The 57,223-nt window shown below is 46.5% G+C and carries 43 protein-coding genes and 2 pseudogenes (1 of these 45 only partly in view); 15 read left to right on the plus strand and 30 right to left on the minus strand.

Annotated elements, in window-relative coordinates; genetic code table 11:
• The 7 genes from K4039_RS13850 to K4039_RS13880 form a co-directional block, all read right to left on the minus strand.
• A protein-coding gene (locus K4039_RS13850; RefSeq protein ID WP_265235769.1) for a response regulator crosses the window boundary here: on the minus strand, positions 1-2,578 show its 5' portion. 1,772 nt of this gene lie to the left of the window's left edge; only the first 2,578 of its 4,350 coding nucleotides appear in the window; the start codon lies at positions 2,576-2,578; its stop codon lies off the left edge, out of view.
• A gap of 463 nt (positions 2,579-3,041) precedes the next feature.
• Entirely contained in the window at positions 3,042-4,088 is a 1,047-nt protein-coding gene (locus tag K4039_RS13855) for a glycosyltransferase family 4 protein (protein WP_265235770.1), read from the minus strand.
• Positions 4,089-4,363: 275 nt separating this feature from the next.
• Positions 4,364-7,465: an MFS transporter gene (locus K4039_RS13860; RefSeq protein WP_265235771.1), complete on the minus strand. Its 3,102-nt coding sequence runs from the start codon at positions 7,463-7,465 to the stop codon at positions 4,364-4,366.
• Between the two features lie 497 nt (positions 7,466-7,962).
• Entirely contained in the window at positions 7,963-13,725 is a 5,763-nt protein-coding gene (locus K4039_RS13865) for an ELWxxDGT repeat protein (RefSeq protein ID WP_265235772.1), read from the minus strand.
• A 540-nt stretch (positions 13,726-14,265) separates the two neighbouring features.
• Entirely contained in the window at positions 14,266-15,120 is an 855-nt protein-coding gene (locus K4039_RS13870; RefSeq protein ID WP_265235773.1) for a 1-acyl-sn-glycerol-3-phosphate acyltransferase, read from the minus strand.
• Positions 15,121-15,170: 50 nt separating this feature from the next.
• Positions 15,171-18,665, minus strand: coding sequence for a response regulator (locus tag K4039_RS13875; protein WP_265235774.1), 3,495 nt, complete (start codon positions 18,663-18,665; stop codon positions 15,171-15,173).
• Positions 18,666-19,140: 475 nt separating this feature from the next.
• On the minus strand, positions 19,141-19,464 hold the full coding sequence (locus K4039_RS13880) for a hypothetical protein (protein WP_265235775.1): 324 nt from the start codon (positions 19,462-19,464) through the stop codon (positions 19,141-19,143).
• A 715-nt stretch (positions 19,465-20,179) separates the two neighbouring features.
• Here K4039_RS13880 and K4039_RS13885 point away from each other — a divergent pair.
• Positions 20,180-20,821 carry a GNAT family N-acetyltransferase gene (locus K4039_RS13885; protein WP_265235776.1) on the plus strand — a complete coding sequence of 214 codons (642 nt, stop codon included), beginning with the start codon at positions 20,180-20,182 and terminating at the stop codon, positions 20,819-20,821.
• Positions 20,822-21,567: 746 nt separating this feature from the next.
• Here K4039_RS13885 and K4039_RS13890 read toward each other — a convergent pair.
• From K4039_RS13890 to groES, 4 genes are all read right to left on the minus strand, one after another.
• Positions 21,568-21,927 (minus strand): hypothetical protein, encoded by a 360-nt coding sequence (locus tag K4039_RS13890; RefSeq protein ID WP_265235777.1) that lies wholly within the window; start codon positions 21,925-21,927, stop codon positions 21,568-21,570.
• Positions 21,928-22,115: 188 nt separating this feature from the next.
• Positions 22,116-22,562 carry a type II toxin-antitoxin system VapC family toxin gene (locus K4039_RS13895; protein WP_265235778.1) on the minus strand — a complete coding sequence of 149 codons (447 nt, stop codon included), beginning with the start codon at positions 22,560-22,562 and terminating at the stop codon, positions 22,116-22,118.
• Between the two features lie 305 nt (positions 22,563-22,867).
• Positions 22,868-24,508 carry a chaperonin GroEL gene (groL, locus tag K4039_RS13900; RefSeq protein WP_265235779.1) on the minus strand — a complete coding sequence of 547 codons (1,641 nt, stop codon included), beginning with the start codon at positions 24,506-24,508 and terminating at the stop codon, positions 22,868-22,870.
• 136 nt (positions 24,509-24,644) lie between these two features.
• Positions 24,645-24,956, minus strand: a complete 312-nt coding sequence (gene groES, locus K4039_RS13905; protein ID WP_194008182.1) for a co-chaperone GroES — start codon at positions 24,954-24,956, stop codon at positions 24,645-24,647.
• A gap of 280 nt (positions 24,957-25,236) precedes the next feature.
• Here groES and K4039_RS13910 point away from each other — a divergent pair, with 280 nt between their 5' ends.
• Positions 25,237-25,662 (plus strand): ferredoxin, encoded by a 426-nt coding sequence (locus K4039_RS13910; protein WP_265235780.1) that lies wholly within the window; start codon positions 25,237-25,239, stop codon positions 25,660-25,662.
• Between the two features lie 366 nt (positions 25,663-26,028).
• On the opposite strand, the gene K4039_RS13915 is transcribed toward K4039_RS13910, so the two are convergent.
• On the minus strand, positions 26,029-26,310 hold the full coding sequence (locus K4039_RS13915) for a hypothetical protein (protein ID WP_265235781.1): 282 nt from the start codon (positions 26,308-26,310) through the stop codon (positions 26,029-26,031).
• Here K4039_RS13915 and K4039_RS13920 point away from each other — a divergent pair.
• From K4039_RS13920 to K4039_RS13945, 6 genes are all read left to right on the plus strand, one after another.
• Positions 26,309-26,956, plus strand: a complete 648-nt coding sequence (locus K4039_RS13920; protein ID WP_265235782.1) for a response regulator transcription factor — start codon at positions 26,309-26,311, stop codon at positions 26,954-26,956. The two genes, K4039_RS13915 and K4039_RS13920, sit on opposite strands and share 2 nt — an antisense overlap.
• Before the next feature lie 330 nt (positions 26,957-27,286).
• Positions 27,287-27,808, plus strand: a complete 522-nt coding sequence (locus K4039_RS13925; RefSeq protein ID WP_006633075.1) for an NYN domain-containing protein — start codon at positions 27,287-27,289, stop codon at positions 27,806-27,808.
• 241 nt (positions 27,809-28,049) lie between these two features.
• The gene (locus K4039_RS13930) at positions 28,050-29,693 is read left to right on the plus strand and encodes a 2-isopropylmalate synthase (RefSeq protein WP_265235783.1); all 1,644 of its coding nucleotides are present in this window, start codon (positions 28,050-28,052) and stop codon (positions 29,691-29,693) included.
• A 139-nt stretch (positions 29,694-29,832) separates the two neighbouring features.
• The gene (locus K4039_RS13935) at positions 29,833-30,633 is read left to right on the plus strand and encodes a class I SAM-dependent methyltransferase (RefSeq protein WP_265235784.1); all 801 of its coding nucleotides are present in this window, start codon (positions 29,833-29,835) and stop codon (positions 30,631-30,633) included.
• Positions 30,634-30,897: 264 nt separating this feature from the next.
• Positions 30,898-31,194 carry an antitoxin family protein gene (locus tag K4039_RS13940; protein WP_265235785.1) on the plus strand — a complete coding sequence of 99 codons (297 nt, stop codon included), beginning with the start codon at positions 30,898-30,900 and terminating at the stop codon, positions 31,192-31,194.
• Positions 31,188-31,655, plus strand: coding sequence for a type II toxin-antitoxin system VapC family toxin (locus tag K4039_RS13945; RefSeq protein ID WP_265235786.1), 468 nt, complete (start codon positions 31,188-31,190; stop codon positions 31,653-31,655). Before K4039_RS13940 ends, K4039_RS13945 begins: the two co-directional genes overlap by 7 nt.
• Before the next feature lie 89 nt (positions 31,656-31,744).
• Here the strand turns inward: K4039_RS13945 and hisC are convergent, their stop codons facing one another.
• The 4 genes from hisC to K4039_RS13965 form a co-directional block, all read right to left on the minus strand.
• Positions 31,745-32,791 (minus strand): histidinol-phosphate transaminase, encoded by a 1,047-nt coding sequence (gene hisC / locus K4039_RS13950; protein ID WP_265235787.1) that lies wholly within the window; start codon positions 32,789-32,791, stop codon positions 31,745-31,747.
• Between the two features lie 73 nt (positions 32,792-32,864).
• Positions 32,865-33,578, minus strand: coding sequence for a glycerophosphodiester phosphodiesterase family protein (locus K4039_RS13955; RefSeq protein ID WP_265235788.1), 714 nt, complete (start codon positions 33,576-33,578; stop codon positions 32,865-32,867).
• Complete coding sequence (locus K4039_RS13960) at positions 33,575-34,429, minus strand: alpha/beta fold hydrolase (protein ID WP_265235789.1); 855 nt, start codon at positions 34,427-34,429, stop codon at positions 33,575-33,577. Before K4039_RS13960 ends, K4039_RS13955 begins: the two co-directional genes overlap by 4 nt.
• A gap of 196 nt (positions 34,430-34,625) precedes the next feature.
• Positions 34,626-35,882, minus strand: coding sequence for an esterase-like activity of phytase family protein (locus K4039_RS13965; RefSeq protein WP_375339805.1), 1,257 nt, complete (start codon positions 35,880-35,882; stop codon positions 34,626-34,628).
• A gap of 108 nt (positions 35,883-35,990) precedes the next feature.
• Here K4039_RS13965 and K4039_RS13970 point away from each other — a divergent pair, with 108 nt between their 5' ends.
• Both K4039_RS13970 and K4039_RS13975 read left to right on the plus strand, forming a co-directional pair.
• On the plus strand, positions 35,991-37,268 hold the full coding sequence (locus tag K4039_RS13970) for a lipopolysaccharide assembly protein LapB (RefSeq protein WP_265235791.1): 1,278 nt from the start codon (positions 35,991-35,993) through the stop codon (positions 37,266-37,268).
• Between the two features lie 365 nt (positions 37,269-37,633).
• Positions 37,634-39,679, plus strand: a complete 2,046-nt coding sequence (locus K4039_RS13975) for an ABC transporter ATP-binding protein (RefSeq protein WP_265235811.1) — start codon at positions 37,634-37,636, stop codon at positions 39,677-39,679.
• Between the two features lie 125 nt (positions 39,680-39,804).
• Here the strand turns inward: K4039_RS13975 and K4039_RS13980 are convergent, their stop codons facing one another.
• The 9 genes and pseudogenes from K4039_RS13980 to K4039_RS14025 form a co-directional block, all read right to left on the minus strand.
• The gene (locus K4039_RS13980; protein ID WP_265235792.1) at positions 39,805-40,023 is read right to left on the minus strand and encodes a hypothetical protein; all 219 of its coding nucleotides are present in this window, start codon (positions 40,021-40,023) and stop codon (positions 39,805-39,807) included.
• Between the two features lie 27 nt (positions 40,024-40,050).
• Positions 40,051-41,268 (minus strand): DNA double-strand break repair nuclease NurA, encoded by a 1,218-nt coding sequence (locus K4039_RS13985; protein WP_265235793.1) that lies wholly within the window; start codon positions 41,266-41,268, stop codon positions 40,051-40,053.
• Positions 41,269-41,800: 532 nt separating this feature from the next.
• The gene (locus K4039_RS13990; RefSeq protein WP_265235794.1) at positions 41,801-42,598 is read right to left on the minus strand and encodes an HAD family hydrolase; all 798 of its coding nucleotides are present in this window, start codon (positions 42,596-42,598) and stop codon (positions 41,801-41,803) included.
• A 40-nt stretch (positions 42,599-42,638) separates the two neighbouring features.
• Complete coding sequence (locus K4039_RS13995; RefSeq protein ID WP_265235795.1) at positions 42,639-42,872, minus strand: DUF928 domain-containing protein; 234 nt, start codon at positions 42,870-42,872, stop codon at positions 42,639-42,641.
• A gap of 5 nt (positions 42,873-42,877) precedes the next feature.
• Complete coding sequence (locus tag K4039_RS14000) at positions 42,878-43,033, minus strand: hypothetical protein (protein WP_265235796.1); 156 nt, start codon at positions 43,031-43,033, stop codon at positions 42,878-42,880.
• 227 nt (positions 43,034-43,260) lie between these two features.
• Positions 43,261-43,995 carry a DUF928 domain-containing protein gene (locus tag K4039_RS14005; protein WP_265235797.1) on the minus strand — a complete coding sequence of 245 codons (735 nt, stop codon included), beginning with the start codon at positions 43,993-43,995 and terminating at the stop codon, positions 43,261-43,263.
• A 143-nt stretch (positions 43,996-44,138) separates the two neighbouring features.
• The gene (locus K4039_RS14010; protein WP_265235798.1) at positions 44,139-44,903 is read right to left on the minus strand and encodes a DUF928 domain-containing protein; all 765 of its coding nucleotides are present in this window, start codon (positions 44,901-44,903) and stop codon (positions 44,139-44,141) included.
• 234 nt (positions 44,904-45,137) lie between these two features.
• Positions 45,138-45,673, minus strand: a pseudogene (locus tag K4039_RS14020) (DUF928 domain-containing protein).
• Positions 45,674-45,688: 15 nt separating this feature from the next.
• The gene (locus tag K4039_RS14025) at positions 45,689-45,892 is read right to left on the minus strand and encodes a hypothetical protein (RefSeq protein ID WP_265235801.1); all 204 of its coding nucleotides are present in this window, start codon (positions 45,890-45,892) and stop codon (positions 45,689-45,691) included.
• A 341-nt stretch (positions 45,893-46,233) separates the two neighbouring features.
• Here K4039_RS14025 and K4039_RS14030 point away from each other — a divergent pair, with 341 nt between their 5' ends.
• From K4039_RS14030 to malQ, 4 genes are all read left to right on the plus strand, one after another.
• Complete coding sequence (locus K4039_RS14030; RefSeq protein WP_265235802.1) at positions 46,234-48,024, plus strand: CHASE2 domain-containing protein; 1,791 nt, start codon at positions 46,234-46,236, stop codon at positions 48,022-48,024.
• A 390-nt stretch (positions 48,025-48,414) separates the two neighbouring features.
• Positions 48,415-49,173, plus strand: coding sequence for a MinD/ParA family protein (locus K4039_RS14035; RefSeq protein ID WP_265235803.1), 759 nt, complete (start codon positions 48,415-48,417; stop codon positions 49,171-49,173).
• A 183-nt stretch (positions 49,174-49,356) separates the two neighbouring features.
• Positions 49,357-49,482 (plus strand): photosystem II protein Y, encoded by a 126-nt coding sequence (locus K4039_RS14040; RefSeq protein WP_265235804.1) that lies wholly within the window; start codon positions 49,357-49,359, stop codon positions 49,480-49,482.
• A 575-nt stretch (positions 49,483-50,057) separates the two neighbouring features.
• Positions 50,058-51,566: a 4-alpha-glucanotransferase gene (malQ, locus tag K4039_RS14045; RefSeq protein WP_265235805.1), complete on the plus strand. Its 1,509-nt coding sequence runs from the start codon at positions 50,058-50,060 to the stop codon at positions 51,564-51,566.
• Between the two features lie 141 nt (positions 51,567-51,707).
• On the opposite strand, the gene K4039_RS14050 is transcribed toward malQ, so the two are convergent.
• Together K4039_RS14050 and K4039_RS14055 are read right to left on the minus strand one after the other, a co-directional pair.
• Entirely contained in the window at positions 51,708-52,589 is an 882-nt protein-coding gene (locus K4039_RS14050; protein WP_265235806.1) for a RodZ domain-containing protein, read from the minus strand.
• The gene (locus tag K4039_RS14055; RefSeq protein WP_265235807.1) at positions 52,586-53,380 is read right to left on the minus strand and encodes a pseudouridine synthase; all 795 of its coding nucleotides are present in this window, start codon (positions 53,378-53,380) and stop codon (positions 52,586-52,588) included. The genes K4039_RS14050 and K4039_RS14055 overlap by 4 nt, the downstream gene beginning before the upstream one ends.
• Before the next feature lie 601 nt (positions 53,381-53,981).
• On the opposite strand from K4039_RS14055, the gene K4039_RS14060 reads away from it, so the two are divergent.
• The gene (locus K4039_RS14060) at positions 53,982-54,773 is read left to right on the plus strand and encodes a DUF2993 domain-containing protein (protein WP_265235808.1); all 792 of its coding nucleotides are present in this window, start codon (positions 53,982-53,984) and stop codon (positions 54,771-54,773) included.
• Positions 54,774-54,919: 146 nt separating this feature from the next.
• On the opposite strand, the gene K4039_RS14065 is transcribed toward K4039_RS14060, so the two are convergent.
• The 3 genes and pseudogenes from K4039_RS14065 to K4039_RS14075 all read right to left on the minus strand — a co-directional run.
• On the minus strand, positions 54,920-55,828 hold the full coding sequence (locus tag K4039_RS14065; protein WP_265235809.1) for a phosphatidate cytidylyltransferase: 909 nt from the start codon (positions 55,826-55,828) through the stop codon (positions 54,920-54,922).
• A 445-nt stretch (positions 55,829-56,273) separates the two neighbouring features.
• A complete protein-coding gene (cbiT, locus tag K4039_RS14070; RefSeq protein WP_265235810.1) occupies positions 56,274-56,867 on the minus strand; it encodes a precorrin-6Y C5,15-methyltransferase subunit CbiT in 594 nt (197 codons plus the stop codon).
• 99 nt (positions 56,868-56,966) lie between these two features.
• Positions 56,967-57,223 (minus strand): annotated as a pseudogene (locus K4039_RS14075) (arginine decarboxylase); the annotation flags it as partial.

Below are 57,223 nucleotides of genomic sequence, written 5' to 3' on the forward strand. Positions count from 1 at the left end.
ATTGTATTTCGTATAGTTGGTTAATTGCTAGTGGTTCGCCATTAATTTCGGGCGGTTCTTGATCGTCGATCATGGACAATGCAAGCTTTTTGGCTGTCACCGAAAGCACCACTTCTCCTGCTTGGGTAAATTTCACAGCATTGCTGAGCAAGTTGATTAAAATTTGCCTCAAGCGGGCGCTGTCGCCGATCGCCGTTGGTGGTACGGAGCGATCGATCAAGTAACCCAATTCCAGTTTTTTTTCTGCCGCCTTGGTAGCTACCAAGTCGAGAGATTCCTCAATGCAAGTGCGGATGTCAAACGGATGTTCCTCCAAGTCCAATTTGCCCGACTCAATTTTCGAGAAATCTAGAATATCGTTGATCAGCGTCAGCAAAGCATCGCCGCTGCTGCGGATAGTTTCTACAAAATCACACTGTTCGCGAGTTAAGCTCGTATCTAGCAGTAAACCAGTCATGCCGATGACTCCATTCATCGGAGTGCGAATTTCGTGGCTCATGGTGGCTAAAAATTCACTTTTTGCTCTGGTAGCCGCCAGTGCTTCGTCGCGAGCTTTTGCCAAATCTACGCCTGTTTGCTGGTGTTCTAGTTCGCTTCCTACCCACTGAGCCATCAGTTTCACCAACTCTCTGTCTACAACTCGGAATGGTTCTGTTAGAGGAGTCTGAGCAAAGAAGCATAGAGTGCCGTAAACTTCACCTGCCACCGTGACGGGAATGCCCATATAAGCTTCGATATTGAAGGCAGGAACGCCCGTATTTAAGGACAAACCCGAAAACCTCACCGACTCAAAGTACATCGGTTCTGTTGACATTGCCGTAGCCACGCAGAAGGTTTTTTCCAAATCGTAGATTTCTGATTTGGCGATCGACTCATCGGGACATTCAACAGCCATTATTTGATAGTTGTCGCCTTGAATGCGGGACAAAATTCCCACGGACAGGTTTAGCTGTCGGCATCCCATTCCCAGCAGTTCTTGGAGGCGCAAATCAAACGTAGAAAGGATGCCCTGGGGGTCTGTACGGGGAGCCGAAATCACTTGGTACAAAGTTTTAATGGCAGCTTCGCTTTCTCGCAATTCTTGCTCTGTTTGCTTCCGCAGGCTGATGTCGCGGGAAACGCCGATAATTTCTTGTACGGAGCCAGTTTGGGGATCGCGGATCGTGCGGCTGGTGGTTTCAAACCAAATGTATTTGCCGTCTTTGTGGCGGATGCGGTAGCTAAGGGTGTAAGTAACTGGGAGCGCCAGGACTTGCGAGTGAGCTTTGGCGATGCTTTCTAAATCGTCGGGGTGAAAATAATCGCTGGGGAGGTGGCCGATCAGTTCTGAAGGTTCGTATCCCAGCAAAGCTTGGCTGGCTGGCGAGACGTAAACAAATACGCCTTTGGGGTTGTGTCTCGTGATCATGTCGGTTGAGTTTTCTGCCATCAACCGATAGCGGTTTTCGCTCTCCTTATGTTCGACTTGAGAATTGCCCAATGCTTCTAGCATCTGGTTGATGGTGTCGGCCAAGCTGCTGAGTTCATCGCCTCCTGGCATTTGAACGCGCAAGTCGGGATCGCCGTTGGCTGCGATGTTGCTGACGCTAGTGCTCAAGTCCCCCAATCTCGCCAAGACTAATTTTTCTAGCAACAGCAGGGCGATCGCGCTAAATATTACACCTACTGCCAATATCGAGAAGGTAAAGAGTTCTAAAGTAGCCTGACCTTGGCGAGAGATTACTCGGTCTACTTCTACTCGCAGCAGCAGCGCTAGCTTGCCCCGGATGTCGCGAATCAGCGCGTATCCTGCGACTACGCTGTCGCTGAGCGGCTCAACTAAAATTTCTACTGATTTGAGGTTGGAAATTTTTAGTTTGAGATTTTCCAAATCCTGGCTTGAGCTAGCGAGTGCTTTAGCGCCTGGGCCTGAGTAGTTCGTGGCTCCCACTTTAAAATCTAAACTCGGCAATCTAAAATCCACTGACAGGTGAGTCAGTTTTGAAAGCAAACCGATTTCGGTGTTGTCGAGGTAGCGTGCCAGGATCAGCGTCCCCCGTGGCGGGCCGATCGCGTTGCTGTTGACGATCGGCTTTGAGGCAATTAGCAGTCTAGCTTCTGGCAGAGTCAGGACACCTGTTTTGGCGGTTGGGCGATCGGCAGAACCTGTCTGTGACTCTAGCAGCGCCTCGGTCAAGTGCTGTTTTAAGCTTGCCGGAATCGGGATTTCGGTTTGGGATTTCAGGTCGAAACCTTTGCTGAAGATGGTCTTGCCGTTGGAGTCCAGCAGCACCAATAAGTTTAGCCTCAAGTAAACAAATGTCAAATCGACAAAATTTGACTTGACAAAATCCTGGTTCCGTGTATTGACAAAAGAGTAAGTGTCATCCCACTCGGCGTAATCTTGAGCGCTGGTGTCTAAATTCGACAAATCGTCATCTAGCGCGTCCAAAGCCCGCGCCACATCCTGGCGGACGTACTGTGCCTCCAGGTTGTTAAAATCGTGCAGCAAAATGGTTGATGCAGTGGCATAGAGAACCACAATCAGGCTGATCAGGGCTGCACCGATGATTAATAGTGTTTTTTTACGGAGTTGCATGGCGTCGGCCTCCTCACGGTGCTACTAGGCAACTAGCCTGGGGAGGTTGGAGACGTAGGTTGTTTTGTTTAGCATTGGCGATCGCAGGGCCTGCGTATTTTGACTGTTGTGGGCGGATTTGGAAAAGCCCTTGGTCTGACGGGGTATCCGGTATGTCGCTCTCACATCAGTGTAATATTTTCACAGCTCTAGTCATCTATTATGCACAACCTGTAAACTCTCCTTCATCACCTAAATATCAATATTTTCTCAGATTCAACAAAATAGTGGAAAATAATTAAAATTTGATACTGTCGTATATTCGTGACAGGCGGGTGGTTTTACAGATGATGGGTAGAGTCCCAATTATTGCTGTTGCTGGGAGAGATTTTTTGCTTTTTTAAAAAGATAGAAAATAGAAAATGCTTAATTTTCTATTTTCTATCTGCGAGCCAATGTTTACTTCTAAGTTTTGAATTTGCAACTAGAGTGAAGCCAGCCGCGCTGCAAGAACCTCAATATAATGTTCGCTGTTGTGTTCTTCGAGCGCCAATTTATAACCGCATCTTGCTTGGGCTTGGGCTTCCTGGGGATTGTTTAATAGCTTTTGGATCGCCTCGCGCAAACCTTTAGCATCCCCTGAATTAACCACTGTAGCGATACCAGGATGTGCAAGATAATCAACCAACCCTTGAGTTTTCGTCACCACCACCGGCCTTTGACAGGCCATCGCCTCTAACATCGAAGTCAACCCAGCACAGAACTTATTCTCTGTAACGGTGACAGCAACTAGATCGGCATCGCGGTAGAGTTGCACCAAATCAGGCCAAGAATAGAATTTGTGTGACATATTTGCTGGCAAAGTTTCTGGGAAAGCCTTGGCCATTGCGATCGCATCCTTCGAGAAACCGCTAATCTTCACATCAACATCAAGATCAGCCGTCGCTTCCGCCAGGAGTCGATAGTCCCGCTTTTCCAGGCCCACACTAGCAATAATTGGGCGTTGCTGATTAGACGTTGAAACACCAGGGGTGAAAAAAGCTGTATCTGTCTGTTCTGGTAACATCAACAGACGACTTTCAGACACTCCCAAATTACGGAGGAAATCTAACTGAAGGCTGGCATTACTTACAAACAAGTCAATCTTGTCGGCCAATCGAAACAGTTTCATCACCAATCGGCCTCGTGGTCGATCTATATTATGGAAAAATACAGCAATTTTTGGTCGATTACGCTTAGCCCCGCAAAGTATTGCGATGGGAATACCCACATCTTCGCCAGTGCAGAAGATCGTATCATTGCTATCAAGTTGCTCAGACAGTTGGCGGGCTAGAGCCCAATTTTCCGGGCGACTAGACATTTTAGATCGTATTTTGTCGAACAATGACACCGGATGGCCTGACGGTTGATGGATAGTTGCCCCTAGTCGCTGGCTGATTCCCCACATCACATGGCGCGGAGAAAGGCCAACTTCAGCATCGTGGGCGATACTCTCTAGATTGATCGGGCGACCTAACGCTAAATGGTACATAAAATAAAATTTTAACCTGTCTAGACTATTATTCTATAAGGATAGTCCACACAGGTTAAAATTCTTAGCCTGAAACACTCTATTTTCCGTTTGTAGCTCGATTCTAGAATCGCCTTGAAACACTTATAGCCTTTGGATCTCTCATCTGAGGTACTATCCGGCATAGGGCTATGGGCATAGACCTCCGTGGGCATAATAGGGCTATGGGCCTACCTCACCACGCTTGAGAACCGCTATATTCTCTGGTTTCCCATTAACAACTGTCCGAAATATTGTTACCGGATCACGGCTAAAGCACCAGCACCTGCTGCTGCTACGGCCGAAGTAAGAGCGGTAAAAAACAGCCACCAAGAAGCAACTTCCGCTGCTTTCCGGGTTTCTTCTGCTTGTTTTTCAGCTTGAAGTTTGATGCTTTCAAGGCGAAGCTGGGCTTCTTGCTGCAAGCGTTCTGCTCTTTGCAACACTCTATTGCGGGTGACTTCAATTTGGTCGATCAAGCGGTTAGCATCGGCTTCGGAAATGTCCTCGCGGGAACTAATAAGGGCTACTAAAGTATCGCGGTTGAAATGACCTAGCCGATCGCGCAAAGCATCAAATCCGGCTTGCGGATCGTCAAATAATTGGCGCACGTCCCGCGTAATCCCTTCATAATTTAGTTCAGGGCGATCGAGCGAATTGAGGTAATCCCGAACTTTTCCGAGAATCCCGTCAATTACCGACTGAATGCCCTCCTGAATTTTCTGGATTTGCTGTGCGAATTGGTCGCGCACCGACAAAATTTGATCGACAATGCGAGCAGCTTCTGCTTCCGAAATATCCTGCCGCTGAGACAGCAGAGAAATCATAGTCTCTCGATCGATGTGCGACAGACGCTCGCCCAAGCTGTAAGCGCCGACTTTTGGGTCATGTAGCAACAGTTGCAAGTCGCGCTTGATGGCTTCGGGATTTAATTCATCCTTGCCCGTATTGCGCAAATAATCCTCTAAAATGCTCTGAAAATCGTGGACTTGGGTTTGTACCCGCTTCGCCAAACGGCGCGGCGCTTTCACGATCGATCCCAGAGTTTCCTGCACTTGGTCGATAATTTGATTGACTTGTTCCTCAGTCAAATCTTGTCTTTGAGAAAGAAGTTTTACCAAAGTATCGCGATCGACCTGAGACAGGCGGCCGCGCAGCGCTAAAGCCCCTTCTTTGGGATTTTCCATCAGTTTCGTCAAATCGCGCTGAATCCCTTCAGGATTGAGTTCTGATTTGCCAGTATTGCGGAGGTAATCTGCCAGGGCGGTGGTCGTTTGGTCGTACTGATCCTTAGCTTTTTCTGCCAGTTGTTGCGGTGCTTGGAGCGCGCTGTGCCAAGTTTCCTCGGCGCTGTCGAGAAGCTCGTTTACTTGGTTTTCGTTAAGGTCTTTCCGCTGAGATAGCAATTTTACCAAAGTTTCGCGATCGAACCGAGAAGCTCTAGCTTTAAGCGCCCACATTCCCGCTTCTGGGTTGTCCAGCAGCGTTTTGAAATCGCGCTTGATGCCTTCGGGATTGAGTTCTGATTGGCCCGTAGACTGCAAGTATTCTTGTACTTTTTGCCACTGATTGTCTAGTCGGACTTGGGCGGCTTCTTGCAGGCCTTTAGCATCTGCTAAAGCGACATCTCGCGTCCTGTCCAACTCGTTGACAATCTGTTCTACTTCCTGGAAGCCGAAGTTTTCGCGGCCTCTCAGGATTTGCACAAAACTGTCGCGGGTGTAAGGAGAAAGCCGATCGCGCAACTGTTCGTAACTTGCATCGGAATCATCTAAGATTTTTTTGAAATCGCTCCCGATACCTGCTGCTGTCAGTTCCTCTTTCGGTGTCACCTTCAAATAAGTTTCCACCCGCCACTGCAAATCGCGAGCTTTTTCTTGCTCCTCGGCAAAGATCACAGTTTGCAAAACTCGCTGTCTAATTCCTTCTAATTCCTGGGAAATTTCTTTAATTTTGTCTTGGGTAAAAACGCCGCGACTTGCCAAAATTTCTGCAAAATTCGACTGTTTGAGTTTTTCTAATTCGCGGCGTACAGTTCCAGGATCGGCCGTAGGATCGTAGAGCACGTCACGAAATTCGCGCTCGATCGCCTGCGGGTTCATTTGCCACGAATAAGTGTTGAGCAAGTAGTTTTCTACATCGGTGCGGATCGGGCTGTAAGTTTCGGGTTCGCCTTTGACTTGAGCGGTAACTTTATCAGCTTGGGCGCTAACTTTGTCTTTAGCTGTTTTGAGCTGACCGACTACTTTTTCTACATCGAAATCGGAAATATCTGTGCGGCCCAAAACTATTCCCATTAAAGCATTAATTGCCATTGTCCTTGCTTGGGACATCATGGTGGGGCTTTGGCCGGAATTTTGACCGCCTAGATTACTGAGGGCTTGTTCTACCCTACTTGTCAGTTGCTCTGAGAGCAAATCTCCCGATTTTGCAGATTTGAGATAATCTACCAATTGGGCGATGCCGTCTGATTTGGACTCTTGTTTTTCTACTTGTTTCCAAGCATCTTCGAGTTGGTCTACAATCCGGTTGACATCGCGCTTTGACAAGTCCGATCGCGAACTTACTAAATTTACGAGAGTTTGGCGATCGATCTTCGGCAAATTTTCGCCCGCAATGCTTTTGAGTTGCGGATCGTTGAGCAATTTTTCAAACTCGCCGCGCATCGCTTTGATGTCTAATTCCGGCGGTTTGAGGGCTTGGATGTAGTCTTCGACGTTTTCCCGCAAGCTTGTGGGGTCGATCGCGCTACCGAGTTCGTGTCCCACTGCGGCGGCGGCTGCTTTGGCTGTGGCCACTACTTGGTTGCTGGCTGCTTGCGCGCCGAGGGCTGCGGCTGCGGTGCCAAAAATTGCTTGAACGCCCGATGTCGCGGTGTTGACGACGGAACCGATCAGGGAACCGACGGTGGTGGAGCTCACCCAGACGAGAAGTGAGAAATAGGTGGCCCAGACAACTAAACCGACGATCGCACCTAAACCGGGACTGCTAATCAAGCTGAGCTTTACTGCTAGCAAGCAAGCGAAGAATAGGGCGACGGTGACGGTGATTAGCGTCCAAGTGCCGACTTTGCTGCCGATGTGGCGCAGTGGCGGGCTGCTGCTATCCGAGTGGTGTTCGTCATCGTGGGATTGTCCGATGTAGGAAAGGCCCGCGGCTACTGATAAATTTGTTAGCAACAGTTGGAAAGCGCAGGCTAGAACGACTCCAGCGATTAGGGCGATAAAAAATTGCGGCCCGGAATAGAGGAGTGCTGTTTCTTCTACTGTGTTTGTAGTTGTAGTCTGTTCTACTGGCACTTGGGCCAGCAAGAACCCGATGTTATACATTTCTGGATTTATTGGAAAATTTTGATACATAGTATATGCCTCGTTAAAGGGTGGGTGCGCGCGATCGTTGGCGCGAGTTGACTAATTATATAGTTTTAGATTCGTGCCCCCAATGGCAAGCATCGCTTTATTGACGAGCTAAAGCATCCCCCTACAGTTGGAAGTGTACAAATATGTCTGCGGACTACTATCACTTTAGGCAGATTTATGGTATGTCCGTTTTGTGTTATTGGTCAACTAGACTTGTTTTTAACGCAATACAGTTCACTTAAGATTGTCATTGCGAGGAACGAAGCAATCGCAGTATCTATACCCCGGAGATCCCCCTAAATCCCCCTTAAGAAGGGGGACTTTGAGAAGAGTCTTGTCCCCCCCTTCTTAAGGGTTAGGGGGGATCTGGCCTTAATCGCCACACATAAGACCGGCACTACGTTTGACATTTTTGTTAACACTAATTGCCATTGCCGTGTCCGGCCCCGGAGGAAACGGCATTGCCGTCTCCCTACCTTTCAGGTATTATTTGAGATTCAAATAACTCGGAAATCGCTAACACCAATTAGGCTGGCGGTGACTCCAGTTAAAGAAGCAACTAATTCTCCACTTCCCTTTAACTTAATCAGCGCACTGTTATTGTCCTGAGTTATTTCTAACTGATTAAAACTCAAGCCTCCCGACAATCCGAGGGAATCTTTACCCTTGACAAAATCAGCAATCAAGTCAAATCCCTGACGGTTATTTAACACAAAAGTGTCATTTCCCAAACCGCCAACTAAACTGTTATTACCCGAACCTCCAAACAATATATCGTCGCCTTCGCAACCGAGAAGCGTATCGTTTCCAAAGTCTCCATAAATCGAATCGTTGCCCTTACCGCCATCGATTAAATCGTTACCTTGACCGCCATAAATGACGTTATCTTGATCACCGCCGCACAAAGTATCATCTCCCAGTTGTCCGAAGAGAGTATCATTACCTTCGCTGCCGAGAATTAAATCATCTCCTTTGCCACCGTAAATTAAATCATCTCCTTTGCCGCCGTCGATAAAATCATTGCCTTGATTGCCAAAGATTAAATCATCATCTTCTTTGCCGTTAATTGAATCATTTCCCTGATTTCCGAAGATCACATCTTCACCAAAACCACCAAGAATGATATCGCCACCTTTACCCCCAAACAGGATATCGTCTCCCTGATTGCCATCAATGAAGTCATTGCCTTGATTGCCGTTGAAGATATCCTTTAACTCACCGCCAAATAGATTATCGTTGCCTTGTTTAGCATCGAAGATGTTGGGGTTGTTGCTGCCAAAATAAGCTTCGTTTGCGGGAGTTCCAATTAGCTGATTACCACCATTGATAATATTATCAATTTGTTGGTTGGGTTGGTTGAGATTGGGATACTCAATTTTGTCGCAAATGCAATTGGTATCCTCTTGGTTAACAGGGGTTGGAGTTGGTACGGGTGCAGGGGTTGGTACTGGTGCAGGTGCAGGTGTCGGTGTCGGTGTCGGTGCAGGCGCAGGTGTTGGTACCGGTGCAGGCGTTGGAGTTGGTACTGGTAAAGGTATAGGTTTTGGTACGGGTACGGGTGCTGGCGCAGGTACGGGTACGGGTGCAGGTGCAGGTGCAGGTACGGGTACGGGTGCAGGTGCAGGTACGGGTGCAGGTGCAGGCGCGGGTACGGGTGCAGGTGCTGGTGCAGGCGTTGGCGCGGGTGCAGGCGTTGGCGCGGGTGCTGGTGCAGGCGCTGGTGCAGGCGCTGGTGCGGGTGCAGGAGTCGCTGTAACTGATGCCGAAATCGCGAAATCAAAGGGATTTTCATCACTGTCATTATTGACAAACTGCAACGTACCTGTTTTATTTCCGGCTGTCGCTGTATCTACTTGAACTTGCAGGTTAGTTGTACCGCCAGCGGCGACAGTTGCAGGTAAGGTTCCAACTAAGCTAAATCCAGTTGGTAGGGTAGGATTACTGAGGTTTAAAACTGCTGTACCGAGATTTTTGACGGTAAAGGTTTTGTTGAGAGTGCCGCCAATTAATGCACTACCAAAGTCGATCGCACTTGCAGTACCATCAACTATATCTGTTGTTCCGTCTAATACTTGGATTTCCGGTGCAGCAGTTGCAGTAACTGACGCTGAAATCGCGAAATCAAAGGGATTTTCATCGCTGTCATCATTGACAAATTGCAACGTACCTGTTTTATTTCCGGCTACTGTCGTATCGACTTGAACTTGCAGGTTAGCACTTGCACCTGCTGCGAGAGTTGTCGGTAAATTTCCGACTAAGCTAAATCCGGTTGGTAGGGTAGGGTTACTGAGGTTTAAGACTGCTGTACCGAGATTTTTTACGGTAAAGGTTTTGATGAGACTTGCGCCAATAATTGCACTACCAAAGTCGATCGCACTTACAGTACCATCAACAATATCAGTTGTGCCATCTAAAACTTGGATTTCCGGTAATGGTGTAGCTGTAACTGTGGCTGAAATCGGGAAATCAAAGGGATTTTCATCGCTGTCATCATTGACAAATTGCAGCGTACCTGATAGATTTCCGGCTGTCGCTGTATCTACTTGAACTTGCAAGTTAGCACTCGCGCCTCCCGCCACACTTGCGGGTAAGTTTCCAACTACGCTAAATCCTGTGGGTAAAGTTAGGTTGCTGAGATTTAAGACGGCTGTACCGAGATTGTTTACGGTAAAGGTTTTGTTGAGAGTACCGCCAATTAATGCACTACCAAAATTAATCGCACTTACAGTACCATCAACAATATCCGTTGTCCCATCTAAAACTTGAATTTCCGGTAATGGTGTAGCTGTAACTGTGGCTGAAATCGCGAAATCAAAGGGATTTTCATCGCTGTCATCATTGACAAATTGCAGCGTACCTGATAGATTTCCGGCTGTCGCTGTATCTACTTGAACTTGCAAGTTAGCACTCGCGCCTCCCGCCACACTTGCGGGTAAGTTTCCAACTACGCTAAATCCTGTGGGTAAAGTTAGGTTGCTGAGATTTAAGACGGCTGTACCGAGATTGTTTACGGTAAAGGTTTTGTTGAGAGTTGCACCGATTGTCACGCTACCAAAATCAATTGCACTTACAGTACCATCAACAATATCCGTTGTACCGTCTAAAACTTGAATTTCCGGTAATGGTGTAGCTGTAACTGTGGCTGAAATCGGGAAATCAAAGGGATTTTCATCACTGTCATCATTGACAAATTGCAGCGTACCTGATAAGTTTCCTGCTGTCGCTGTATCTACTTGAACTTGCAAGTTAGCACTCGCGCCTCCCGCCACAGTTGCAGGTAAGTTTCCGACTAAGCTAAATCCGGTTGGTAAAGTTAGATTGCTGAGATTTAAGGCTGCTGTACCGAGATTGTTTACGGTAAAGGTTTTGTTGAGAGTACCGCCGATTGTGGCACTGCCAAAATTAATCGCACTTATCGTACCATCAACAATATCCGTTGTGCCGTCTAATACTTGGATTTCCGGTGTTGCTGCGTTGTAAGTGACAGTATTATCCGTAGTGGTACTAACAGTATTGTTATTGCCTACTGCATCAGTAACGCCGTTAGCTTTGATGCTAGCAACCACATTACCGCTACCTGTTACGCCATTAACTTCAACATTGTAAACCGGGCCGCTACCTGTGATGGTTGGTGTTAATGTTCCCGTTGCTGTACTTGTAGTTAAGTCGATATCAGCAGCATCGAAACCAGTCACTGGTTCGCTAAATGTGACAGTAAAATTAATCGGTGAAGTTGCAGTTGGGTCAGTTTGTGCTGTTGCTTGATTGATAGTAACAGTCGGTGCAGTAGTGTCAACTGTATAGGTTTCACCTGTGGTAAATGCTGCGGTTAATGCGTTATCGGGAACATCATTAATTGTGGCTGTCGTGGGTACGTCTAAACCTAAATTGCCATCCCCCGTAATGGTGTCAACTGTGACATCAATAGTTGTACCTGTCGCTGCTGAAACTGAGGCGATATTGCCATTAACAGTGCCAGTTTTATTCAGGGTGAAGTCACCTATATCTAAGTTTTTAACTGGTTCGCTGAAAGTAACTGTGTAGATGACGCTGTTAGCGTTGGTGAGTGTGGTTGTGGGGGTTTTGCGGACAATGCTGGTAACAGTGGGGGCGATGCCATCTATCACCAATGCTTTGCTGCCGCCGAGAGATTGCGCTGAGGCGAGGGCGGGTAGAGTTAAGTCGGCGTTGATGTTAAGGCTGTCTTGGATGGTGCCGCTGTTGAGTGCGGTGGTGGTGAGGTATTGTAAGTTGAGGCTGGTATCTCCAGGTTGAACTATGTAGTCGAAGGTGAGGATGGTGCCGCCGCTGCCAGTAGTGTAGTTGGCCAGTTGGTTAGTTGTGCCCGTTGCCAGTTGCAGTTGAGGGGTGCCGGTGACTGTTACGGCTTCGGAAAAGGTGGCGGTGATGTTGATGGGGGTGTTGATGCCGTAGGTGCCGTCGGCGGTGGTGGCTGTGACGTTGGTGATGGTGGCGGGTGCAAGGCCGAACAATTCAAAGCCGTTGGTACCGTCATCGGCTTGGAAATATAGGGTGTTGTTGAGGTTGATGAAGTTGTTAGGGGTTGAACCGGCAGCCCCCGGATAAATGTCTTTAACGAGAACCGTGCCCGCGGAGGTGCCATCGCTTTTCCACAATTCAGTGCCGTTGGTACCGTCATCGGCTTGGAAATATAGGGTGTTGTTGAAGTTGATGAATTTGTTAGGGTTTGAATCGGCAGCCCCCGGATTAATGTCTTTAACGAGAACCGTGCCCGCGGAGGTGCCATCGCTTTTCCACAATTCAAAGCCGTTGGTACCGTCACCGGCTTGGAAATATAGGGTGTTGTTGAAGTTGATGAAGTCGAAAGGGTTTGAATCGGCAGCCCCCGGATTAATGTCTTTAACGAGAACCGTACCCGCGGAGGTGCCATCGCTTTTCCACAATTCATAGCCGTTGGTACCGTCATCGGCTCGGAAATATAGGGTGTTGTTGAAGTTGATGAAGTTGTCAGGGAATGAATTGTTAGTCCCCGGATAAATGTCTTTAAGGAGAACCGTACCCGCGGAGGTGCCATCGCTTTTCCACAATTCAGTGCCGTTGGTACCGTCCGAGGCTCTGAAATATAGGGTGTTGTTTAAGTTGATGAAGTTGCCAAGGTTTGAATTGTTAGCCCCCGGATAAATGTCTTTAACGAGAACCGTACCGGCTGCGGTGCCATCGCTTTTCCACAATTCTATGCCGTTGGTACCGTCATTGGCTTGGAAATATAGGGTGTTGTTGATGTTGATGAAGTTGCTAGGGTTTGAACTGTTAGCCCCCGGATAAATGTCTTTAAGGAGAACCGTACCGGCTGCGGTGCCATCGCTTTTCCACAATTCAAAGCCGTTGGTACCGTCACCGGCTGAGAAATATAGGGTGTTGTTGATGTTGATCAAGTTGCTAGGGTTTGAATTGCCAGCCCCCGGACGAATGTCTTTAAGGAGAACCGTACCCGCGGAGGTGCCATCGCTTTTCCACAATTCAGAGCCGTTGGTACCGTCCGAGGCTCGGAAATATAGGGTGTTGTTGAAGTTGATTAACTCGAGAGGGCTTGAACCGGTAATCCCCGGATAAATGTCTTTAAGGAGAACCGTACCCGCGGAGGTGCCATCGCTTTTCCACAATTCTATGCCGTTGGTACCGTCCGAGGCTTGGAAATATAGGGTGTTGTTGAAGTTGATGAATTTGTTAGGGTTTGAATTGCCCCCAGGATTAATGTCTTTGATGAGAGTAACGCCTAAGATGCCCTGGTAGCTGGCCATTGCTGCGCTGGTGAAGGGGATGGGGGTAGAGATTTCCCCGATTTTGACTTCTAGTTCCCAGTCTCCGCCGGCGGCTTGATTCCCGGTTTTGTTCTTCGATGCGGCGATGTTTGCCCCTGTTAGTTGATGCAGTTTTTGGATGAATTGCAATCCGATTTCTGTGGCTGCTACATTGCATCCATAGATGAGGATGTCGGCATTTTTTGTTAAGGCTTTCCCCCACTGTTGAATTTTGTTACCTAATTGGGCTAAGTTCTCATTGCTTATGGTTTCTGAGCCGAGGTTTAAGTTGCCGGGGCTGCCGTGTGAGAGGATATGAATTGCTTCGATATCGCTTTGATTGGCTAAGGTATTGGTAATTTGTTCGATGGCGCTGGAATTTTCATTTAAAATGAAAACTTGGGCGCGATTGGCGCTGTTGGTAAGGGTTTGATAATCTTGGACGGCGGAGTCTATGAAAAGGATTTGCTTAGTCATGGTAGATTACCTGATTTAGTTTTGTTTGGGATTGTCAAGATTAATCGGCTTGCAGTTGATTTTTTGCAATCAAGATGCTCAGAATTAGTTACCGTTTTGTTGCAGCGGAAATAAACACAGAAAACTCGTTATTTTTGCTCATGGATTCCCACATTCGATCTATACCACGAAGGAGGCCGTGACATCGCACCCGAAATTTAAATAATCTCTCTTTGACAAGAGATTGCATTCAGCATCTGAGACGGTAGCTGCTTGAAGCTGGATGTTGCATAATTTTACGGGATTATCGCTGGTTTTTTTGCAAAATCTATCTGGCGGTAGATGGCTGTGCACTGATGCTGCGGATTATATTTTGGTAAGCTGGAGATTAGTGCGATCGCAATCACCGCTTATAATGACTTAGAGCGTTGCTTTTTGTCGCGGAATGTGGTATGGTAAAAGGCCTAAAAAATGATGAATTGCAAAAAGTGCGATCGACTGTAAGTAAGTAGTGACCATCAGTGCGATCGAACCTATGATAATTTGATAATCCTGCAATTGTCAATTACCCGCCAAACAATCTAATTGTTCCTGCATTTGATTGGTAACTAAATCGAAACAAGCATCAACATAATCGCGATCGCCCGCCGCCTCCTTACCGTACCTCTCAAATACGATCGGTTTGCACACGCGAGTCCGAATTTGCACAGGTAAAGGCAGATGTGGCAAAGGCCCAATACCCAATCCCCAAGGCAATCCCAAATACACCGGAAACACCACTGGATCGATGCCCAACAACCACGGCATCCCCCATTCATGCAACTGCTTAACTTCTTCGTACAAATCCGCCAAAACTATCAAAGTATCGTGGGCACCGTGGGATATAATTGGTACAATTGGCACTTCTTCTCGCAATGCTAATTTAATAAATCCCTTGCGTCCAGCAAAGTAGATTTTATTGCGTAAGTTATAGGGGCGGAAAGTATCTTCTGCGCCGCCCGGATAGACGAGAACCGGGGCATTTTTTCGCAAAGCTGCGATCGCCATTTTCGGATGAGCTTTGATCGCGCCACACCGAACCGCCATACCAGCAATATCAGGAGAAACCTGCCAAACCGTCGGGTGCATCAATCCGTAGGCCAAGCGTTGGGTTCCGTATCTGTGGAACCATTCGTATAGGAACATAAACATATCAGGAGCGGCGATTCCTCCGTTGTGAGAGCCGACAACGAGCATTTTTCCGCTCGCTGGGACGTGGTGCCAGCCGTCGCTTTGTACGCGAAAATAGTAGCGGTACAGCCATTCCCAGATTGGCAGCAAAAGTTGAATGAAGTCGGGATTGCGATCGTCCAAAGATAAGCCGTCAAAGCGAGAAGTTTGGCTGTGGTTGCTGGGAGTGGATGCAGGATATTTCATTAATTGGTGCTGAAGTGCGATCGGCAGAAAAAAGTTATCTTAAGTAATCACTAATCACAATTCAAGAGAAAAGTCAACACAGTTTCATCAATTCCCTTAAGTTTCAACGACTTATATTTAACAATTCGATCCTCCTCAACATAATCTGCAACCGCCGCCGAAATCAGCACAGAATTTGGTTCCGCCACCTCTTGCAAACGGGCAGCAATATTCACACTTGGCCCGATCGCAGTATAATCCGATCGATCCGGGCCGCCAAACATCCCCACCACCGCAGTACCCTGGTGAATGCCACAGCGAAACCGCACCGGAGGCACCCCATTTTCCCCCACAATTCCCTGCTCCACCCACCGCTCGTTAAGCTCCTTCAGGGCTCGCAGCATTTGCCTTGCAGCAGTTATAGCGCGGCGTACTTGCTCATTGGGCGTTAGTTCCTCCGGCGCGCCAAAGAAAGCCATTACCGCATCTCCCACAAACTTGTCCACCGTACCACCGCTGTCAAAAATAGCCTTAGTCATTGCCGCCAAATATTCATTCAACAACTCAGCTACCCGGCGCGATCGCAGCGTATTTGCCATCTCAGTAAAACCCACAATATCGCTAAACAAAATAGTAATCAAACGCGGTTCCGGGCGCAAATCTAGCCCCAACTCCCCCGCCGCCGCCGCTTTCACCATCGAAGGCGGCAAAAAGCGGCGCAGCACCGACTCAGTTAAATAACTGTTCAACTGCTGCACTCGGCGCTCGTTTTGTTTGAGAGCGATCAAGTTTCGCACTTCTGCCAACAATTCGCGATCGTTAAAAGGCTTAGACAAATAAGCATCAGAACCCCGTTCTACTCCTTCAATCCGAGTATCTTCGTCAGCTTTCGCCGTCAGCAAAATTACCGGAGTTCCCTTCAATTCGTCATCTTGTCGAATCATCCGAATCAAATCCAAACCCGATATTAAAGGCATCATCAAATCCGTAACAATTAAATCCGGGCGGCGATTTTTGGCTGCTGCAAATCCTTCTTCGCCGTTGCGAGCGAGCAAAACTGCAAAGCCGGCATTTTGCAGAATTCCCGACACATAAAAGCGCAAATCTGGATTATCGTCAACAACCAAAACAGTGCCGGCTGCTGTTTCTGAATTTATCGGTTGGATCGCCTCAAAACTCTCACTGGCAAATTCAGCATCAGACAAATCACCTTCCACATCTGCCAGTTCCACCGCTGCTTTGGATGAATGAAACTCTGCAGGTACTTCTAGTACCTGTTCCGGTGGTAAATGAGTAGAACCGAAGTGTAGCCAGACGGTAAAAGTAGTACCTTGGCCGTAAACTGACTCCACGGAAATTTGACCGCCGTGGAGTTCGACTAATTCTTTGACAAGCGCCAAACCTAAACCGCTGCCTTCGTAGGAACGGTTGGTAGAACCTTCGGCTTGGCGAAAGCGCTCGAACAAATAGGGAATTTGTTCGGTGCGAATGCCGATGCCGGTGTCTTTTACTTGCAGCAAGCAATGAGCGCCTGCGGGTTGAACTGTTAGGGTGATTGTTCCGCCTTCTGGGGTGAATTTGACAGCATTTGATAGTAAGTTGTAAATAACTTTGTCAAATCTTTCAATATCCAAATAAAGTAAAGGACATTCTTGCAGTTGGGTAATTAATTGCAGTCCTTTTTTATCGCAGTAGGCGCGGAAAGACTCTGCGGTAGAGTAACAGAAATTGACTAAATCGCAGGGGCGAAAACTTGGCTGCATCCGTCCAGCATCGAGTCGCTGCAAGTCCAGCAGTTGATTTACCAAGCGCAGGAGACGGCGCGAATTACGCAAAGCGATTACCGCTTGTTCGTAGGGTAAGTCTTCTTGGCGGCTGCAAGCTGATTCTAGGGGGCCGATGGTTAGTGTTAGAGGTGTGCGGAATTCGTGGGAGATATTTTGGAAAAATTCGGTTTTGAGCCGATCGGCTTCTAGGAGCCGTTCTGCCTGCTGTCTGGTAGTCTGGTAGAGGCGCGACTGCTGCACGGCTAGAGCAGCTTGAGTTGCGACTATTTGAGCCAGGTCAATGTCTGAGGGTTTCCAGTGGCGGATGGTGTGATTTTGGCGCAGGGAAATGCTGCCGATGATTTTGCCTTCGGAGATTAAGGGAACGACTAACAGGGCGCGGGCTGGCGATCGCACTTGCAATTCTGTAACATTTAAATCGGAGCGTTCGTAGAGGTCTTCAATAGCCACCGGCTCTTTTGATACCATAACTTGCACCAGCACCGGATTGCCCCGAATTGGCACCAAAGATTGCGGCAAGGAAGGATGGGCAAAAACCCAGGCGCCAGAGTTAACACTACCACTAGCAGCATCCGTCCCTGGCGCAGTAGAGTTCCCCTGGTTCCCCATTTCTGGATTGTTAAAACTCTGTTCTACAGCCACGGTATTCCTATTTGTGTCGTAGAGCCCCACACACTGGACGTATTCATCATCTTCTGTCCACAGAGATAGGGCGCAGCCGTCAACTTGCAAAGCTTGGCCTAGTTGTTGAGTAATGGCTGCAAAAATATTTTGGGGGTCGAGGCTCGATCGAATTGCCGTCGTAATAGTATTGACTAAGGCCTCGCGCTTGGCCAGCGCCCGCACCTTTTCGTAAGCCCTCGCTTGAGAAAGCGCCAAAGCAGCTTGGTCGGCCACCGTAATTACCAACTGTACCTCATGGTCTTGCCACTGGCGCGGTCGATCGAATTGGTGCAGCGCCAAGACTGCCATCAGTTCCATTTTATAAAACAGGGGTACCATCAAGCTCGATCGAATATTCGCAGCTTGATAAGCCTGCTGTCGCTGCTGATTGTCCCAATTTAAAACTCTCTCATCAGTTTGGGCATCTTGAATCACCTCCACATCCAGAGTTTTCCAAACCAAATCCGCCAGCAAATCCGGCGCAAGTCCAGAATCATCTAAGGGTATGGCTTCCGGCGCATGGTAAACGAACTGTTCGTCAGCCGCCCGCCCGTCTTGGAAAGATCGCAGCAGACAGCAACTCACCTCAAACATCTGTCCTACGCTTTCCACAATTCTTTGCAGCATTTGCTGGTAATTGGGAGCCGATCGAATAGTATTGGTAACGGCGTAAAGCAGCGATTCTTGCGAGAGAGCCCTACGCAGCTCATTCGTGCGCGCTTTCAGGACATTGTGAGTATCAACAGCTTGACTGACAAGAACCCTGAGTTCTTCAGCATCCCAAGGCTTCGTAACGTATTTGAATACTTTGCCAGCATTAATCGCTTCAACTAAATCTTCAACATCCGTATAGCCAGTTAAAATAATTCGGATCACATCGGGGTATTGAGCCGCCGTCAGGCTGAGAAACTCCGTACCGCTCATTTTTGGCATTCGCTGGTCGGAAATAATCACAGCAACTTCTCCCGCTTTTGCCAAAATTTCAAGGGCGGCGGGGCCAGATTCGGCTCTGAGCACTTTGTAGTCTCGATGGAAGGTGCGGTAAAGCAAGTCGAGGTTATCCGGTTCGTCATCGACGATCAGAATTTTTAGCTTAGGATTTGATTGGGAATTCATGCACCGTTCTCCTGTGCCCCGGGGCAGTTCGATTTAATAAGTCTGATGAAAGGAAGAATTCGCGGGTTTCAATTGCTGAAGTCACAATAATTAGTGAATCTGAAGTTGTTGTGACTGTGCCGAAGCAAGCATCAACCTTGATGTTCGATGTCTGGGTTTTCAATTTGGAATTCTTCTGATTCATAGTTGTCTCTCGTGCACCCCAATTTTATTATTTAATGATATTCAGATAAACTCGTCTTGCGGGAAGTGTCCTTGACCCCTCACCTCTCTCCTGATCATGGAAACACGAATCCGGCACTTTTAACTGCCGTCTGGATATCTCATAATACATAGTAATAACCGTCCTGATTGTGAGTTGATTTGCCAATTTTATGTGCTATTTTCGCTCCTTTGCCTGTTGTATTTGGTGTGTGAAAACTGTCTGTAGCACGATACAAGAGAGAAACAACATCTTCCCCTGTGTTTTTTCTGCCTAGATGACAGCAACTTTAACATTTCCCCTGAGGATATGGCTTTCCTCTCCCGCGCCTGTGCCCCAGACTGATCTTCGGGGGTGGCCCACAGACAACACAGGCGGGGAAGTGCGAGTGACGCAATTGCTGTACCATTTTAGTAAGACTGGCACTTTTTGGGCCTCGTGCAGACCTTCGAGAAGCCAATTACTGCGGCGAAACACCGCACTCTTGAGCATCCATCTGTTAATCTTAGCTAGGGATGTACTCTGTGGAAACCGATCGATCAACTCGATCGAAGTTTTGAAGGTCTCGATCGCGCGCAGCACAGTATCGCAGCACAAGACCTAGCCCCCCGGCGCAACAGGTAAGGCCAGTTCGCGAGGGGACGGGATTGCCTAGCACTGCTGAAAGCTGGGTTGTCTGGCTCTGGGGCTGGTGGCCAACATCCCACCTGCGATCATGCCCGGTATTAGTCTGGCAGATAGTTGAGTTGGTCAATTACCACTGGATGGATAAATTATATTCGATCGGGTATTTCCGCAAGCAGAGAGCGGTAGGCTTCCGGGAATCAGACGTTAAAACCTTTTTGATTGTTTTTAATAAGTTTCCCGCTACCCACAAATCTAGTATTAGGGGATAGGGTTTGATTGGCAATAAATTTAGTTTAAAATGCTGAATATTTCCAATTTACATCAGATAATAGTTAAAGTCAAGCACAAAAAAATGTGATTTAATCGAGTTCATAAACTATGCCTATAAGTTATACCATTTTAAATTTGAGATTTGAAATTTGAAATGAGCAATTACTGATGAATATCATGGTTGGGAGTTGGTCTACAATTACATTCTTTTTTTTAAGTGATATCAGTTGACAGTTGACAGTTGACAGTTGACAGCAAAGTTTTTAGGCAGGGGCTTAAATCCCCAGCCTAAAAACAATCCACCTAAAGGTGGGGGCTTAAATCCCCTGTGATGCAGGTTATCACCAGAAGTGAAATTTCTCAGATGGGCAGATGAGAAACCCGCGTATAAAAATTAATATAGTGACCTGGAATTGTGAATCCTTCCTTTTTTTCCTCACCTTCTCACCAACAACAAACTCCCGGACTTTCTGGGTTTTCGATCCGGGTGGCTGCGTCGAACGACTTGACACAGCTAGCCGATATTTTGGCAATGAGTTTTCACTCCCGCGAGGGGTTTGTAGAATGGGTGTATCCGGTGTTGCGTTTGGGCATTTACGAAGATTTAAAAAATCGACTGCGTTCTAAGGCAGAACACTACATTTGTCTCGTTGCTGAGCTAGTCTCGCGGGAGTCAGGAATGCAGAATTATCGATCGCACCAAACTCAGTCTATAGCAGGAACAATAGAAATGGCTCTGCGTTCTCGATTCCCTTGGCAAATCCCGAATTCAGACTATCCTTACTTGTCAAATTTAGCAGTTCACCCAGAGTATCGGCGGCAGGGAGTTGCTCAACAATTGCTCAACAACTGCGAGGATACAGCCAGAGAATGGGGATTTTCCGAGATTTACCTCCACGTTTTGGAAAATAATCACGCGGCGCGACAATTGTACTATCAAGCCGGCTATCGCTTGCAACAGGTGGATTGGCATTGGACTTATTGGCTGTTTGGCCAGCCGCGCCGGCTGTTTTTACGCAAGCAGATTTCGCTCTCATCAACTCAGTATGTCAATTAAGCGTGAGCAATTATACCATTGTAGATTGGAAAATTGAGAATTGGGAATGACTGATGGCGATCGTGGTTGGCAACTTGCATATAGTTGCATTTTTTGGGGAAACTGGTATTATTTTGAATATCACCAATTTTACAGACTAAATTGATTCAAGGATATTCAGAAACTCGACCTTCGCCTGTTTCCTATTCTAATTCTTCCTCTTTCAATTATTACAGCTAAAGTGTTTGCTTTTTGAGCCACAATCGTGAAGCGTTGGACGTGCGTGGCTGAAATATCTGCCGAATTTCGCTGGAGCTAATTGTGATGGTGGCTGACATTAGCCTGACCTCTTCATCATTCGGCGATTATTGACTCATTGTCAGTTCCTGACGCACAGATGCGGTAATCACATCTACCAAGAACAATCGGTCGCTAACTGACAATTTTAGCGATAATTTAACTAATGTTTGAAAAGATACGTCTTTTGAATTTTCGGAAGATGTATCATTCGCACGTAGCGCAAGACTCTCATCATAACTTAATTTTTTGACTGAACTATTCTGCTCTCAAGTATTTGTTGTGTCTCTGTGTAGAAGCTCTAAAAACTTAATATCGTTGCCTAGACCGGCCGCCTCATCCTCCTCTGTATCTTCAATGACTTGTCAACGTTCTTGATAGGCATTGATTTGATGTTCAATGGCTTCTATAATAAACCTTAAATCTTTAAATGATAGATTCATGTTAGCTTACTGTCCTATAAATCACCTCTACAGGTAGTATGAGGGATCGATTTCAGAGTCATCGTCAGATGTACGTTCGGCACGAATCTCGTCCATAATTTCCTGAAAATCTGGATCGTCTTTAAACACACCCGCAAATTTCATCCAGGCGGGTTCTGAAGCCTGAATCGGTACTTCCCAGGAAATAGCTTCAATATGCTTAAGTCTTTCTAACAATGTGGTTTGAAGTTGGGTAATGGCTTCTTCCCGAGTTGCTGCTTCAACTCGACAGTGCGGAAACTCGAAAACAGAAGCAGAAACCTGTCCTGATGAGAGAGTTTCTAACAGGAGTGTCACTTTCAATTGGCTAGATGGTTGGGATTGCAATACATTTAAGCTTGTTACCATGTTTCAATCACGATTTTTAAGTGCTGTCTTGATTGTATCGCAGAAAAAAAATCCCTCACCATTTCAGGCAAGGGGCGATCGCTATGAACCCAAAGTCACACTAAATCCCGATGGATGAATGTTGGGGTTTATCCCCCAACGCAGCATACGGAAAAGCAGCAATGCCTTCGGCGGGATTCCCCAACGCACTACAGCGTCCAATCTTCGATTGAGAGTCCGGGAACTTGCCCAAAGTCTCGTTGGTTGCGAGTGACAACCGTAGCACCGATAGACAAGGCAATGGCAGCGATCCGCATATCTTTTTCCAGGCGATTTTTTCGCAAGGGCGGGTAATCTTTTAATAGTTTCTTGAGACAAATATCAGCTTCTAATGTAAAGTTCAGTACCTCTATAGTTTGGAGATATTCTAAAGTTGTCCCAAGTTTTAAATAGAGTGCAGGTAGGTTATGCCGCAGAGACGGATCATTAATCCTGCCAACCCAGCCATTGAAAAGTTCTTGAACCGTGACAATAGTGACGGAAATCTCATGTTTTGCTGCGTTGGCGATAACTTGAGGACTATTCTGGAGAATGAGTGAAACGTGATCGGTATCCAGAATACATTTTTTAGAGAGGGAAACGGTTTTTTGGGGCATTTTCAATCCTCTGAATTAACTGTCACGCAGGGTTAGGTTTTTGGGTATAACCTCGCTATAAAGCCGTAAAAACCCAAAAAGCCGAGGCGGTTATCCGCCCCGGCTAAGGGTAAGGGTATTTTATTTAATTATTGCTTTGGTTCGATCTTAAAACTTCTGGTTGAAAATTTCAAGAGTTTCCTGGGTGCTCAATATGTGGAATTGAGGAGCGGAATGATGAGAAACTATCACGTTCCGTTCTGTAACAATTATCAACATAACAGGGCGGGCCCTAAAGCCCGCCCCATCAAATGATCGACTATCGATTAATAATCGAAGTCGCCGCCGCCCATGCCGCCGCCGCCACCAGAAGCAGCGCCTTCTTTGGGTTCGGGCTTGTCAACAACGATGCACTCGGTTGTCAACACCATGCCAGCAATAGATGCAGCATTTTGCAGAGCAGAACGAGTTACCTTAGCTGGGTCAACGATACCAGCTTCAAACATATCGACAAACTCATTTGTCGCTGCGTTGAAACCGACGTTGAACGGCTTTTCTTTGACGCGCTCAGCAATGACAGCGCCATTCAAACCAGCGTTTTCAGCAATGCGCTTCAGAGGAGCAGCCAGAGCCCGTGCCACAATCAAAGCACCGGTCAATTCTTCGCCCTTCAGATTGGCGTTCGCCCACTCTTCCAATTGAGGAGTTAGGTGAGCCAAAGTTGTACCGCCGCCGGGGACGATGCCTTCTTCGACAGCAGCTTTGGTGGCGTTGATTGCATCTTCAAGACGCAATTTGCGATCCTTCATTTCGGTTTCGGTAGCTGCGCCGACTTTGATGACTGCGACGCCGCCAGCCAATTTGGCCAAACGTTCTTGCAGCTTTTCTTTGTCGTAAGAAGATTCGGTTTCGTCCATTTGACGACGAATTTGTTCGCAACGCGACTTGACGGCGACTTCGTTACCTTCGGCAACAATTGTGGTGCTGTCTTTGGTGATGGTGACGCGGCGAGCTTTGCCGATCATTTCGAGCTTGGTATTTTCCAGTTTCAAACCGGCGTCTTCGGTGATCAGTTGACCGCCGGTCAATACGGCGATATCTTCTAACATGGCTTTGCGTCGATCGCCAAAACCAGGTGCTTTCACAGCAGTCACGTTCAACACACCGCGCAGCTTGTTGACAACGAGAGTAGCTAAAGCTTCTTTCTCAATGTCTTCTGCAATGATCAGCAGCGGGCGGCCGGAACGAGCTACTTGTTCGAGCACGGGTACTAAATCCTGTACCATACCGATTTTTTTGTCGGTCAGCAAGATGAAGGGTTCTTCTAGAACTGCTTCCATCCGTTCGGTGTCGGTGACGAAGTAGGGAGAAATGTAGCCTTTGTCGAAGCGCATCCCTTCGGTGATTTCGAGTTCGGTGGTCATAGACTTCCCTTCTTCCAGGGAAATTACGCCTTCCTTGCCCACTTTGTCCATTGCGTTGGCAATCATTTGGCCGACTTCATCGTCGTTACCAGCAGAGATTGAGCCTACTTGAGCGATGGATTTGGAATCTACTACTTGTTTGGCGTGTTCGGCAATTTTTTCTACCAAGAAGCCGGTTGCTTTGTCAACACCGCGCTTGAGGGCGATCGCATTTGCGCCGGCTGCTACGTTCCGCAGGCCTTCTTTGACCATTGCGTGAGCTAGAACAGTAGCTGTTGTGGTACCGTCGCCTGCTGCGTCGTTGGTTTTGGAGGCTGCTTGACGGATCAAGGCAACGCCTGTATTTTCTACATGGTCTTCTAGTTCGATTTCTTTGGCGATGGTAACACCGTCATTGACGATTTGAGGAGCGCCAAATTTCTTTTCGAGAACCACGTTACGGCCTTTGGGGCCGAGGGTTACTGCTACTGCTTCGGCGAGAATGTCCATACCGCGTTCGAGGGCGCGACGTGCATTTTCGTTATAGATGATGCGCTTAGCCATAGTTTTTGGGGATGATAGGGTTTGAGATTTGGGATTGGGGGGTGGATGTTAGTCATTTGTCCTGTGTCATTAGTTGTTTGGCGGCGTTCGCTTTAAACTAATGACTGATGACTAATGATTGATGACTAATGATTAATTAGTTAACGATCGCCAGAATATCTTTTTCGGCTAGCAAGACGTATTCGTCGGTGCCGAGTTTGATGTCGGTGCCTGCGTACTTCGAGTAGAGAACTTTGTCGCCAACTTTGACTTCCATTTCCACGCGCTTGCCGTCGTCATTGCGCTTGCCGGGGCCCACGGCCGCGACTTCGCCTACTTGGGGCTTTTCCTTTGCTGTGTCGGGCAGAAGGATGCCGCCGGCGGTTTTTTCTTCGCTAGCGCTTACTTTCACGAACACGCGCTCGCCTAAAGGTTTAACGGTAGAAACACTCAGTGATACTGCTGCCATAAATAAATCTCCAGATTACAGTTCCTAGTCAGTTAGCCGTTCGGAGTCGCTCTGAAAGCAACAGCCGACTGCTTACTACTGACATATTAGCACTCTCGACTCCTGAGTGCTAATTTAGCTTTAGTTAGGGGCGATCGCAACTTATCTGTCTGTACGGGTTCCCGAACCGAGAATGAGTGGAAGGGGCTGAAATGGGGACAGAGAGAGCGGGAGAGTGGGAGAGTGGGAGAGTGGTGATGACTTTCGATCGCCGAAAAATTAGTGTTGACAAATGAATATAATGACAAAAAATCAGGATGAATCTTGCAGCCAAGGCTTGAGGGCTTGTGTCAAAAGCCTGGGAATCGATCGAATTGATCGACATATTTTTATCTGCGCCGACCAAACCGTACCCAAGTGTTGCGATCGAGAAAGCAGTCTGGTGGCTTGGAATTACTTAAAAAAACGCTTGCAAGAATTGGGGTTGGACAAGCCAAATCCCGATCGGCCGAGCTGCATTTTTCGGACTAAAGCCAACTGCCTGCGAGTGTGCTCGTCTGGCCCGATTATGGTAGTGTATCCAGACGGAGTGTGGTACCGCGATGTTACGCCCCCCGTCATCGAGAGAATTATTCAGGAACATCTCCTAAACTCAAAGGTGGTTGAAGAATACGCTTTTTTAACTCATCCTTTGCCGGAGCCTGCTGAGGCGAAAGCAAATATTTAACGATAGCGCTGTGAAAAAGCACAGCATGATAAGTAAGGTGTTAGCTTTAACGCGGTAAAGTAGAGAGCGTGAGCGCGTTGTTCGATCGCACCTGAGTCGCGATCGAACAACTGTAGTTTCCTGTCTTTGTCTGGTAGTCCTGCTTCTCGCTTTGGTTTTTTTTAGGAGGTACATCGAAGTAGTTCGATCGCCCTCTGGCGAAAGTTTACCCAAAAGTTTCTCAGTAGCGGACATCAGGCAGTTTGCCAAACTACACTATAAATAGTTAAATACGTAAGTAGGGAGCCTGCTTAAATTTCTCTATATCAGAAGTATCATTTAAAACCGGGGCATCAACTTGTAATTGAACCGATCGAGATTAAATATTTAACTTGGACTCTCTAGCAGGAGTCTTCCATCAATCAAGGCCGATCGTGACGACGGGCGATCGTCCATTACAGGTTTTGGCTCCGTTCCCAGTCGCAAGACATTCACAAACGGGCATCGAACACTGGTTGGGAAGCGGTAATACCCGCCCCGCTTTCCCCTCGCCACCATCCCTTCACCCCACCGCCGTCCTCCACCCCCAGCCGGGGTGACAGGGGACTGACGGCAAAAACCGGAGTGAAAACAAGGAATTGTGCGGGATACTTTAGCGGGAAAAAGCATGAAGGACAATAATTCAGGAGACCAAAAACGGCTGATGCTGGTTGACGACGACCCAAACTTGATCTTGCTAGTCAAAGATTACTTAGAATTTCGGGGTTACAACGTCTTTACAGCAGAAAACGGCAGACACGCTCTAGAAAAACTCGAACAAGAAGTCCCCGATTTGATCATCTGTGATGTGATGATGCCGGAAATGGACGGGTACACTTTAGTCAAACACATCAGAGAAGACCCGCGGACGAGCTGGATTCCAGTTCTTTTCTTGTCCGCCAAAGGTCAAAGTTCCGATCGAGTAAAAGGCTTGAGCACAGGGGCTGACGTTTATATAGTCAAGCCTTTTGAACCGGAAGAACTGGTAGCCCAAGTAGAATCTTCTCTGAAAGCAGCATCCCGCTTGATTCGCCACTCAAATCCAGGTATTGAGAGCGGCCCGAAAATTAAGGCGCGCCGCAATGTCGAATTGACTCCCACGGAGTTAAAGGTGGTACAGTTGCTAGCCCAGGGTATGGCAAACCGCCAGATCGCAGAGGTGATGAATGTCAGCCAGCGGACGATAGAGAGCCACGTTAGTAATATGTTGGGCAAAACAGGTTTGCACAACCGGACAGAGTTAGCTCGCTGGGCCCTGGAAAGCAAAAAGGCTTGATCCTAGACCCTCTGCTATCAGATCAGGGGAGCATTCATCGACTGCAATGGGCTGCTGTATCCCAGCCTGCTGGGCGGTACGTCGGTAGTTGGAAGCCCTATTAACCTTGACACCGCAGTCGCCCTGGAGTTACTGGGCGTCGGGTTTGATCGGGGCCTGTCGATGGAATCCAAGCAGCCTTCAAAGAACCCTCTGGCGGTAGAGCCGAAAATATGAAATACTGAGGGGATAGAGTTTTCTGAAGTTTAATCTATTGCCTCAGTTAGCTCCATATTGCTAAAATGTGATATTTAGATTAATTTCTTTCTACAATTATTAGGTCTAAGTTCTATGACAAACTTAATGAACCGCCTTTCTATTTTTGTGGACGGGAACAATATGTTCTACGCTCAACAAAAGAACGGTTGGTTTTTTGATCCACGCAGGGTGCTCGAATATTTCAAAACTTCGCAGCCGAATGTCATCTTGATTAATGCTTTCTGGTATACGGGTTTGAAAGACCCGCAAGATCAAAGGGGATTTCGAGATGCTTTGATTAGTCTTGGTTACACGGTTCGCACTAAGATTCTTAAGGAATATTACGATGATGCTTCGGGCCGATATTCTCAAAAGGCTAATTTAGACATCGAGATTGTGGTTGATATGTTTAATACGGTGGATCAGTACGACCAAGTTGTGCTGTTTAGCGGAGATGGGGATTTTGAGCGGGCTATAGAGCTACTGCGATCGAAAAATACTCATATTACTGTGGTATCCACCGAAGGCATGATTGCTAGAGAATTGCGAAATGCTACTGATAGGTATATCGACCTAAATGAAATTCGGGAACATATCGAAAAGATGGATTATTAGTCAGTTGACAGTTGACGGTTGACAGTTGACAGTTGACAGTTGACAGGGAAGCAGTACGATTTCATTAGTCATTAGTTATTAGTTATTAGTCAGCAGTCAGCAGTCAGCAGTCAGCAGTCAGGCGTTATGGGTTGTTAATTATTAATTATTCGTTATGGGCGCGAAACACAAGACTGGTGACTGGTACTAATTGCCCAGAACAGCGGACAAGTAAAAATCAGGAGAACACTTTTTTAGAGCTATGAAAACTCAACCAAGTCAAGACCGGATTATTATTTTCGATACGACTTTGCGGGACGGAGAACAATCTCCGGGTGCATCTCTGAATGTGGATGAAAAGCTGACTATTGCTCGCCAGTTAGCAAGATTGGGCGTGGATGTGATAGAAGCGGGTTTCCCTTTCACCAGCACGGGAGATTTTGAGGCTGTCCAAAAAATAGCCCGATCGGTTGGCACGGAAAATGGGCCGAGAATTTGCGGTTTGGCAAGGGCGAGAAAGCCGGATATTAAAACAGCAGCAGAAGCTCTGAAACCAGCCGTAAATTCGCGTATTCATACGTTTCTGGCTACGTCTGATATTCACTTGGAGTATAAGCTGAAAAAGACGCGGGCTGAGATTCTGGAAATTGTGCCGGAAATGGTGGCCTACGCTAAGTCTTTTGTGGATGATGTGGAGTTTTCGCCGGAAGATGCTTGTCGTTCGGAACCGGAGTTTTTGTATCAAGTTCTGGAACGGGCGATCGCAGCCGGTGCAACTACTGTTAATATTCCCGATACTGTGGGCTACACTACTCCGAGTGAGTTTGGGGCTTTGATTCGGGGAATTAAGGAAAATGTGCCGAATATCGATCGCGCAATTATTTCGGTTCACGGTCACAATGACTTAGGATTGGCTGTTGCTAACTTTTTGGAAGCTGTGAAAAATGGCGCCAGACAGTTAGAATGCACGATTAATGGTATTGGCGAACGGGCGGGAAATGCGGCTTTGGAAGAGTTGGTAATGGCGCTTTACGTGCGCCGCCAATATTTTAATCCGTTCTTGGGCCGGCCTGCGGATTCTGACGAACCTCTGACGAATATTGATTCGCGCCAAATTTATAAAACTTCCCGCTTAGTTTCTAATTTAACGGGGATGTTGGTGCAACCAAATAAGGCGATTGTTGGGGCAAATGCTTTCGCCCATGAGTCGGGAATTCACCAAGACGGGGTGCTGAAAAATAAGCTGACATACGAGATTATGGACGCTGAGTCGATCGGCTTAACGGAAAATCAAATCGTATTAGGCAAATTATCCGGCCGCCACGCATTTCACACTCGCTTGAAAGAGTTGGGTTTTGAAATGGCCGACGATGAGCTGAATAAGGCTTTTGTCAAGTTTAAGGATTTGGCGGACAAGAAAAAAGAGATTACTGATTGGGATTTGGAGGCGATCGCCAATAACGAAGTCCACCAAGCGCCGGAACTTTTCCGGTTAGAATTGGTGCAGGTTTCCTGTGGCGACAAATCTCGCCCGACAGCAACCGTCACGGTGCGGAATCCGGCGGGGGAAGAATTGACCGATGCTGCGATCGGCACTGGCCCCGTGGATGCCATTTACAGGGCCATTAACCGCGTGGTAAATGTACCGAACGAGTTGATCGAGTTTTCTGTACAATCGGTGACAGCGGGCATAGATGCGATCGGCGAAGTAACAATCCGCTTACGTCATGAAGGCAAAGTATTTTCTGGACACTCAGCAAATACCGACATCATCGTAGCCTCCGCAGAAGCATACATCAGCGCCTTAAATCGCCTGTATCAAGTCTTGCAAGCTAATACTGAAAAATTCTCCGAAAAGCCAACTCAGATCAGAAATGAAGTTGTTGCAGAAGCACAGCGCTCATAAATTGATTATCAGCCATCTTGCTTAAAACAAACCGCAGACGAACCCAGAGGAAAGCAGATAAATATCAATTAATCTGCGTTAATCGGCGTTCATCTGCGGTTTAAAATTAATTATGTCATTAATAACAAACCCTTAAAAAATGCAAGAAGAAACTTTAAAAAAAGAGCGACAATTCCACGATGCTTGGGCATCTACCATCGACATTGACGGCATTCGAGTCAATGATTACTTTGAAGCTTGTACCGCCCCGGAAAATAGATTTATCCTCAAACAAATGGGCGATATTACAGGTAAACGCCTGTTAGATTTAGGCTGCGGCGCGGGGGAAAATAGCGTTTATTTTGCTAAAAAAGGTGCGAATTGTGTAGCCGCAGACTATTCTCAGGGCATGGTAGATGTAGCCCTGAAATTGGCAGAAAAAAACGGTGTCACAATAGAAGGTTGCACGGTGAATGCAATGGCGCTAGATTTCCCGGATAACTGTTTTGATATTGTTTACGCTTCTAATTTGCTGCACCATTTGCCGGAACCAGAAAAGGCAATTCGCGAAATGCAGCGCGTGCTAAAACCGGGTGGAAAAGCTTGTTTTTGGGACCCGATGAAGCACAATCCGGTGATTAATGTTTACCGCAGGATGGCGACTGAGGTGCGGACTGAGGATGAAAGTCCTTTGGATATTAATATTGTGAATTTTGTCAAGTCTTTGTTTTCAAAGACGACTTACGATACATTTTGGCTGACGGCGCTGTGGATTTTTTTACGCTTTTATTTGATTGAAAAAGTACATCCAAATGAGGAGCGTTACTGGAAAAAGATTATCATTGAACAAGAAAGGTTGAAACCAGAATATTCTCGGTTGGAAGGGTTGGATGGGTTTTTGAAGAAGTTGCCTTTGATGAAGCGGTTGGCTTGGAATTTGGCTGTGGTAGCCACGAAGTAGTTAAAAGAAGGAAGTTCGGCAACGGATTTTGTAACGGATGTAACGGATATAACGGATGTAACGGATGTAACGGATTGAACTGGTAGGGTGCGTCAGTTTTGAGATTCTTGCATCAGCGCCGAAAGTATGATTTTGACGCACCATTTATTGTCCGGTGCGTCAGTTTTGAGATTGTTGGTTCCAAAAATAATCCTAGCTGACGCACCCTACTTTCAACTATAAAAGAAGTACAATAATTGTAAGCATTTAATTAAGAGGCTAGTTATGCCAGAAACTATTACTGCTGTCTACGAAAATGGGGTTTTTCGCCCCTTGAGTTCTGTGTCTTTCCAAGATGGGGAAACTGTGCAGATTCAACTCTGGCCTGATGATCCAAAAAAGCAGGCAGAATTGGCAATCCAGTTGTTAGTCGATCGAGGATTAGTGACTCCACTACCTAACACTCCCCAGAATGTCGAGGCTGTAACCGATGAAGATGTGTATGAATTGGCTAAAAGGTTAGGGGCAAAACCAGGCAAGCCTCTATCAGAAATGATTATCGAGGATCGCGGCCCGTGGTAAACATTTATTTTTTGGATAGCAGCGCTCTCATCAAAAGATATGTGGTTGAAATTGGCAGCCCTTGGATCAAGACTCTCACGGATTTCCAGACTGCTAACTCGCTGCTTCTTGTCCGCATTACCTGGGTGGAAGTTCTTAGTGCTTTTGCGCGAAGACAGCGTGAAGGTGGTATAAATGCTGCGGAAGTTGCTGCACTTATTCAAAAGTTTCGCTCTGAATTCAATAGTCGGTATAGAGTTATTGAAGTTGATGAGGCACTGACTGAAAGGGCGGGTGAACTGATTATTCAATATCCATTGCGGGCTTATGATGCTGTGCAATTGGCGGCTGCTTTGCGGGTTCAATCTGTTTTAGCATCAATGCCAGAAACTCAACTAATTTTTGTTTCGGCGGATAACAGGTTGCTGAATATTGCTCAGTCGGCCGGGTTGGCGATTGACAATCCTAATAATTATCCGTAATCAAATGGTTTGATCGTTCGGAATGCGAGTCCTCCGATAGATGCGGACTGAAGTCCGAACGATCGAACCTAGATTGCTGGGCTGGTTATTTATAGAATTTCTTTTAAAGTTTTAACTAATATTTGATTTTGTTCTTCGGTACCTATACTAATTCGCAATTTATCATCCAATCGCGGCTGATTGAAGTATCTAATCAATATTCCCCGTTTTTTCAGTGTTTGATAAATCCTTTCTGCATCGCCGTTGGGCGGCCTGACTAACAAAAAGTTGGTTTGCGATGGCCAAACTTCAAAGCCTAATTCCTTGAAAATGATGGCTAGTTTTGCTCTGGAAGCCTTGACTTTTTCGGCGTTAGCTGTTTTGTGGTCTTGATCTGCGATCGCCCCCGCCGCCACCGCATAGGCTACAGCATCCACATTATAGCTATCTTTTATTTTATTTAGTTCAGCTAACAACATCGGATTTGCTATGGCAAAACCCAACCGCAATCCTGCGAGCGAATAACCTTTTGAAAGCGTCCTCAAAACTATAACATTACTATACTTTTTTGTCAACTCCAAAGCATTATTTTCAGCAAAATCTACATAAGCTTCATCAATGACAAGAATACCCGATAACTCTTGAGCCAGTTTCTCCAAATCGGCCACAGATATCGCTGTTCCCGATGGACTGTTGGGCGAGGCTACAAATGTCACAGCACCTTTAGCAGCTATTAGCAAATCGACTGGTAACTTGTAGTCATCGGGATAGGGAACTTCGACAAATTCTACATCCTGAATTTGTGCCAAAGTGCGGTACAATACATAGGTTGGCGCGGGACAAACAATTTGTTTTCCGGGTTCGCCCACAGCGCGAACAATCAAGTTTAATAAATCATCGCTGCCATTACCTACCGCAATCCAATCGTCAGGAACTCCCAAAACTTGACTAGCAGCAATGCGGAAAATTTTACCAGTGGGATCTGGATAGCGCCGCAACATTTCTCCGTCTATTTCCTGAAGCACTTTTAAGGCTTTTGGAGAAGGTGGATAGGGATTTTCATTAGAATTTAGTTTAATAATTTTTGTGCCTAGGGGTGGCTGTTCCCCCGGCACGTAACCAGACATTTCGTGGATGCTTTTGCGAAAGTAATTCATTTATTAATTGACTTTTGTGGAACGGGCATCTTGCCCGTTCTTGATAATGGTGCAAGATCTTAAGTTAAACAAATTATATCAAACAATTAGTGACAATCCGAGTTATACCCAAATCAATTAACTTTTGCATATCTGCTGGATCGTCCACCGTCCAGACCACAATGTCAACTCCCTGACTCCGGCTTTCTTCAATCAGTGCGGGATTTTCCAGCAAAACGCGATACTGGCTGCTAATCAAATTATCGCAATTCACCACAGCTTGAGACAATTGAGTTTTGTATGCTTCTAGATTAGCAACGATTTGCCCGATCGCCAAATCGCCATCTACCCGCCGCACTTGTGCCAAAAATCCATCATTAAACGAGGTAATAACGCATTTTTCTTTGATTCCTGCACCATTCAAAGTATTGACAAAATCCGCAACTTCTGCATCTGACCATTCGCAGTGCGGTTTGACATCAAAGTAGAGAAATTTGTCAACATTTTTCAGGATAGCTAAGGCGGCTTTTAGGGTAGCAATTTTTTCTGCTGAAAATTCATCGCTAAACCATTTTCCCGCATTGAGTGTCTGCAATTGTGACAGGTTTGTTTCCCTGACTTTACCGGAAACTCCGGTGATTCTATCCAGGGTAGCGTCGTGGAAAACCACGGGCACGCTGTCGGCGGATAGCTGGATGTCAAATTCGATCGAATCGGCTCCACGGGCGATCGCCTGTTCAAATGCTGCTAAAGTGTTCTCAGGGGCGATCGCCGAAAATCCCCGATGTGCGATAATTTCTAAATTCACTGTTTCGCGCCCTCTAAAAAATCTGCCACAGTTTGATTAAAAGTATCCGGTTGAGTCAAAAAACACCAGTGATTCCCCGGTACTTTTTGAATTACTAGATTTTTCAAGTATCTCTGATAGGGCTGCATTTGCCAATCCATGCGATTTACGCCTTTTTCCGGCTGTACGAACAAAGTTGGAATATCAATATCTTCAGTTAAACCGGCAACTTTCATCACTTCGGCAAATATCTGATTTCTGGCGGGAATCACAAATTTACTGCCCCAATTTCCGTCTGACTTTTGTTCGATTTGGTGTTGGAATATCATTTGTTGCACTTCACTCCAACCCGCGTATTCTCCCGATTGTTTGGCTGCTGCTTCTGCTTGGGCTAAAGTCGCAAACGGGCCCATACATTTGAGGCAGTCTAATTTTCGGTAAACTATTGGTAGCGTGAGTTTGATCACGGCGGGCAGTTTGGTGATGAAGATGGGGTCTACTAAAATCATACTGGAAAAGCGATCGCCATTCTGCCGCGCCCAAATCGGTGCTAGTTTTCCCGTCCAAGAATGTCCTACAATATGGGCATCAGGCCAGTTGAGGTGTACCATCAAAGCTTCCAAATCTGCGATCGCCCTTGTAAAAGTATAGTCTATTTCCGGTTTACTGCTCTCTCCGTGACCGCGCATATCTGGCGCTACAATATGATAGCGGTTCGACAAGTAATTGCCCAAGCTATTCCAGACAACCGCACTATCCGCTAAACCGTGCAGCAGCAGCAAACGCGGAACTTTTTCAGTCCCTGTTTGTGACTTCCATTCTAGGTAAGAAAGTTCGATATCTGGCAATTTTAAGCTGTGGCGTTTAGGCATGATTAGCGGTAATTTTTAGTATATTTTTCCCCAAAAAAAGAGGGCGGATTTTGTACGGAGATTATTTGTTCGTTGTTGAGATTTATCGCTAAACCCGCCCCAACAAAAAAAATGAGGTGAGAAACCCGGTTTCTTGCCAGATCCTTCGCTGTCAAACCAAAGATTTCGAGAAACCGGGTTTCTGAGGCTGAAAATCCTAAATCTTCCCTTTTAAGCTAAACAAAAGAAACTGAGTTTTCTGCGCTTCTTCAAAATTGTCATCGCTGACCAAAACTACACTTTTGCTGCCATCTGGCAACTGCGGGCCGAGAGTCATCCCCTCTAAATTGTACAGCGGAATTCCCAGCTCGCTCAAGTCTAACAGTAACTTTTTTCTCACAGGTTCGACCATTCCCACTTGCCCCTTAAAACTCTGGATTCTGGAAGTATCTGTAGCCGCCCCAACCGCTACTTGATAAATTTTAGCACCGTATCCCGACAGTCCAAAAGAACGCTCTAAACTCAAAAATTGACCGCCACCAATAGTTACCAATTCTGTTAATCCGTTCAAAACAGTCATCGGAACTTGGTCTAGTTTGTAAAGATTTTCTGAGACTAATTGCGGTGTTTTATCGACGATGATATAATGTAAAAGACGGAGTTTGGTTGCCTGTTCCGGGTCTAAATCTTGAATTAACGGTGCTGCCGTCGCTGTAAACAATCGAAACGGATCGAGACCGCCCGGACTAAAGGTTTCTGGATCGATACTTAAAGATTCAAAACCTAAATTTTCCTGGACTCCTTGCTGTTGTTTTTCATCGCTGGGATCGGGAATGTAGCGCTTTGGGATCGGCAAATTTCCTCGCAATTTCCCGGTAGTGAGGTCAAATTCTCCTAGAAAAGGAGGGCTGCCTTCGCTGGCAACAAATACTGAATTCCGGGGAGAAAGGGCGATGCCTTCGGGATTGATGGAACCCCAAGGGAAGGTTTCACCGTCTGCTTTTTTGAGGGAGGTAACGCCTTCAACTGCAACTTTTTTCAGGCGAATATTTGCTGGATCGCTGGATGTAAGATCGAGTCGGAGAGTGTAAAATCTGGCTTCTCCGTTTTCGCTTTTGTCGTCGGAAAGAGCGTAAAAACGATAAGCTTTGGAAGTTACTCCACTAATACCTTTTGCGTCGTAGGTGATTCCTGAGAAACCGCCGACTGGTGCTCCTTCAAAATTGATTTTGGGCAATTGGTACTCGCCCAAAAAGTCTAGGGATATTTCGGGAAAAGAGCGGTCTTTAGCAACTGCGGGAGGCGCGCAAGCTGTGCAAACTGTTAACAAAATTAGGGCTAAACTGAATAAGCGCAAAATGCGTTGGCGAAGCCCGCCCCTACGGGGGCTACGCCAACGAAGACGATCGCCCAACGCCTTTAAATCCCAATAATTGCTCAGTGCGGTAAGTTTTATTTTGTTGCTCTTGTTCAATTGTTTGCTTTTGTGCCATCTTTGTGACATAATTTATACCCTTTTGTAAATATGCAAAACTTGATGTTTCGTGCGGGGCTGCCGAATCGCGGCAACCAAATTTTGAGAATGAGAAATTCTGTACCAATTGGGTGCTTGCTTTTCTTGTGGCTGTGTGCTGGTTCTGTTGCTAGCGCCCAAACTAATCCACCAGGCCTCGATCAATTTTCTCCTAATCCTCTAGAAATTACCACCCCCGATCCCCTAAAACCCGCCAGTGAATCTTTGAGTAACACTCAGCGGGACGAACTGACAGCGGCTTTGGAACAGTTAAACTTAGAAGCAGCGGCTAAACTGCAAGCTGGAGATGGGGCTGGTGCTTTTGATATTTGGTTCCGAGAATTACGGCTGCGTAGGTATCTTGGCCCGGCGGCGGAAATTGCTGCTTTGAGTCGGGTGGGAAGTATTGCTTGGAGTAGCAGTAAAAACCTTGAACTACAGCTTATTACTAAACGGTTGCAAGCAATTCACAAACAAGTCAAATCCCAAGTACCAATTAATACTGAGTTGCTCCCGGCTTTGGCTGCGGCTTTTCAGCAGGTGCGCGCTAAAGGCCCGACTGTAGAAGTTTACCAACAAATTCTCGAAAATGCGCGCCAAAATCAAGATATATTGGCTGAGGGTCGGATTTTAAAGGCGATCGCACTTATTCACATCAATTGGCTGAGTTACGATAAAGCTGCTCCCGTGTATGAGGAATTGGCAACTTTAATTCAGGAAAACCGCGCTTTATTTGTGGCTAATGCTGCTGTACCAAATTCTGCTATAACGGCGGGAAACGGTGCGCCGCCACAGCCTGTAACTCCTCCTACTGAGGTGGATACTCTGAAACAGTTAGCCTACGCTTACCAGCAGTCGAAACAACCCCTAAAGGCGATCGCAGCTAGGGAAAAACTAGCATCTGTGTATCTTAACCTGCAAAACCCGACTGCTATACCACCGCTCAAAATTGCGATCGCCAACGATTACCAAACTATAGGTCAAATCAACTTAGCAGCTCAATACTATCAGGAAGCGTACAATTTAGCCGTCCCTATTCAACAGTATGCCCAGGCTAGCGAAGCTTTGGATAAATTAGCATTGCTTTATCGATCGCAAAAACAGTGGGAACCGACTGTGCGGATATATCAAATGCAGTTGCTGCTGGAAGAACGCGCTTATAATTGGTACGGATTGATGAGTGCTTACGACAATCTCGGTCAAGTTTATCAGGAGATGAAGGCTTACGATAAAGCTTTAGAAGCTTATCAAAAAGGGTTGGAAGTGGCTCAAAGATTGGGACACCGAAAAGAGTATTTTAACAAGAAGATTATTAAGGTTAACAAGCAATTGCAAAGGACTTCGTAGTTATCATATCCGGCTTGATTAGTTCTTATATATTCAATGTTTGTAGGGGCGGATTTAGTACCAAATATTAACATTTGGCAAACAATCTCAATACAAAACCCGCCCTTCCGATGTTTGGTCGAGCCCACAAACAATTCAATCCAAGGTGTGGATTTCGCACCCTAGAAAATATTAATTAAGGTGCGCAATTCGCACCAGAAACATTATAAAATGTCGTAATTCTTGATAAAGATTCGCAGCTAGCTTAGCACTGAGGCTTGCAGAGAGCAAATAGGATTTTATCTTTGCTGAGGGCGATCGCCTAACTTAACTGATTCTATTTGTTACAATTACTATTTGGATGTATTGTACCATTTTTGCGATCGATGACCATTTCCTCACCCGTAGCAGACACCGAAAACGAACCCCGTCGCGAAACAGACTGGCGGTTATTCATGAGGTTGGCATCTTACGCAACCCGCAGCAAACGCTTGCTGATTATTTCGATCGCACTATTAGTACCCCTAGCAGTCTCAGGAGCAATTCAACCGATTCTGATCGGACAGGCAATTTCGGTAATTCGAGCGGAACCTACATATCAATTCTTGCGAGGATTGCCTTTATCTGCTGCATTAAACATTTTAGCAGTTTTGCTGATGCTAACCATAACATTTAGATTAGCACTGCAATCAGTCCAAGGATATTTAGTCACGAAAGTAGGGCAAATTATTACTACTGACATTAGAAATGATTTGTTCGCCCACGTCACATCGCTAGCAGTGAGATTTTTCGATCGCACTCCTGTCGGTAAATTGATGACTCGCCTCACTAGCGATGTCGAAGCATTGGGGGAAGTATTTTCAAGCGGGGCGATTGGGATTGTTAGCGATTTATTTTCAATTTTAGTGATTGCCATTTTCATGTTTACCATGCAGTGGCAATTGGCTTTAATGTTAGTGCTGATGATGATACCAATTACCGCCCTCATAATTTATTTCCAGTATCAATATCGCATCGCCAATTATACTACCAGAGAAGAACTTTCCGATCTTAACGCCCAACTGCAAGAAAACCTGACTGGTATTGGCGTAGTGCAGCTATTCCGCCGCGAAAGATTCAACTCCGAATTATTTAGTGTCACCAACAAACGCTACATTAAAGCAGTTGATAAAACTATCTTTTACGACTCAGCCGTATCTGCGACATTAGAATGGATTGCTTTAGTGGCAATTGGAGCCGTTTTGTGGCTGGGCGGTGAAAAAGTTCTGCAAGGTACTCTTAACTTTGGTACTCTTTCAGCATTTATTTTATTTGCTCAACGTCTCTTCGATCCGCTGCGGCAATTTGCCGAGAAATTCACCGCCATTCAAGCAGGATTTACCGCCGTCGAACGGATTAGCGATATTCTCAATGAACCAATCGAAATTAAAGATCCAACTAGCGGGGAGAAGGAAGAAGGAAGAGGGAAGAAGGAAGAAGGAAGAGGGAAGAGGGAAGAGGGAAGAAGTAAGAAGGAAGAGGGAAGAAGGGAATATTATTCGCCGCTGCTGATGGCAGGTCATCCAGAGGCACTTGCCTATAATTTATCTTCAAATGAGGAAGAATTGGTAGAGAATAATCAAACTCCTGTAACTTCTGAATATCGCCTATCAAGTAACAATCAAAAATCCCTAGTTGCCCATGCCCAATCAAAGCAATCTGAATCAGGAGAGATCCAATTTGATAATGTGTGGTTTGCCTACAAAGAAGACGAATATGTTCTGCAAGACCTTAATTTTACCATCAAATCTGGCGAAAAAGTAGCATTAGTTGGCCCCACCGGTGCGGGCAAAAGTTCGATCATCCGTCTCCTGTGCCGCCTTTATGAGCCGACACGAGGACGGATTCTGGTTAATCATGTGGATATTCGCGATTTGCCTCAAGCAGAATTGCGCAGACACGTCGGCGTGATTATTCAAGATGGCTTTCTATTTGCTGGCGATGTGAAGAGCAATATTAGCCTGGGCGAAAGTTACTCGATGGAGGAAATTCAAGCCGCAGCAGAAAAGACGAATGTTGCTCGTTTAATTGAAGAGTTGCCCCAAGGTTATGATACGCAATTGCGGGAACGGGGAACCAATCTTTCCGGGGGACAAAAGCAATTGTTAGCGTTTGCGCGCGCCGCCATTCGCAACCCCAGTATTTTAGTTCTAGACGAGGCAACTGCTAGTTTGGATGTAGGGACGGAAGCTTTGATTCAAGAGGCTCTGGAGCGTTTAATGGTGGACAGAACGGCTATAATCATTGCCCACAGGCTCTCGACCATCCGAAATGTCGATCGCATTTTGGTACTCAAACGCGGGCAGTTAGTAGAGTCTGGCAGCCACGAAGAATTGTTGCAGCAAGAAGGTTTGTATGCCAGTTTGTACAAGCTGCAAATGCTGGGAAGTTGACAGTTGACAGTTGACAGTTGACAGTTGACAGAAGGAATATTTTTCCTAAACTTGGCAAATTTGCGGTTTTAGATTTTAGATGAGAGAACAAATCTGAAAGTTGAAATCTAAAATCTAAAATCGGATCACTTGCCAAAAATGATTTTTGACAGAGTTTCGGGCAGGTGAGTTATATGTTGGAAAAGCTGATTTGGCCCGATGCCAAACAATAACTGCATCGCCAGCACAATTGCTGCTAGAGCAATCGCTGTGCCCACGCTGGCTTTCAATACTTTAAAAGCCCAATTAAATACCAGCCAAGAAACAAGTAAGGAAGCAATTAAGATGATTAATTCTAGGGGCATATAACATTTTTAACTCTAATTTTAAATTCAAGCAATACTGCCGCGTTTCCGGGTTTCCTTATTAGAAATGCCAACATTTTTTAAACCGGCTTTAATCATTTGCTGCTCTAACAAAGCGAAAAAGCTACTTCGATCGCCTCCGGTGACAACTGCTTGGTTGTGGGCTTCTGCTAGCGTCACCGGATAGCCGCCGCCTTTGTGTACTTGAGCCAGCATCATTCCTAATGCTAAATCTAGCTGTGCGCGATCTTGTGCTACCCATTCCGGCACTTCTATTCTAGCAATTTCTGTGCCAACATGAACGTAACAAAAATAGATGGGATTAAGGCCGTATAAATCTAAAATTCGAGAGTGGGATTTCCATAATGGGCTTCTTTGTCCGGGGGACAAAATTGTTGCCCACAAGATGGCATCTCGCAAGGGTTCAAATTCTTGACAAGGTGCTTTTTCGTCGAAAGCACTGGTGGCGGAAAATCCGACGTTGGGGCAGTTTGTCATGCAGTCTGGTACTTCGTGGGTGCAAGCTTGAAATCGCAAAAAAGATAAGCTTTCGCTGCTGCGAGAGGCGCTTAAGTATCCTAATAAGGGAATTTTTACTAAGCGCAATTTGTCCCACGCTTCTAAAATTGGCTGCAAAATTCGATCGCGCGCTTCGCTAGGTAACTGTTCCAAAAACCAATAAATCAGGGAACCATCTACCATTGCCAAAGTTGGCGCTGGCAGTTGATTGTCGTTAAATTTTGCCCAATTGCAGCCCATTTCTGCGAGGGCAATGGCTTCGGAAACGGCGCGTCGGTATCCCATCCACTCTTCGGTTCTAATGCCCCACTGGCGCGAAGCATACAAGTCTTCGGGTTTGTAGAAAACTTCGGGCACGCTGTCTAAAACTGGGTGGCGACTTTGGCCGTAGTGCAGCATGACTGTACCGACGTTGATCAGGTAGCAGTAGGCGATTTCGTGGTGGCTGGGCGAAATTTGCGATCCGTCTGTGGCGAAGACTGTGTGAGCGGCGGGGGGTGCGGTGATGTAAGTGCGATCGGACAAAGGCTCGATCGGCGTGGCTGCATTGAATAAAGTGCGATCGTTCCAACTTTCTTGCAATTCCACCAAATTTTCCTGTCCCGCAGCCGCCTGCAACAGTAAACGTTGAGCTACTTCCAAGCGTTTGCGAGCCGCCAGAGCCTCCACATTCAAATGTTGGCTCATTCCCTGCATTCCCTTCGCTGCTTTAGTTAAATCGAGCATTGGTTTAGTTGACAGTTGACAGTTGACAGTTGACAGTTGACAGTTGGGGCGGTGCCAAGAATGCCCGCCCTCAGTTGACAGCGACCTCTTCCAGGAAGGAAAAGGATTGGATTAATCAATCGTCTTCTTTTAATTTCTCCCGATCGGGGTTCCGGCTTTAAACCAATTCTTTCTGGCAATTTATCTGACTTACGACCCTCAAAAAATCGGTTTATGTATACTTCTTGCCTAATTTTTTGATTCCAGCTCAACCACAGATCTAAGGCAGATTAACGCAGATATTTTTCTATTTCTGCGATAAATTTTATCTCAAAAAAAATCGATTTTTTTTTCGGGGCTTCCTTGCTTTTGTCTGAAATTAGTGTTATATTTACTTTATAATGGGATGGTTGCAAAAATAATATTTTGACAACCATCCCATTATTAAATAATACCATGTCAATGGTAAGAAAGTCAACAAAAAAATGAAAAAGTTTGAGGATTTTTTTTGCTTTTTACAAGCAAAAAAAACTACCTGAAAACAAGTCTAACATCAATCTTTGTCGGGCAGCCAATCGGCAAAATCTCCGGCAAACTGCGACAGAGAAAGCAATTGAACGGGTGGATTTTGAGCCACAGATTGCCGTTCTGCCAAAGTATTGTAACCCCAATCAGCCAAAAATAACTTCACCTGAGATAAATCCGGCTGCTGCTTCACAGAGAGCAAAGTTTTTAACCGGTCTTCCACAAACCAAATAGTCGTATCTTTGCCAGAAGTGGCCAAAAACTCCCGCAAAATTTGGTGTTTTGGCTTGTTGTATTCCTTGCCAAAAATCAACTCCGACGGCATTTGTACGCCCGCTAGCTGCAAGAGTTCTCGCACAAAACGTCCTTCCTTGGTTGTGACGATCGCCACTTTTACCGAACTTTCCTGCAATAATGATTTCAGGCGATCGGCTACTCCTGGATAAAAGCGGTGCAAAGACAGCCACCCAGCTAAATCCTCAGCAATCCAATTATCGCGCAATCCGTCTAACATAGCGCCGACAGACTGGGCTTTTAAATTATTTTCGGTCAATAAATGCGGGACAATATTCGGCCAATCTAGCAAAATTTGCTCTTCGGTAATTCCTGTCACGAGGGCGCGAATCAGCAGGGGCATTTCCCAACCGGTTTCAATGGCGGGCCGCACTCGGTAGAAACTCAATGCTAAATCTGGATCTGGGACTGTTTCGACTGGTTTCCAGATTTGACAGTAGCTACGCCAAGCTGTTTGGAAATATTCGATTAGTCCGTCACAAATTACACCGTCAAAATCAAGGGCTAGAATTGTTGGAAAGTTATTAGTCATCAAGCGATTTTAGATTTGGGATTTGGGTGAATAGTCTTGATCAAAAAGACTGAACTAGGGGTTGATCCGCAACTGATTCTAGTTTTTGGGACTGCAACAATTGCGTCCACTCTGCTTTCAGCATCGGATCGTCAGGAGCTTGTCGCCGCATTTGGGCTAGAGTAGTCAGAGTGTCGTACCAAATCGCATTTTTAGCATAGGCGATCGCCCTAGCCATAGGGTCGGGATTTGCCAAATCCTTTTTGAGAGTTTCCTGCGGTTCAATTCGCTCCACGAACCCTACAACATAATATTCCAAAGAGCGATGACATCGGGTGGTCTAAAATTAACATTTTCACTCAGTAGAATTGGCGGAGACTGAGCCTGCATCGGTGACAGGAAATTAGGGAGAGTAAGTGCGATCGCCAGTGCAACCCCATTGAGAAAACGTTTCATTTTTTGATCACCAAAGCACAGGGGATTTAAGCCCCCAACTTTAGGTGGGTTGTTTTTAGGCTGGGGATTTAAGCCCCAGCCTAAAAACTTCGCTGTCAACTGTCAACTGTCAACTGTCAACTGTTAATAATCCCTAGGATTTTGAATGTCAGCTGGCGATCGGCTTAATTTGTCAATCTTCAGCTTATAGGAAGAAGAACAAATTAAGCCTTGAGAAATAGGGAGGCTTAAAAAGACTGAACTAGGGGTTTATCGGCGATTGCTTCTAGTTTTTGGGACTGCAACAATTGCGTCCACTCGGTCTTCAGCCGCCCATCATCGGGTGCGAGGCTGCGCATTTGGGCGAGAGTCGCAAGAGTCTCGTACCAAATGCCATTTTTAGCATAAGCAATCAGCCTCGCCCTGGGGTCGGGATTTGCCAAATCGCTCTTGAGACTTGCCGATGGTTCAATTCGCTGCATCCATCCTTTAATAATATAATCTCCCGATCTTTCCTGAGGATCGCAAGCCAGTGCAAACGACCAGACATATCGCTTACCAACCTCAATATTTTTGGTCTTGTCTTTGTCAGAAAAGCTAACTCCCACAATTCCGGCTTTGTCAATTTTTAAACTAGATTCGTAGACTACTTCCGATTCATCTTCGTTTAGCAAAACAAACTCTACTTGAGCCGCAGGTTGAGAAACATATACAAAAAATGTAGGCGACTCTGTTAGCGTTAAGCCAATATTGCTTTCAGGTATTAAGGGAGTAATGAATAAACCCTCGCGCAACTGACAGCCTCGATGCGTCCCCCCTTGCCGATTGTCGGGCGCTGTGACATCTGGGGGTGTGAAATTAACATTTTGATCCAGGGGAGTTGGTGCAGGCACAGCCTGCATCGGTGAGAGCAAACTGGGGAGAGTAACTGCGATCGCAAATACAGCGATCACCAGTGCAGTAAAATGTAGAAAACGTTTCATTTTTACACCACATAGAATAAAAGTTGGGTTGGCATTTGTACTCCTGACTAGGAGTTTGAATCAAGCGCGGGCGATCGGCTTAATTTATAAATCTTCGGATCGTAGCAAGAAGGACAAGAGAAAGCCTTGACAAATAGGGAGGCTTAAAAAGACTGAACTAGCGGTTTGTCGGCAACTGATTCTAGTTTTTGGGACTGCAACAATTGCTTCCACTCGGCCATCAGACTCGCATCGTCAGGAGCTTGTCGCCGCATTTCGGCTAGAGTAGCAAGAGTCTCGTACCAAATCCCATTGTTAGCATAAGCGATCGCCCTAGTCATAGGGTCGGCATTTGCCAAATCGTTCTTGAGAGTTTCCTGCGGTTCAATTCGCTTCACAAACGCTTTAACAAAATAATTCCCCGACGGATCTTCATTGCAAGCCACCGAAAACGACCACTGATATCGCTTCTCAACCTCAAGAGCTTTTTGGCGCTCATCTTGGTTAGGAATACTGACCTCAACTATCCCTGGTTTGTCAACTTTGAAAGTAGTTTTGTAAACGTCGGTTCCTTTTCCATCTTCAGCTTGTAAAGTAAACTCAACTTGAGTAAAAGGGTGAGAAACGTAAGCCAAGAATGTTGGCGACTCTGCTAGGGTTAAACCAACATTGCTTTTAGGTATTAAAGGAATAATAGATAAATTTTTCGGACACACGCAAGGAGATGAATCCTGCGGACAAGTATCGCCTCGATGCGTCGCCGATTGCCTGTTGTCGGGGGCCTCTACATCTGGAGGTTTAAAATTAACATTCTGGCTCAGCAGAATTGGTGCAGGCACAGCCTGCATCGGTGGCAGCAAACTGGGGAGAGTAAGTGCGATCGCCAATACGGCGATCGCCAATGCAGTAAAATTTAGAAAACGTTTCATTTTTTCACCAAATTATAGAGATTTTATAGATCGCGGCTCTACTTTTAGCCCGGAGTTTTCACCTTCCTAGCGCGATCTGGTCAAGTTTTGATTTTTCACCAAAGCACAGGGGATTTAAGCCCCCACCTTGAGGTGGATTGTTTTTAGGCAGGGGCTTAAATCCCCTGCCTAAAAACTTCGCTGTCAACTGTCAACTGTCAACTGTTAAATCGCCATCAAAAGACCGACAAAAGTTCAAGAAATAGCGATATTTAAAGAAGCCAAAACCAGCGGTTGACCTGCCACTGATTCCAGTCCTTGGGACTGCAACAATTGCGTCCACTTGGCCATCAGCCTCGCATCCCCCGGTGTCTGTCGTCGCATTTGGGCTAAAGTAGCGAGAGTTTCGTACCAAACCCATTTTTAGCATAAACGTCGAGCCTCGTCATCGGGTCGGGATTTGCCAAATCGCTATTGAGAGTTGGCTGGGGTGCTATGCGCTGCACGAGCCCTTTCACAACTGTATCTGCCGATCGATCGTCCGGTTCGCAAACCATCGAAAACGACCACACGTAACGCTTGCCAACTTCCAAGGATTTCTTGCTGTCGTCCGTAACCGGAATGCTAATTCCCACAATACCCGATTTGTCAACTTTAAATATTTTTTTATAGACAACTTTGTCCTCGTTTTCTGTCAGCAAAGTCAACTCTATTTCTGCCGAGGTTTGAGGGAGATAGACAAAAAATGTGGGATAATCTCTGAGGGTTAAACCGATATTAGTTAGAGGCATTCAATGAGTAATAGATCAACCCGCCGGACAAAGATTGCTACCACAATATGTCCTTGCTTGTCGTCCGGGGGCTGTGACATCGGGAGGCTGGAAATTAACATTCTGACTCAGCACCATCGGCGGGGATTGTGCCGGCACTAGCGCAAGTGAACTGGGGACGGTAGATGCGATCGCAGATACGGCTACCGCAAGTGTAGCCCCATGTAGAAAACGTTTCATTTTTTTTGTACCTTTCACTATAATATTGCAAACATAGACACTCCCTGCTGGCGACCAATATTTTTGAGAAGCTAGTCTCAGAGCGCAGATACAGAAGTTGAACCTTGACATATCAATAACATTAATTAATTGGATCTGCAACTGGATTCTGGGGACGGCCAATCCAGGGGTAGAGGTCGCGACTATGATTCCATACACATTCGCTGATAGCGAACTGTAAAATTTTGTTACAAAGCGGTCGGAGTTTCCGGGTGATCTAAGATGGAAGAAGTCTCGTGTAGCTGGCTGCAAGTAAAATAACTGCTGTTCGGTGAAATAAGTCAAAATTTTATATTGTGGCAATGAGTAAAATATCTAACACAATTCGATCGGCAGCGACTCACTTGAGTCAACTGTATAAACCATCACTCTTCTTTGCTAGGTCTGTATTAATTGCCAGCGCGGCAGTAACATTATCGTTGGTCGGCGCCAAACACCTAGGAATACTCGAACCAGTAGAATTAAACGCTTACGACCAAATGCTGAGGTGGCGTCCAGAGGAAAAGCCAGACCCGCGCTTGCTAGTTGTAGGGATTACCGAAGGAGACATTCAGAAACTGAAACAGTGGCCGATATCCGATCGCAAAATAGCTGAAATCTTACAAAAACTGGAAAAAATGCAGCCGGCAGTCATCGGTTTAGACGTACTGCGAGACGTACCTTTAGGAGACGGGCGCGACGAATTAACTAAAGTTTTACAAAAAAGCGATCGAATTATCGGGGTATGTTTAGTCACCGATGGCAGCCCGGACAATCCCGGTTCTCCGCCTCCTCCAGGAATTCCCACAAACCGAGTGGGATTTGCAGATTTCGGCATCGATCCCGGCGGCATACTCCGCAGGGCTTTATTATTTATGAAACCGCCGACAATCAAGGGCGAATCTTCGGTAGAAAAACATCTGTGTAATGACAATTCTCAAGTTTTAAATTCCTTCAACCTCCAGCTATCACTCCGCTACCTGCACCAGCAAAAAATTGATCCCCAACTCGCACCAGATCAATCTTTATGGTTGGGTAAAACCAAATTAAAAAAACTAGAAACTAATGACGGAGGATACAGAAATATTGATAATAGGGGATATCAAATACTAATTAACTATCGCTCCAGAAGCAAGGTCGCCAACCAAGTCACAATTATGGATGTTTTAGAAGGGAAAGTTGATCCCAAGTTAGTTAAAGATAAAATAGTGCTGATCGGTTACACCACAGAAACCGTTAAAGATTTATTTTATACTCCTTACAGTGGGGGGCAGCAAAAAAATCAATTCATGCCGGGGATCGTGGTACACGCACAAGTAATCAGCCAAATTTTGAGTGCTGTTTTAGACAAGAGACCGATGTTTTGGTTTTGGCCGGAATGGGCAGAAATCTTGTGGATTTCGGGATGGTCAATTGTGGGAGGAACTATCGCATCACGGATGGCTCACCCAGGGAAGTTGGCGCTGACATTCGGGGCAATGCTGTCGGGGTGTTGCGCGCTCGGTTTTGGGATTTTTCTGTTGGGAGGGTGGGTGCCTGTGGCAGCGCCAGCCTTAGCATTAATCCTAACTGGCGGCAGCATTGTATCAGCAGACAGATTTAGTAAATCGGGATACGGGAAAGTAATTAGCGATCGAGTAAAACAAGTCTTCAAAATCGAAATAGACCAAGCCCAAAAAGAACAGCAAGTCGCAGAAATTGTAGAATCAGATTTCTTTAAAGAATTGAAGATCAAGAAAGATGAACTGAAAATTAGCAAAAAAAATAGCTCTGAAAAAGCACCCTCGGAGACCCAAGAAATAACGGTCGGTGCTGCGGATATTCCCCAGGCTGAAAGCGAGGCAGATGAATACTTAGCTCAGTTGCAGGAAAATGCCAAAAAGTACAAGCAGCGCGCCACCACGACTGCATCGGAAAGCGACTCAAAAACGGAAATCGCGATCGATCCTGGCGTGAGTGCTAGTTCTGACCAAACCGAACCCGATGAGGGGTTCAGCGATTTGCAAGCCAGGGCAAAGCAGATGCGGCAGCGCAGGAGCGCAGACAAGAGGATAAAAGATGAAAAGATTGATACTTTAACAGACCAGGAGGATTTGAGAGACAAGGAAAATTGATAGAGAACTCAATGCAATCACGAATTGCATAATAATAATTGATTCTCCCCGTTTCTACCGGTCAAACTTGCAGAAGTTATCGTCAAATATGACTTGCATTCCATTTTTACGCTGTTACAGTGGGCAAACTACTACGCCCTCTATCTCTCTTGCGAATCAGGTTGTTGAGATTACTTTTGGTTGTAGACTACAGTTTGATACGCCTCTGATTAATTCCTTAGTTTCTAGGGTCTGATTGATGGCAGACTTCGCAGCTAAGCAGGGTTCCCACCTATAGAGGACATACATCAACAACCGATCTCAATAAAAGTCCAGCATCTAAAAAACTTGAAAGTCCATAAATGACTAAACTTAAATAGATAATTGTTCAATCTTGGCAATACGCATATCATGTCTAAAATCATCTCTGTCCACTCTTACCGGGGTGGCACTGGCAAATCTAACATGACCGCAAACCTGGCATCTATTATCGCTCGCGGCGGACATAGGGTCGCCATTGTGGACACAGACATTCAATCGCCCGGGATTCACGTACTGTTCGGTTTCAGCGATAAAAACATGGATCGCTGTCTGAATGATTACCTGTGGGGCCGGTGTCCGATCTCGGATACGGCTTACAATGTGAGTTCGCTGCTGCCAAAATTAGCCCGTAACGGCAGCCTCTACCTGATTCCTTCGAGCATTAAAGCAGGGGAGATAGCGCGAGTGTTGCGGGAAGGCTACGACGTGGGACTGCTTACCGACGGCTTTCAAGAACTGATCGATGTTCTGAACTTAGACTACCTATTTATCGACACGCATCCGGGACTCAACGAAGAAACCCTGCTCAGCATTACGATTTCCGACATCCTGCTGCTGATTCTGCGTCCGGATCAGCAAGATTTTCAGGGAACGGCTGTCACGGTAGATGTGGCCCGCAAATTAGAAGTCCCCAAGATTTTGATCACGATTAACAAGGCCCCAGAATCCTTGGATTTCGACGATTTGAAGCGGCAAGTAGAGAGTATTTACGACATCCCAGTTGTAGGGGTGCTGCCCCACAGCGACAAGATGATGCTGTTAGCGAGCAAGGGGGTGTTTGCCTTGCACTTCCCTAAGGACCCTCTAACTCAGGTGGTGGAAGGGATTGCCAAACAGATTTTGGGATAATTTGATGTAATCAGAGCGGTGGGGTATCAATTCCTGGGGCGCGATGTCCTGCAAGCGCGATCGCGAGTGCTGTGGAGGAACTTTTTCGGCGACAATATTTGCTTAAGGAGTCAGGAGAATGGCGACAAAATGAGATACAAATAGATTATGATAATTTGTTAAAAAACTTTAGGAGGAGAACTCATGGATTTTGACTGGCGCATACTAATAGTATTGAGTCCCGTTTTGTTGGCGGGCGGCTGGGCTGCATACAACGTCGGCACTATAGCTCTCAAACAAGTGGAGAAATTGTTGAATAAGGAAACTTAAACTCAGCATTTTCAGCGTAATTTCGTAGCCGACTGTTTGTTGAGATACAAAAACAGTCGGCTGATTTGTGCATTGGCTTTCAGCAGAGGGAGGGCTGATGCCATTTGAGATTTGAAATTTGAAATTTGAAAATAGCGCATAACTTACTACATCAGGGTTTGGATCAAGGGTCAAGCAGTTGCATCCTGTTTGGAAAATTGTATGATGTTTGGCCCTCGATCGCAATGTACGACTCCAGACAGATAGGGCCAAAGCCAAATAAAAGTTATAAAGAAAGTTGTCCAGAAACTGGGTGCGATCGACCAAAATATTTAGTAGCAAGCGATCCAGGGTAAGAGAAGCCAATTGGCAACAGTGCTGGTAAGCGCGTAACTGGAGAGCTTGATATTTTGCGATCGGCTCAGCATTTGTGATGAGATGGCGATACAAATATTTAGCAAGCACGTTCCCGCAGAAAATATGAGACAATCGCAAAAGTATTTGGTCTGAAAATCGCCCTACCAACTGCGAAGTTTAACCTGTAGGGAATATCGGTCAAATTGTCAATGTTTAACTCCTATATCTTTAGATAGATTATGCTTTTTCCCCGAGCTAGCGGCATTTTACTCCACCCGACATCTTTCCCCAGCCGATTTGGCGTTGGGGATATGGGAATAGAAGCATATCGCTTTATTGACTTTTTAGTAGAGAGCGACCAGCAATACTGGCAGATATTGCCACTGGGCCCGACAGGATACGGCAATTCTCCTTATTCGTGCTATTCAGCAATGGCAGGAAATCCGCTGATGCTGAGCCCGGAAATTATGCGGGACGAGCAATTGCTGAGCGATGAAGATTTAAATGGTTCGCCGGAATTTCCGCTGGATACTGTAGAATTCGATTGGGCGATCGCGCACAAAATACCACTGCTCAAAAAAGCCTGCGAAAACTTCAAAGCGAAAGCATCGCCGGTGGAGCAAAAAGAATTCTCGGGTTTTTGCCAAACCAAAGCGTTTTGGCTGGAAGATTATGCCTTATTTATGGCACTCAAAGACAGCTTCAACGGAGCTAGCTGGCACACTTGGGAACCAGAAATTGCCCGACGCAAACCGGAGGCGCTAGACAAGTGGCGGCAGCAGCTAAATACTGAGATTTATTACTACAAATACGTCCAGTTCGAGTTTTTCCGCCAGTGGACAGAGTTGAAACGCTATGCGAACCTGCGCGAAATTAAAATTATTGGCGACATTCCGATTTATGTAGCTCACGATAGCGCTGATGTGTGGTCGCATCCTGATTTATTTTGTTTGGATGAAGCAAGCGGAGAACCAGCTTTAATGGCGGGTGTTCCTCCGGATTACTTCAGCGCCACAGGTCAATTGTGGGGCAATCCTGTTTACAATTGGGAGGCTTTGGAAGCAAATAATTTTGAGTGGTGGGTGCAGCGTTTTGAAGCGCTTTTCGATTATGTAGATGTGAGCCGGATCGACCACTTCCGAGGATTTGACGCTTACTGGGCGGTGAAGCGCGGGCAGGATACTGCGATGGAGGGAGAGTGGATTAAGGCGCCGGGAACGGCTTTGTTTGAGGTAATTAATGAAAAGTTTGGGAACTTGCCGATTATTGCTGAGGATTTGGGGGTAATTACTCCTGAAGTGGAAGCTTTGCGCGATCGCTTCGAGTTTCCGGGAATGAAGATTTTGCAGTTTGCTTTCGGCGCGGGCCCTGGCGATCCTTTTTTGCCTTTCAATTACGTTCGCAACTGCGTAGTTTACACGGGTACTCACGACAATGACACGACTGTCGGCTGGTTCAATCAACTGCAACACTACGAAAGAGATGAGGTTTTGCGTTATTTGGGCTGCATCGATCCCCAAGGAATTCACTGGTCTTTAATTCGCATGGGTTGGTTTTCTATTGCTAATTTGGCGATCGTGCCGTTTCAGGATTTGTTGGGTTTGGATACGGACGCGCGGATGAATTTTCCGGGGAAAACAGAGGGAAATTGGGGCTGGCGGTATCGGCGCGAGGCTTTGAATTGGGAGGTGCGCGATCGGCTAAAAACCATGACTTACATCACCGGGCGCGCTCCCCAGAGAAATTGAACAAACATTGGTAATGGGTAATTGGTAATTGGTAATTGGTACTCAGTCAATAAAGACCGACATTCTAATTAAAAGCTATGGAGTTTCAGCCATTGCCGATTACCGATTACCGATTACCCGTTACCCGTTACCCATTACCCATTAACCTTGATTTTTGGGCTTTGCTGAAGGCTTGGATTCGTCTGCGGTAACAACAACTTCTTTGGCAACTCCGGGTTCTCCAAGTTGTTCGGCTTGTCCGTTATTCACAGCAATCATTACCCCGCCGGCGTTACCAGCTACAACTACCAATTTGTTTGTGGCCTGCCAAGTGCGCACAGTGCCGACTGGCAAAGTTCCCTCAAACTGGGGTTTGCCATCAACTTCAATCTGGATCCAGGATTCTGCCTTAAAAGTGAGGCTAACCATGACTGGTTGATTGCTAGATTTATCTAAATTTTGACCAGTTCTTGCTGCTTCCAGAGCATCGTAACTATCGGCTTTATGATTTTTTAAGGCGCTCGATGTCTCAGCAAATAAACGAGCTTGTTCTTGCTGCTCAAGTGCTGGTTCTTTGGTTCCCGCACCGTTTTTTGCTGTCAGAGAACCGCCCATTAACTGAGATAAGACATTGACTGAACAGATAATTAGAAATGTGTAAAAGAGGTACAGGTGCATCGGCCGCAATTGTGGCCCATTCTGCCAGGATAGCTGGGTGGCCGATCGCGCTGGCGGTTCGATCGGGAAAAAGTCAGAAAACTGAGCTGCGTCCAAACCCATTGCTTCGGCGTACCGCTTGATCAAACCCTGAGTGTAAATGGGTTCGGGGAGTTGATCGAGTTGGCCGTCCTCGATGGCTTGCAGCAGATTGCGCCGAATCATGGTTACCACGGCTACTTTGTCCAAACAAATCGACTGCTGTTCCCGGTACTGGCGGAGTTGAGCGCCAATTTCCGCTAGCTTCTTCTGGGGTGGTTCTGGCTCTTGGGAGTGCTGTTTCTGCTTAGTTATTTTGAAGAATAAAAACAATAAATTCTTTGTCATCTGCTGTGCTCCTGGGGATTCAGTGGCACGCTGATTGATGTTAGGTTGACTAGATTCCATAAAAAAATAATTTCTGAATCTTCTAGGGGTCGGTAGCAGCCCGGTGGCAATATTGGCCCAGCGGGCGGCTGCAATTGAATCGGGCCAATGGCTGTGCGGTGCAGGCGCACTACGGGATATCCCAACTGTTCGGCGGTTCGCCGAATCTGTCGGTTTCTCCCTTCTGATAGAATGACTTCTAACAGAGTTTTGTCTCGCGCGCGATCGAGAACTCTAACTTTGGCGGGCAAAGTCTTTCTACCGGACAAGATGATGCCCTGACGCCAGGCTTGCAGTATGGGTTCCGGGGGATCGCCGAGCACCCAAACCTGATAAGTTTTGGCGATCGAGTGACGCGGATGGGTCAAACAAAATGTCAGCTTACCATCATTGGTGAGCAAGAGGGCGCCTGTGGAATCTGCATCTAAGCGTCCTACGGGGTGGATGCCTTGACCTGAGCGCAGTTGGGGTGGCAGTAGGTCGAGAACTTTCGATCGAGCTCTGGGATCGCTGCAAGTAGAAACTACGCCTGCCGGTTTGTTGAGCAACAGATAAAGCTCTGCCGGTCGATCCGTTGCTTTGACTGGGACTCCATCGACTTCGATGAAATCGCGATCGGGATTTGCCTTTTGTCCTAAATGAATAATATTGCCATTAACTCGGACTCGTCCAGCTACAATCATCTGTTCTGCAAGACGGCGAGAGGCAATGCCCCACTGGGCGAGGATTTTTTGCAGCCTTTGGTCAGACATGACGGGAGTGTGGAAACCGCCAACGGAGAGCGGTGGGGGGAGGAAGTACGACACGGTTAATGGATTAACCTTACTATCAATGCTCAATTCCTGGTTGGGAATAAATTTTAATGCTGGATCAATCCTTACAGGGCGTTGCGCCCGGTGCAGATTGTCCTTATGGCATAACCCTGAATGTTGTGCAAAAACTACGAGGAAAAGACTCGTGGCAGGCGATTGCCTGCACCCTTAGTTTGTTGCTGGTTTGAGATGTGTGGGTCTGACCCGACTATTCACCAACACTACCATAAAACCGGTACTGCTGGTTAATTTTATACGCTCGATCGCGAAATTTATCTGGGGATCGCATAACTCGCCAACTCAGGAGAGATCCTGAGGGCGGAAAGGGTGAAAATTTTGCTGCTTCAGGCGTTGCTGATTCCTGATTTCTGCTTCTTTGGTTATGTTATTTAGGGGTTACACTCATCAACCCGGTTATCAGGCAAAATCAAAGGTTGACGGCGATATATCTGTGCAGAAATCGGGTTTCTGAGGCCGGATGCGCGAGTCCTAGTTGAGTTTCTGTGCTTGAATATTAAGGGTTTGTATTCTGAAATTGTTTATGACTGTCGATCGTAACTCTCTTTTATTTGACAATAGAGCTGGCGCTGCTGGCGCTGCTGAAACTCCTAATCTCGGCGAGGAACCGGGGACACCGCCACCGAGCCAAGGCAGCCGGATCGCGAGTTCGGTGCTGTCTCCGGCGGTGCAGTTGTTGCTGCGATCGCAAGTTCAGCAGGTTGACGAGTTGAAGGTGAAAATTGAGGGGAGCGATCGACAAATTTTCAGCGGTGCGATCCCCAAGGTAACAGTGGCTGCGAGCGGTGCTGTGTATAAAGGATTACACTTAACAGAAGTTGCCCTAGAGGGCTGTGGCATTCGCATCAATCTCGGTCAAGCTCTCAAAGGCAAACCACTGCGGCTGCTCGAATCCATTCCCGTAACAGGCGTTTTGAGGCTCAGCCAAGCGGATTTGAATGCGTCGCTGAAAGCGCCTTTGCTGGCTGATGCTTTGAGCGAGTTTTTGCTACCAATGCTGCCGTTGACCGATCGCGAAAAGTCGCTGAAGTTAGAAAATTCGCAGATCACAATTGAGGCAGGGAAGTTGACGCTTTCGGCGACTCTTTTGGGCGCTGGCGGCACGCAAATTCCTGTTGTATTGCGGACAGGTTTGCGGATTGCCAGTGGTCGCGAATTGGTGTTTGAAGCACCGGAAATCGAAGTTGATCTAGAATTAAAGAGCAGTGATGTCAATGATTTTAAAATTGATTTTGGGCAGGAAGTCGAGATTGAGGACTTAATTTTGAGTCCGGGGGAGATTGTTTGTCGGGGTTCAATTAGAGTTTTGCCTTAGCGGGATCTCACCCGATTAGACAGGATTGCATAAATCTTTGATTGATAGATCGACCGCAGATGAAAGGCAGATCAACACAGATCAACGCAGATGCTTTTCAAGATAGTTTATGACTTTGGCAATTCAAGTTTATTCGCTCCGACTTGTCAAAAGAAAGACTCGATCGCGGGCAATAACAAAGTCACAAAATAGTAGACTAATGGTGCGGTAAAAACATAACTGTCAGTGCGATCGAGAATGCCGCCGTGACCGGGGATCAACTGTCCCGAATCCTTAACCCCCGCGTCTCGCTTCATCATCGACTCAGTTAAATCTCCCAACAAACTAGCAACCCCAATCAACAGACCAAAAGCAGCCCCAGTATAGGGCCAGCCCGGCCATTGTAAATACCAAGACCCGGCGACGGCCACGGCGATGCTGCCGCAAACACCAAATACGGCACCTTCAACGGTTTTTTTGGGGCTGATGTGGGAGAGGCTAGTGCGACCGAAGAATTTGCCGACAAAGTAAGCGCCAATGTCAGCGGCCCAAATGCAGAAGAAAGCCAGCAGCAGCGAAGTGAATCCTAAAGATAGGTTGCTGTGACTTGTCCAAGACAGGGACGGGTGAATGTTAACGGGCGCATTGCTGGCTACTGTTTGGGAAAATTGGGTTGTAGCAATATTTGCCTGGTCGAGACCGACTCGCAGCCGTACCCAATAGCTGGGCAAATAACCGCCGTAGAACAATCCTAAAATTGAAGAGGCAATATCGGCAATCGTCGATAATTTAGGTTGGAATAACAGGTAGAAACAGATTAAGGTTCCGGCTAGGGGAAACATGGCATCTACGAGTTGCGGGGCCAAGGCCGCAGTAATTAGCAGACCTTGACTGACAGCTAAGGTCGTTTTGGCAGCGGGTAAAATCCCTTTAGCCCGGGCTAATTCAAAATACTCCAATTGACCTAGGTAGACGATGACGCAAAAGCCGAGGGTGAAGTACCATCCCCCCATAATAATCATTCCCAAAGCAAGGGCGATCGCAACTATTCCACTCAGGATACGAGACCAAGGCATAAAATGAATTTCTCACAGCAGATGGCGGGTCAGTCGATTTTAGATTTTAGATTTGAGATTTACAAGGGCAGATGAATCTGGGAGGTTGAACCTTAGTCTAAAATTGTGGTTTTGGGCAGGGGTTAGTCGATTTGGGATTTGGGATGCAAGGATTGTTAAGGTAGGGGTTTCTCGCTTGTACAGCCAACCGCATCACCAATTGGCGATCCAAAATCTCAACTCAGGCGATCGATCCAGCTATGGTCGCCCTTACTCTAAGTATGAACGTTAAGCGAACGTAAAAAAGGTTAAGAATTACATTTAGTGTTTGATTCTCAGTCATCCAGCGTCTGGGCCCACATCATCATCTTTGATTTGGTGTGGAAGTATGTCAGTCTAATGACTGATGACTAATGACTGATGACTAATGACTAATGACTAATGACTAATGACTAATGACCAATGACTAATCAAGCTTTTCGCCGCTGAGAATAAAGATGGGATTGACGGCTGCAAAGGTTTGACTCAGGCCGCGAGTCTCTAAGCGGTTGACGGCGGACTGGACTACTTCGATGTTGCGGACTTGCAACTCGGCGAAGCTTTCGGAAAGGGCGTAAAGATTTTCTAAATTCGATGCTGTGGCGACAACTCGACCGCGGGGCTGCAAGTACCGCCAGACTTCCTTGAGAATCATTTTAATGGGGCGACCTCCTTCGATGCAGACTCGGTGGGGGGCTTGGGATAGGTTTTCGAGGCATTCTGGGGCGCTACCTTCGATGACTTCTACGTTTTTGAGCTCGAATCGATCGCAATTTCGGCGAATCAAGCTGGCTACTTCTTCGTCCCTTTCGACGGCGATAATCCGACCTTTGGGGCACAGCAAACCTGTTTCTACAGCAATTGTACCAGTACCTGCACCAATGTCCCACACCACTGAGTCTGCTTGCAGCCGCAGGTGGGAGAGTAACAGCAGTCGGACTTCTCGCTTACTCATGGGAATTCCCGGTAAACGTTCAAATAAGTCATCGGGAATACCAGGAGTCACGTAGGGCCAAAGCATAGTTATATTTTTGATTTTTGATTTTTGATTGAAGCAAGACGGCAGTTGGAACTCGCGGAAGAAGTAGAAATTCTCCCCCTTTCCCCCAAGCCTTAATATTTACTGTCGCACAACCTTGAGGGTTTGGAGGCTTCTATCGCTGCAACCTGTGATTTTTCCGCCTGCTGCAAGGACTTGTTGCAGGTAGTCTAGGGCTTGTGGGGTAATGATTTCACCGGGCATCAAAACTGGTATTCCTGGGGGATAGGGACAGATGAGTTCGGCTCCCAGGCGATCGACCGCTTGGTCTATTCCTACCGTTTCCGCCGGGGAAAAGAAGGCATCGCGGGGGGAAAGTGGGGGAGTGGGAGAGGGGG

Origin of the sequence: Lyngbya sp. CCAP 1446/10 (genome assembly GCF_026130175.1) — a bacterium.
GTDB lineage: Bacteria > Cyanobacteriota > Cyanobacteriia > Cyanobacteriales > Microcoleaceae > Microcoleus.

Coding starts and splice junctions, on each gene's coding strand:
- K4039_RS14040 (WP_265235804.1), top strand. CDS start 49,357: ATGGATTTTGACTGGCGCATACTAATAGTATTGAGTCCCGTTTTGTTG.
- K4039_RS13985 (WP_265235793.1), bottom strand. CDS start 41,268: ATGCTCGATTTAACTAAAGCAGCGAAGGGAATGCAGGGAATGAGCCAA.
- K4039_RS13915 (WP_265235781.1), bottom strand. CDS start 26,310: ATGCTTTTTCCCGCTAAAGTATCCCGCACAATTCCTTGTTTTCACTCC.
- K4039_RS13865 (WP_265235772.1), bottom strand. CDS start 13,725: ATGACTAAGCAAATCCTTTTCATAGACTCCGCCGTCCAAGATTATCAA.
- K4039_RS13970 (WP_265235791.1), top strand. CDS start 35,991: ATGAGAAATTCTGTACCAATTGGGTGCTTGCTTTTCTTGTGGCTGTGT.
- groL (WP_265235779.1), bottom strand. CDS start 24,508: ATGGCTAAGCGCATCATCTATAACGAAAATGCACGTCGCGCCCTCGAA.
- K4039_RS14000 (WP_265235796.1), bottom strand. CDS start 43,033: ATGAAACGTTTTCTCAATGGGGTTGCACTGGCGATCGCACTTACTCTC.
- K4039_RS13855 (WP_265235770.1), bottom strand. CDS start 4,088: ATGTACCATTTAGCGTTAGGTCGCCCGATCAATCTAGAGAGTATCGCC.
- K4039_RS13975 (WP_265235811.1), top strand. CDS start 37,634: ATGACCATTTCCTCACCCGTAGCAGACACCGAAAACGAACCCCGTCGC.
- K4039_RS13890 (WP_265235777.1), bottom strand. CDS start 21,927: ATGGTAACAAGCTTAAATGTATTGCAATCCCAACCATCTAGCCAATTG.
- K4039_RS14060 (WP_265235808.1), top strand. CDS start 53,982: ATGACTGTCGATCGTAACTCTCTTTTATTTGACAATAGAGCTGGCGCT.
- cbiT (WP_265235810.1), bottom strand. CDS start 56,867: ATGCTTTGGCCCTACGTGACTCCTGGTATTCCCGATGACTTATTTGAA.
- K4039_RS13960 (WP_265235789.1), bottom strand. CDS start 34,429: ATGCCTAAACGCCACAGCTTAAAATTGCCAGATATCGAACTTTCTTAC.
- K4039_RS13875 (WP_265235774.1), bottom strand. CDS start 18,665: ATGAATTCCCAATCAAATCCTAAGCTAAAAATTCTGATCGTCGATGAC.
- hisC (WP_265235787.1), bottom strand. CDS start 32,791: ATGAATTACTTTCGCAAAAGCATCCACGAAATGTCTGGTTACGTGCCG.
- K4039_RS14035 (WP_265235803.1), top strand. CDS start 48,415: ATGTCTAAAATCATCTCTGTCCACTCTTACCGGGGTGGCACTGGCAAA.
- K4039_RS14050 (WP_265235806.1), bottom strand. CDS start 52,589: ATGACAAAGAATTTATTGTTTTTATTCTTCAAAATAACTAAGCAGAAA.
- K4039_RS14005 (WP_265235797.1), bottom strand. CDS start 43,995: ATGAAACGTTTTCTACATTTTACTGCACTGGTGATCGCTGTATTTGCG.
- K4039_RS14025 (WP_265235801.1), bottom strand. CDS start 45,892: ATGAAACGTTTTCTACATGGGGCTACACTTGCGGTAGCCGTATCTGCG.
- K4039_RS14010 (WP_265235798.1), bottom strand. CDS start 44,903: ATGAAACGTTTTCTAAATTTTACTGCATTGGCGATCGCCGTATTGGCG.
- K4039_RS14055 (WP_265235807.1), bottom strand. CDS start 53,380: ATGTCTGACCAAAGGCTGCAAAAAATCCTCGCCCAGTGGGGCATTGCC.
- K4039_RS13860 (WP_265235771.1), bottom strand. CDS start 7,465: ATGTATCAAAATTTTCCAATAAATCCAGAAATGTATAACATCGGGTTC.
- K4039_RS14030 (WP_265235802.1), top strand. CDS start 46,234: ATGAGTAAAATATCTAACACAATTCGATCGGCAGCGACTCACTTGAGT.
- K4039_RS13895 (WP_265235778.1), bottom strand. CDS start 22,562: ATGCCCCAAAAAACCGTTTCCCTCTCTAAAAAATGTATTCTGGATACC.
- groES (WP_194008182.1), bottom strand. CDS start 24,956: ATGGCAGCAGTATCACTGAGTGTTTCTACCGTTAAACCTTTAGGCGAG.
- K4039_RS13930 (WP_265235783.1), top strand. CDS start 28,050: ATGAAAACTCAACCAAGTCAAGACCGGATTATTATTTTCGATACGACT.
- K4039_RS13925 (WP_006633075.1), top strand. CDS start 27,287: ATGACAAACTTAATGAACCGCCTTTCTATTTTTGTGGACGGGAACAAT.
- malQ (WP_265235805.1), top strand. CDS start 50,058: ATGCTTTTTCCCCGAGCTAGCGGCATTTTACTCCACCCGACATCTTTC.
- K4039_RS14065 (WP_265235809.1), bottom strand. CDS start 55,828: ATGCCTTGGTCTCGTATCCTGAGTGGAATAGTTGCGATCGCCCTTGCT.
- K4039_RS13980 (WP_265235792.1), bottom strand. CDS start 40,023: ATGCCCCTAGAATTAATCATCTTAATTGCTTCCTTACTTGTTTCTTGG.
- K4039_RS13910 (WP_265235780.1), top strand. CDS start 25,237: ATGACAAAAAATCAGGATGAATCTTGCAGCCAAGGCTTGAGGGCTTGT.
- K4039_RS13920 (WP_265235782.1), top strand. CDS start 26,309: ATGAAGGACAATAATTCAGGAGACCAAAAACGGCTGATGCTGGTTGAC.
- K4039_RS13990 (WP_265235794.1), bottom strand. CDS start 42,598: ATGACTAATAACTTTCCAACAATTCTAGCCCTTGATTTTGACGGTGTA.
- K4039_RS13935 (WP_265235784.1), top strand. CDS start 29,833: ATGCAAGAAGAAACTTTAAAAAAAGAGCGACAATTCCACGATGCTTGG.
- K4039_RS13870 (WP_265235773.1), bottom strand. CDS start 15,120: ATGAAATATCCTGCATCCACTCCCAGCAACCACAGCCAAACTTCTCGC.
- K4039_RS13940 (WP_265235785.1), top strand. CDS start 30,898: ATGCCAGAAACTATTACTGCTGTCTACGAAAATGGGGTTTTTCGCCCC.